Raw genomic sequence first — 46,140 nt, 5'->3', positions numbered from 1 at the left:
GAAAGCAGAAACCGAGACGGGTTATGAGCCTTCAATCCTGATCCAGATGGAAAAGCAGATGGATCTGGAGTCCGGGCGGGTATGGCGCACCGCGCGTATTCTCAAGGATCGCTCTACCCGTATCGATGGCCAGACGTTCTCAAACCCGACTTTTAAACACTTTCAGCCGCACATTGAATTTCTGAATCTTGGCGGCACGCATTTAGGCGTGGATACCTCCCGCGACAATGGCGAGTTGTTTGCCGACGACGGCCAGCCAACCTGGCAGAAAGAGAAGCGCGCCAAAGAGATCGCCCTTGATGAGATTGTGGAACTGCTGAACAAACATCACGGCGGCACCAGCAACGACGCGAAACGCGCCAAAGCCGACCTGCTCGAAAAAGTGTTCTGTTCCCGCTCCTGGGAACGCATTAAGGGCATGGACTGGCCGACCATTAAAGCCGGTCGTAACACGCTGTGGATTGAGCTTGAGGGGGTTGAGTACGCCTTCCCTGCCCTGCAACCAGGCCAGGATACGGACAGCTTCGATGAGGACATCCCGCAATAATCCTGCCGCGGCCTGATTTGCGGCCAGAGCCATTGATCTCGCTGGCGGAGTTATCCATCTGCAATCAGAAATCCCGGAGGCCAGCGCGCCGTAAAACCGACAAAAATTTCTGCAAGAAGGTCAAGTGATTTTTAAAAATCACATACCACCGTTACAGGCATTTAAAATGAATGAGGTAAATATGGCACTCATTACACTTAAAGAATGGAATGCGCGTCAGCCCCGCCCTCGCTGCATGGAGGTCGTGCGCCGATGGGCTCGTGCGGGAAGAATACAGCCGCCTCCATATATGGACGGCAGAGAATATCTTGTAGAAGAAACGGCAGTGAAAATAAATCCGTTACTGAAAACATCTCCGCAAGCTCCAAGTGATACAAACCTCAGAGAGAGAATAAAAAATGGCGGCACGACGAAGAAGCGCCAAAACACGCGAACTCCCTCCTAATCTGTATGTTCGCAATGGTTACTACAGCTATCGCGACCCAGGAACGGGGAAAGAATACGGTTTAGGGCGAGATAAACGCTACGCTATTAATGAGGCAGTAGCAGCCAATATGGCAATTTACTCATCCCAGGGCGTAAGTCTGACAGACCGGATTAACAACGTTAGCGTGATAATGTTCGATGAGGTTCTGGCAAATTTCAGGGAGGAAATTGCCAGAAGGAAACTAAAACCGATCACACTTAAAAGGCACAACCACCAGCTAATGAAAATCACAGATTATTTTTCTGGCACGCCCCTTAATAGCATTGACGTAAGAATGGTGAGCGGCTTTCTTGAAGAAAGAGCGAATGGTGGGAAATACGCCATCGCTAACCAGTTCCGTGCGCTGCTGTCCGATATTTTCAGAACAGCGATAGCTACCGGGCTGACAAGTGAAAACCCTGCGGCTGCAACGAGACCATTCAAAACGGAGCTGAAAAGAAGTCGTCTTCTTCTGGTCGAATACCTGGAGATTCACAAACAGGCAGGACTTATGTCAGACTGGCTGCCGCTCTGTCTCGATCTGGCGCTTGTAACCGGGCAAAGGGAAAGCGACCTTGCGGCCATGCGATGGAGTGACATCGTTGACGAAAAACTCTGTGTTATACAGAGCAAAACCGGTGCCATGCTTAAGATCTCCACCACCACAGGTATAGACAGACTGGGCGTTTATCTCGGTGATGTGCTGGAAAATCTCCGGGCCATTAATGGCGGTCACGATAAAATACTCGGCGGGAAATCAGTTAGTGCAATATCAGAGCGCTTTCGTGCCGCCCGTAGCGCAACGGGGCTGAAGTGGGAGGGAGACCCTCCCCCATTCCATGAGGTGAGAAGCCTGTCAGGAAGGTTATACGCCGAAGAACACGGCAAAGATTTTGCGCAAGCAATTCTCGGCCATAAAACATCAGCGATGACTGACAAGTACCGTGATGGTCGCGGGCGAGAGTGGAAAGAAATACTCGTGTAATTTCGAATGAATTTCGAATGATTTCGGAATGTGCATTTTAATTCATTGATTTATATGTATTTATTTTCACCTTGTATTTTCCACATAAACCCGACGGCATCGAGGCGGACATATTGCGCCCCTTCGCGCAGGTAATGCAGCAGGACATCCACCATCGCCAGCAGCACGGCCGGATTAGCGAAATTAAGGTCAATCTGGTCTTCGCTAAAGGTGGTCCACAGATGGCACACGCGTCCGTTCTGCATGGTAAACGGCGTTAATAACGGCAGCGCTCGCGGCCGGGTGACGGCGGATAAATCGGTGCGGGGATCGACATCGATAAAGAAATCTTCATAACCCGGTTTTTGCGCCAGATAATCCGCAAACCATTCGCTTTGCGCGGAAATATGGTTGCAGACAAAATCGAACATCAACCGCGCGTGCTGATTAAGCCTGGCGATATCGCGCCAGTCGCCGCACTGCGGGTCGACGCGGTGATAGTCCACCACGGAAAACCCGTCGTCGGACGACCAGGGATAAAACGGCAAAAGATGAATATGTGAAAAGCGCGGTTTTAACCAGATTTCAAAAAAACGCTGAAAGGTCGCAAGGCGTTTTTCACCCGGCGCGCTGAACTGATCGGCATAGGTAATTAATACCACATCCGTTTCGTCCCACCCTTTTTTACGTGGTGCGGTAATTTCACTGCGTGTTTGAAAAATATGTTTTTCAAGCGCGCTGAAATGCGCCTGATTAAATATATCGCCATAAATTTGCGCAATCAGACTTTTAATCACGCCGAAATTTATCGCGGCGGTTGTTATTTTTTCCATTGATAACATTTCCATGGTAGCGGTCCCACGGAGAAAGGCTACCCCTGGCAAATAGAGGTGTCAACGCGCGAAAAGTTTGCTTTTAGGAATAAAACCCGGTTTCCGGAAATGATCGTGAGTAATTGTGAAGTAGCGCAAAAAATGCCAGAAATAAAAAAGCCCGAGGGGCTCGGGCTATTTACGGGAAGGTTTAGTGATATAACGCGCCGAGACACGTTTCGCGAGACGCTTTAACAGCGGCTCAAGCGCAAACGCCAGCGCGATTTTAAGCGGTCGCCGGGCGACGGATTTCACCGCCCAACCGGCAAACCCTGCCGGGCCGTAACGCAGCGCGGTCATTAACGCCAGTTTGCCGGCGATTTTCAGGCCGGGCTTCGCACGGCGGGAGACTCGTTGCCAACGGGTGGTGGAATTCATGGCGGCTCCTTTATAACCGGGGGCGCGGCCCCCTGATACATTCATTATAGCTGGCGGAAGCGGCTGCGCAGCGAGAAGGCGTCCGACGTCACGTAACGCTCCATCGCGCGTAAACGCTGCTCGCCTGCGGCAAGCTCGGCATCGACCGCATTCAGCAGCTCACTGCTGGTCGGCGCCGCCTCCCCTTCCTGCGTTTCATCCAGCGGGTCGAGCGCGAATGTCAGCACGATATAGGCGACGATGGTGATAAAGAACAGCCCGAAAAGCATCGACAGCACGGTTATCAGACGCACCAGTTTGACAGGCACATCGAGATAGTGCGCGATACCAGCGCAAACGCCCTTCACCATGCCTTCGCGGGGAAGACGTCCCAGTTTTTTGCCGCTAAACGTACGCGTCATTATTGGTTTCTCCAGTTCGGGTGTTCGGCATCGAGAATTTGTTCCAGCGCGTGGATGCGTTCGCGCATACGCTGCGCCTCGTCATTTAACTGCGCCAGGCGCTGCTGCTCGCTCTGGGACAGCGCGTCGCGCCCGGAGCGGTTGGTGTAGTGAAGCCAGAGCCAGACCGGCAACACAAACAGCACAAACAGCGTTAACGGTATAGCCAGAAACAGTGCACTCATGGATTCTCCTTACGGGTCGATATTGCGACGGCCATCGCCGCCGCGCTCCTTGTCAACGCGGGCGATTATTCGCCGTCGCGCTGCTGCACTTTCGCTTTCAGCGCCGCCAGCTGCGCGCTGATATCGTCATCCGCTTTCAGTTCGGCGAACTGCTGATCCAGCGATTTTTGCTTACCAAAACCATGGCTTTCCGCTTCGGCTTCCATCTGATCGATGCGACGCTCGAAGGATTCGAAACGCGCCATCGCTTCATCGATTTTGCCGCTGTCGAGCTGACGACGCACATCGCGCGAGGAAGACGCCGCCTGATGGCGAAGCGTCAGCGCCTGCTGACGCGCGCGGGTTTCGCTGAGTTTATTCTCAAGCTCGCCGATTTCCTGTTTCATGCGCGCCAGCGTTTCATCAAGCTGCGTCGCTTCTTCTTCCAGCGCACGAATAATGTCGGTCAGTTTCTGTTTTTCGATAAGCGCCGCGCGGGCCAGATCGTCTTTATCTTTACGCAGCGCCAGCTCGGCTTTTTCCTGCCATTCGGCCTGCTGCGCGTTAGCCTGCTCAATACGGCGCGCAATCTGTTTCTTTTCCGCCAGCGCGCGGGCTGAGGTTGAGCGCACTTCCACCAGCGTGTCTTCCATCTCCTGAATCATCAGGCGAACCAGTTTTTGTGGATCTTCAGCCTTCTCCAGCAGGGAGTTGATGTTGGCGTTCACGATGTCGGCAAAACGAGAAAAAATACCCATAATTTCATCCTCTACATGGTAAGACGGGCTAAGCCCTTGCTGTATGGCTTAATACAAACTCCGTGCCAGTTTTTTAATCTATTGATTTTAAAGAAGAGTTAAAATTTTACCGGGATCCCCTTCCAGGCTAGAGTAGTGATATACGCTACTAAGTGGTGAATTTCATCATGACAGAATACAAAGATAACCTGATTGGCGAGGCGAACCGGTTTCTGGAAGTGCTGGAACAGGTTTCCCGGCTTGCGCCGCTCGATAAACCCGTGCTGATTATTGGCGAGCGCGGCACAGGCAAAGAGCTTATCGCCCACCGCCTGCACTATCTGTCGCGCCGCTGGCAGGGGCCGTTTATCTCGCTCAACTGCGCGGCGCTGAATGAAAACCTGCTCGATTCCGAGCTGTTCGGCCATGAGGCCGGGGCGTTTACCGGCGCGCAGAAGCGCCATCCGGGGCGATTTGAGCGCGCCGACGGCGGCACGCTGTTTCTGGATGAACTCGCCACCGCGCCGATGCTGGTGCAGGAAAAATTGCTAAGGGTCATTGAATATGGCGAGCTGGAGCGCGTTGGCGGCAGCCAGCCGTTGCAGGTGAACGTGCGTCTTATCTGCGCCACCAATGCCGATCTGCCCCAACTTGTCGAAGACGAAAAATTTCGCGCCGACCTGCTCGACCGGCTCGCCTTTGATGTGGTGTTGCTCCCCGCCCTGCGCGAGCGCGACAGCGATATTATGCTGCTGGCGGAGCAGTTCGCCATCCAGATGTGCCGCGAGCTGGGCCTACCCCTCTTTCCGGGCTTTACCGAACGGGCGCGCGAAACGCTGCTCGGCTACCGGTGGCCGGGGAATATCCGTGAGCTGAAAAATGTGGTCGAGCGCTCGGTTTATCGTCACGCCAGCAGCGACGAACCGGTGGATAACATTATTCTCGATCCGTTTCGCCGCGAGCAGGCAGACATGGTGCCAGTGGCGACGGCTGGTATGGTTGCGGGCGGCCCGTCTCTGCCGCTGAACCTGCGCAAATGGCAGCATGATGAAGAAAAACGGTTGCTGGAGGCGAGCCTGCAGGCGGCGAAATATAATCAGAAACAGGCCGCGGAATTGCTCGGTTTAACCTATCACCAGCTGCGCGCGCTGCTGAAAAAACATGAAATTCGCTAAGGGCGGATACTTTTAACCCAAACGCCCGCAGAGTTTTTTACGCAGGCCGCGTAAGTGCGATACACTTTGCCTGGTGACTAAAACAACTCAAAAACTTATGCGCGGAATTCTCTCCTCTTTTTTAGCGACGCTCGGGCTACTGAGCGTACCGGCTTTTGCTGCGCCTCCCGCCGAATCGCCCGGCGATATCCGCCAGAGCGGATTTGTCTATTGCGTTAATGGCCAGGTTAATACGTTTAATCCCCAAAAAGCCGGTAGCGGGCTGACGGTCGATACGCTCGCCGCCCAGCTCTATGACCGGCTGCTGGATGTTGATCCTTATACCTACCGGCTGGTGCCGGAGCTTGCCGAAAGCTGGGAAACGCCGGATGACGGCATTACCTGGCGTTTTCGCCTGCGCCCCAACGTGCAGTTTCAGCACACCCGCTGGTTTACGCCCACGCGCGCGCTGAACGCCGACGACGTGGTGTTCAGCTTCCAGCGGATTATCGACCCGAAACACCCGTGGCATAACGTCAACGGCGGCAGCTACCCCTATTTCGACAGCCTTCAGTTCGCCGATAACGTCCGTAGCGTGCGCAAGCTGGATAACCGCACCGTGGAGTTTCGCTTACGCCAGCCGGACGCCTCCTTTTTATGGCATCTCGCCACGCATTACGCGTCGGTAATGTCAGCGGAGTACGCGGCGGCGCTTGAGCGCAGCGGCAACCAGGAGGAGATGGATCGCGAACCGGTCGGCACCGGGCCGTTCCGTCTCGGCGAATATCGCGCCGGGCAATATATTCGCCTGCTGCGCCACGACGACTACTGGCGCGGCAAGCCGCAGATGCCGCAGGTGGTTATCGATCTCGGCTCCGGCGGCACAGGGCGTCTGTCGAAGCTGCTGACCGGCGAATGCGACGTGCTGGCCTGGCCTGCCGCGAGCCAGCTCACCAGCCTCAGGGACGATCCGCGCCTGCGCCTGACGCTGCGCCCCGGTATGAACATCGCTTATCTGGCGTTTAATACCCATAAGCCGCCGCTCGATAACCCTAAAGTGCGCCACGCCCTGGCGCTGGCCATTAATAACCAGCGTCTGATGCAGTCTATCTATTACGGCACGGCGGAAACCGCCGCGTCGATTCTGCCGCGCGCCTCCTGGGCGTATGACAACAACGCGAAGATCACCGAATACAACCCGGATAAAGCGCGCGCGCAGCTGAAAGCGCTGGGGCTTGAAAACCTGACGCTGAAGCTCTGGGTGCCCACCAGCTCCCAGGCGTGGAACCCGAGCCCGCTCAAAACGGCAGAACTGTTGCAGGCGGATCTGGCGCAGGTGGGCGTAACGGTGGATATCGTTCCGGTGGAGGGCCGCTTCCAGGAGGCCCGCCTGATGGACATGAACCACGATTTAACGCTCGCGGGCTGGTCGACGGACAGTAACGATCCGGACAGTTTTTTCCGTCCGCTGTTAAGCTGCGCGGCCATCCGCTCGCAAACCAACTATGCCCACTGGTGCGATCGCGATTTTGACGGCGTGCTGCAATCGGCGCTTTCATCGCAACAGCTGGCGTACCGGATTGAAGCCTACACCCGCGCTCAGACGATCCTCGCCGAACAGCTGCCGGTGCTGCCGCTGGCGTCATCGCTGCGGCTGCAGGCGTATCGTTACGATATGAAAGGCCTGGTGCTGAGCCCGTTTGGCAACGCCTCGTTCGCGGGCGTCTCGCGCGAACCCACTGAGGATAAACAGCCATGATTATCTTTACCCTGCGTCGGCTGGTGCTGCTGGTTATCACGCTGTTTTTCCTGACCGTGGTCGGCTTTTGCCTGAGCTATTTCACGCCGCACGCGCCGCTCCAGGGCGCTTCGCTCTGGAACGCCTGGCTGTTCTGGTGCGACAGCGTGCTGCACTGGGATTTCGGCGTCTCCAGTATTAACGGCCAACTCATCTCCACACAGTTGCGTGAGGTTTTCCCGGCTACGATGGAGCTTTGCGTGCTGGCGTTTGGCCTGGCGCTGCTGGTGGGCATTCCGGTCGGTATGGCGGCAGGCATCCTGCGCCATAAATGGCAGGATAAGCTTATCAGCGCGGTAGCGTTGCTCGGTTTTTCGATCCCGGTGTTCTGGCTGGCGCTGCTCTTCACCCTCTTCTTTTCGCTGACGCTCGGCTGGTTCCCGGTTTCCGGGCGCTTCGACCTGCTGTATGAAGTGAAAACGGTGACCGGTTTCGCGCTGATCGACGCCTGGCTTTCCGACTCGCCGTGGCGCCACGAGATGATTTTAAGCGCGCTGCGCCATATGGTGCTGCCGGTGCTGACGCTCGCCGTCGCGCCGACCACCGAAGTGATCCGCCTCGTGCGCGTCAGCACCGTGGAGATCCTGGAGCGCAACTACATCAAAGCGGCCGCCACGCGCGGGCTGTCGCGCCTGACCATTCTGCGCCGCCACGTGCTGCATAACGCCCTGCCGCCGGTTATTCCGCGCCTGGGCTTGCAATTCTCCACCATGCTGACGCTCGCGATGATCACGGAAATGGTCTTTAGCTGGCCGGGGCTTGGCCGCTGGCTGATTAATGCCATTCGCCAGCAGGACTACGCCGCGATTTCGGCAGGCGTGATGGTCGTGGGGTCGCTGGTTATCCTGGTGAACGTGATTTCCGATATTCTGGGCGCGCTGGCGAACCCGCTGAAACATAAGGAATGGTATGCCTTACGATAGCGTCTATCGCGAAAAACGCCCGCCGGGCGCGCTGCGCACCGTCTGGCGCAAATTCTACGGCGACACCGTCGCGATGATAGGCCTGTACGGCTGTGCGGGTCTGGTGCTGTTATGCGTGTTCGGCAGGGTGTTCGCGCCCTACGGCATCGATCAACAGTTTCTCGGCTATCAGCTGCTGCCGCCGTCGTGGTCGCGCTACGGCGAAGTTTCATTCTTCCTCGGCACCGATGATTTAGGGCGCGATCTGTTAAGCCGTCTGTTGAGCGGCGCCGCGCCGACCATCGGCGGCGCATTCGTGGTGACGCTGGCCGCGACCCTCTGCGGGCTGCTGCTGGGCGTGCTGGCAGGCGCCACCCACGGGCTGCGCTCGGCGGTGCTGAATCATGTGCTCGACACGCTGCTCTCCATTCCATCGCTGCTGCTGGCGATTATTGTCGTCGCCTTCGCGGGACCGCAACTCAGCCATGCGATGCTGGCCGTCTGGCTGGCGCTGGTGCCGCGCATGGTGCGCTCGGTGTACAGCATGGTGCATGACGAGCTGGAAAAAGAGTATGTCATCGCCGCGCGGCTGGATGGCGCGACCACCTTTAATATTCTGTGGTTCGCCGTGCTGCCTAACACCGCGTCGGTGCTGGTCGGCGAAATTACCCGCGCGCTGTCGATTGCGATTCTCGATATCGCAGCGCTCGGTTTTCTCGATCTCGGCGCGCAGCTCCCCTCGCCCGAATGGGGCGCGATGCTTGGCGACGCGCTGGAGCTTATCTACGTCGCGCCCTGGACGGTGATGCTGCCGGGCGCTGCCATCATGATTAGCGTGTTGCTGGTGAATTTACTGGGCGACGGCATTCGTCGCGCTATTGACGCGGGGGTGGAGTAATGCCGCTGCTGGATATCCGTAATCTGACGATTGAATTTAAGACCAGCGAAGGCTGGGTGAAAGCGGTCGACCGCGTGAACCTGAGCCTGCCTGAAGGTGAAATCCGCGGGCTGGTGGGCGAATCGGGCTCCGGTAAAAGCCTGATTGCGAAAGCGATCTGCGGGGTGACGAAAGACAACTGGCGCATCACCGCCGACCGTATGCGCTTTGACGATATCGACCTGCTGCGCCTCTCGCCGCGCGAGCGCCGCCGCCTGGTGGGCCATAACGTGTCGATGATTTTCCAGGAGCCGCAATCCTGTCTTGATCCCTCGGAAAAAATTGGCCGCCAGCTGATGCAAAACATCCCTGGCTGGACGTACAAAGGCCGCTGGTGGCAGCGTTTCGGCTGGCGCAAGCGCCGGGCTATCGAACTGCTGCACCGCGTCGGGATCAAAGATCATAAAGACGCCATGCGCAGCTTCCCGTATGAGCTGACGGAAGGCGAATGCCAGAAGGTCATGATCGCGATTGCGCTCGCTAACCAGCCGCGTCTGCTGATTGCCGATGAGCCGACCAACGCGATGGAACCGACCACCCAGGCGCAGATTTTCCGCCTGCTCTCGCGGCTTAACCAGAATAACAACACCACCATTCTGCTTATCAGCCACGATTTACAGATGCTGAGCCAGTGGGCCGACCGCATCGACGTGCTTTACTGCGGGCAAACCGTGGAAACCGCGCCGAGCGAGGAGCTGATCTCCACGCCGCACCACCCTTACACCCAGGCGTTGATCCGCGCGATCCCGGATTTCGGCAGCGCGATGCCGCATAAAAGCCGCCTTAATACGCTGCCGGGCGCCATCCCGCTGCTTGAGCATTTGCCGATTGGCTGTCGCCTCGGGCCGCGCTGCCCGTATGCCCAGCGCAAATGCATCGAAACCCCGCGTCTCGACGGGCCGAAAAATCATCTTTTCGCCTGCCATTTCCCGCTGAACATGGAGAGAGAGTGAAATGGTGGAAACGCTGTTGCAGGTTCGCAACCTGAGTAAAACCTATCGCTACCGCACCGGCTGGTTTCGCCGCCAGACCGTCGAGGCGGTAAAGCCGCTGAGCTTTACGCTTCGCGAACGCCAGACGCTGGCCATCATCGGCGAGAATGGCTCCGGCAAATCCACGCTCGCCAAAATGCTGGCTGGCATGGTCGCGCCTACCACGGGCGATCTGGTGATTGACGATCATCCGCTGACGTTTGGCGATTATTCGTTTCGCAGCCAGCGGATCCGCATGATTTTCCAGGACCCGTCGACATCACTTAACCCGCGCCAGCGGATTTCGCAGATTCTCGACTTCCCACTGCGGCTCAATACCGATCTGGAGCCGGAGGCGCGCGCCAAACGCATTAAAGAGACGCTGCGCATGGTCGGCCTGCTGCCCGATCACGTGAGCTACTATCCGCATATGCTGGCGCCGGGTCAGAAGCAGCGTCTGGGCCTGGCGCGCGCGCTGATCCTGCGCCCGAAAGTGATTATCGCCGACGAGGCGCTGGCGTCGCTTGATATGTCGATGCGTTCGCAGTTAATCAACCTGATGCTGGAATTACAGGAAAAACAGGGTATCTCTTATATTTATGTGACCCAGCACATCGGCATGATGAAACACATCAGCGATCAGGTGATGGTGATGCATCAGGGCGAAGTGGTGGAGCGCGGCAGCACGGCCGATGTTCTCGCCTCGCCGCTGCACGATTTAACCAAACGGCTTATCGCCAGCCACTTTGGCGAAGCCTTAACCGCCGACGCCTGGCGGAAAGACCGCTAATCCGCCATCTGTAGTGGTCGGATTAACTCCTCCGGCGAGTCATGTTAGAATCGCCGCGTTTTAACGACGGCTGGCGTTTTCGGCCTGCCGCCATAACAATGACGATAAGGATTAAAAGCTATGGGTTTTCTTACCGGTAAGCGCATTCTGGTGACTGGCGTAGCCAGCAAACTGTCCATCGCGTACGGTATCGCACAGGCAATGCACCGTGAAGGGGCTGAACTGGCGTTCACCTACCAGAACGACAAGCTGAAAGGCCGCGTGGAAGAGTTTGCCGCTCAACTGGACTCCAGCATCGTGCTGCCGTGTGACGTTGCGGAAGATGAAAGCATCGACGCGCTGTTCACCGAGCTTGCCAAAGTCTGGCCGAAATTTGACGGTTTCGTACACTCCATCGGTTTCGCGCCGGCCGACCAGCTGGACGGCGACTACGTTAACGCCGTAACCCGTGAAGGCTTCAAAATCGCGCACGACATCAGCGCATACAGCTTTGTGGCAATGGCGAAAGCGTGCCGTTCTATGCTGAACCCGAACGCGGCGCTGCTGACCCTCTCCTACCTGGGCGCAGAACGCGCTATCCCGAACTACAACGTGATGGGTCTGGCGAAAGCGTCTCTGGAAGCCAACGTACGCTACATGGCGAACGCGATGGGTCCGGACGGCGTGCGCGTTAACGCCATCTCCGCAGGCCCGATCCGCACGCTCGCGGCTTCCGGCATTAAAGATTTCCGTAAGATGCTGGCGCACTGCGAAGCGGTCACCCCGATCCGTCGCACCGTCACCATCGAAGACGTGGGTAACTCCGCCGCGTTCCTGTGCTCCGACCTTTCCGGCGGTATCACCGGTGAAGTGGTTCACGTTGACGGCGGCTTCAGCATCGCTGCGATGAATGAGCTGGAACTGAAATAATCCTCCGGCTTCTCGCCAAAGGGCAGGTTTTCAACCTGCCCTTTTTATTTATGCCTTTCTGATATTTGTTATCACCGAACAATCTTTTATCGCCGTGACGTGTTACGCCAGGATAGTTGTGCGTGACTTGCCCGGCGCTGCGCAGTGTTTCCGCCGTTCCGGGCGCTCATTTTCAGACAAGGAACGACCATGGAACAACGCCGCCTTACCGGCAAAAGCCACTGGTATCATGAAACCCAGTCCAGCCTCTGTCCGGCAGATCCGCTGCCGTTAGTTCCCGAAGCCGCAAAGGTGGAGGACCGTTTTCTGCTCGACCTGCCGCTGGATGACGCGAATATCGCCGCCCATGCGCCGTGGTGCGACGCCGCGCGTGCGCTTATCCCTTCCCTGCTGCCTGACAAGCACGACGTAACCCGCCTGCATACGCTCAGCGTATATGACCGCCTCAGCACCGCGCTGACCGTAGCCCAGGTCTGCGGCGTGCAGCGGCTGTGCAACCATTACGCCGCCCGTCTGGCGCCAGAGCCGGGGCCAGATTCGTCGCGCGAAAGCAACCGCCGCCTGACGCTGCTTACGCAAACCGCGCGCCAGCTCGCCAGCTCGCCGACGCTTATCGATAGCGCGGCGCGGACACAACTGGAAGACGCCGGGCTGTCGGTGCATGACATCGTCACCTTTACGCAGATTATCGGCTTCGTGGGCTTCCAGGCCCGCGCGGTCGCCCTGCTGCAGGCGCAGCCCGGTCAGCCGGCGCGCTGGTTGCCCGGTATCGATATGCAGCAGGATGCGCCCGCGTCGCTTTTCACCGCGCACGAACCCCGCTGGCAGCCCGATCTCCCGACGCTCGAAATGGGCTGGGCCAGCGCCGAACAACAGGCGGCCTACAATGCGGCGCTTGACGAACCGCTGCTGCAACCGCTGCTCTCCCTGCTGGCGCATGACGCCTGCGCGCTGCAGGGCCTCGCCGCCCTGCTCGCCTCGCTTCGCGGACAAGAAATCACGTCTGACGCCGCGCTGGTGGCCCTGGTATCGGCGCGCATCAACGGCAGCGTCAGCTGTTTTGATGAGGCCGCGCTGCGCCTGCGCGACGAACCCGGGCTTGAGGATGCGGCGCGCAACGGCGAACGGGCGCTGCTCGCCTGGAGCCATCACCACCCGAGAGCACGCGCGATTATCCAGGCGATGCAGATGCTGACCCGCGCGCCGGCGCGGTTTGGTCACGCTCAACTTGAGCCGCTGACAGACGCCGGTTTTGACGCGCAGACGGCGCTACGTCTGCTCGCCTGGGGCAGCGTTTGCGGCTGGGTAAATCGTCTGCGCCTCGGCCTTGGCGTCACGACCCAGCCCGCCGCGGTCTAAAGAGCGCTTGCCGGGAGGCGCGCAATCGCGTAAAACTGTCAGCCGCTCTTTTGGCCACGAAAATTCGACACTATGTTTCAGGATAACCCGCTGCTTGCGCAGCTTAAACAGCAACTGCATTCCCAGACGCCGCGCGCCGAAGGGGTAGTAAAAGCCACGGAAAAAGGTTTTGGTTTCCTTGAGGTTGACGCGCAGAAAAGCTACTTCATTCCGCCTCCGCAGATGAAGAAAGTGATGCACGGCGATCGCGTCATTGCCGTTATCCATACGGAAAAGGAAAAAGAATCCGCCGAGCCCGAAGAGCTTATCGAACCCTTCCTGACCCGCTTTGTGGGCCGGGTACAAAAGAAAGACGATCGTCTCTCTATCGTTCCCGATCATCCGCTGCTGAAAGACGCCATCCCGTGCCGCGCTGAACGCGGCGTCAGCCATGACTTCCAGAATGGCGACTGGGCGGTGGCGGAGATGCGCCGTCATCCGCTGAAAGGCGATCGCGGATTTTACGCGGAACTGACCCAGTTTATTACCTTCGGCGACGACCATTTCGTGCCGTGGTGGGTAACGCTCGCACGCCATAATCTTGAGCGCGAAGCGCCGGACGGCGTGGCGACCGAGATGCTTGATGAAAATCTGACGCGTGAAGATTTAACCGCGCTCGATTTCGTCACCATCGACAGCGCCAGCACCGAAGATATGGACGATGCGCTGTACGTTGAAACGCTCGATGGCGACCGCCTGCAACTGACCGTTGCGATTGCCGATCCGACCGCGTGGATCGCCGAAGGCAGCAAGCTCGACAATATTGCCAAAGTGCGCGCGTTCACCAACTACCTGCCGGGCTTTAACATCCCGATGCTGCCGCGCGAACTTTCCGACGATCTCTGCTCGCTGCGTGAAGGCGTACAGCGCCCGGCGCTGGTGTGCCGCATGATTATCGACGCGGAAGGCGCTATCAGCGATGAGATCCACTTCTTCACCGCGACCATCGAATCCAAAGCCAAGCTGGCGTATGACGACGTCTCCAACTGGCTGGAAGAAAAAGGCGACTGGCAGCCGGGCAGCGAGGCGATCGCCGCGCAGATCCGTCTGCTACAGCAGATTTGCCAGCGCCGCAGCGCCTGGCGTGTGAAAAACGCGCTGGTGTTTAAAGACCGTCCGGATTACCGCTTCGTACTGGGCGAAAAAGGCGAAGTGCTGGATATCATTGCCGAGCCGCGCCGCATCGCTAACCGTATCGTTGAAGAATCCATGATCGCCGCGAATATCTGCGCCGCGCGCGTGCTGCGCGACAAGCTGGGCTTCGGCGTATATAACGTGCACGCGGGCTTCGATCCGGCCAGCACCGAACAGCTGGCGACGCTGCTGCAGAGCCACGGCATGCACGTGGATGCCAGTGACGTACTGACCCTGCCAGGCTTCTGCAAGCTGCGCCGTGAGCTTGATGCGCAGCCGTCCGGTTTCCTCGACAGCCGTATTCGCCGCTTCCAGTCGTTTGCGGAAATCAGCACCGAGCCAGGCCCGCACTTTGGCCTGGGCCTTGAAGCTTACGCGACCTGGACCTCGCCGATTCGTAAATATGGCGATATGGTCAACCACCGTCTGCTGAAAGCCATCATCAAAGGCGAAAGCGCTACGCGTCCGCAGGAAGAATCCACCGTGCAGATGGCGGAACGCCGTCGACTCAACCGCATGGCGGAGCGCGATGTGGGCGACTGGCTGTATGCCCGTTTCCTGAAAGACAAAGCCGGTACCGATACCCGCTTCGCGGCGGAAATTATCGATGTCAGCCGCGGCGGCATGCGCGTACGTCTGGTGGATAACGGCGCGGTCGCCTTTATTCCGGCGCCGTTCCTGCACGCGGTACGTGATGAACTGGTATGCAGCCAGGAAAACGGCACCGTACAGATCAAAGGCGAAACCGTTTATAAGGTCACCGACGTTATCGACGTGACCATCGCCGAAGTGCGTATGGAAACCCGCAGCGTGATCGCACGCCCGGTCGCCTGACCCTCCACTCCCCGGCCCCGCCGGGGAGTTCTTCTTCTCTCCCGTGTCGTCTCATCCTCTGTGTGAGCGCGCACATTTTTCCCGTTTCACTTGGGCATTTTTCTAAAAAACGATCACACTAACAGAGTGCGTCGTAATTTAACGCTTTGAGAATTAAGCGAAATGGCCGTGACCGCACCGGGTCTGCCGCCTTCGCCCAAATATATTCCCGTAAAAACAATTGTTTTGCCTCTTATTGCCGGCAGAGTCCGGCTGTGCCGTTTGCGCAGCACCTGGTGTGGGTTCGGGAGAGAGCATGAAAGACGACCTGGATAATAATCTGCTGTACCGCTACTGCGGCGCCACCAGCCCTTTCTGGCGCCTGCCGCTGGACAGCAATGCGCTACAGCTTGCCGCCAGCGAAGAGGCCGTCACCAGCCACGTGGTGCCGCTGACGCCGGAGCAGGCCGCGCAGATCCGTACCATGAGCGTGATTACCTCAAGCGTCACGCTCTCGTTATCGCTGTTTGGCGAGCTGGTGCCGGTGCATCTGGTAGGCCGTAAGGTCTCCCGCAAGGAGTGGGCAGGCACGGCCTCGGCATGGCACGACACCACCTCCGTGGCGCGCGATCTGGTGCAGGGGCTCTCCTTCGCCGAACAGGTGGTGTCTGAAGCCAATTCAGTCATCGTTATTCTCGACCGCCACGGCAACATCCAGCGTTTCAACCGGCTGAGCGAAGAGTATACCGGCCTGAAAGAACAGGAAGTGATCGGGCAGAATGTCTTTACGCTGTTTATGTCTCCCGCCGAAGCCTCCGCCTCACGTCGTAACGTCACTGGTTTTTTTCGCAACGGCAGTTCGTATGAAGTCGAACGTTGGATCAAAACCCGCAAGGGCCAACGGCTGTTTCTGTTTCGCAATAAGTTTGTCCACAGCGGCAGCGGGCGAAACGAAATTTTCCTGATTTGCTCCGGCACCGACATTACCGAAGAGCGTCGCGCGCAGGAGCGTTTGCGCGTGCTTGCCAACACTGACGCCATCACCGGCCTGCCCAACCGCAACGCTATCCATGAGATGATAAGCGACGCCATCGCTAAACGCGGCGACACCCAGGTGGGCATCGTTTATCTCGATCTCGATAACTTTAAAAAGGTCAACGATGCCTACGGGCATATGTTCGGCGACCAGTTACTCCAGGCGGTGTCGCTCGCCATCCTAAGCTGCCTTGAGAAAGATCAGGTGCTGGCGCGACTCGGCGGCGACGAGTTTATCGTGATGGCGACCGATACGTCGCAGGCGGCGCTGGAGGCGATGTCGTCACGGATCATCACCCGGCTGAAGCATCCGTTTCGTATCGGGCTGATTGAGGTCTATACCGGTTGCTCGCTCGGGATTGCGCTGGCCCCGCAGCATGGCGACGATCGCGAGAGCGTGATCCGCAACGCCGACACAGCAATGTACACCGCCAAAGAGAACGGACGCGGCAAATTTTGCGTCTTCTGCCCGGAGATGAATCAGCGGGTGTTTGAGTATCTCTGGCTCGACACCAACCTGCGCAAAGCGCTGGAGAAAAATCAGCTCGTTATCCACTACCAGCCCAAAATAACGGCGAGAGGCGAGGTGGACAGCCTGGAAGCGCTGGTGCGCTGGCAGTCGCCGGAGCGGGGGCTGATCCCGCCGCTTGATTTTATCTCCTATGCCGAGGAGTCCGGACTTATCGTGCCGCTGGGACGCTGGGTGATGCTGGATGTGGTGCGCCAGGTGGCGAAGTGGCGCGATGAAGGCATGCTGTTGCGGGTCGCGGTGAACGTCTCGGCGCGCCAGCTGGCCGACCAGACGCTGATAAGCGATCTGCGCCAGGCGCTTACCGATATGCACTTCACCCGCAGCCCGATTGACGTCGAGATCACGGAAAGCTGCCTGATTGATAACGCCGACCTGGCGCTGTCGGTCATTAACGCGTTCAGCGCGCTGGGCGCGCAGGTGCATCTGGATGATTTCGGCACCGGCTATTCGTCCCTCTCGCAGCTGGCGCGGTTTCCGCTGGATGCCATTAAGCTCGATCAAAGCTTTGTGCGCGATATCCATAAGCAGCCGGTATCGCAGTCGCTCGTGCATGCCATCGTCGCGGTGGCGAAGGCGCTCGATTTAAAGGTGATCGCTGAAGGTGTGGAGAGTGAAGAGGAAGATGCGTTTCTGACGCAAAACGGCGTCGATCAGCGCCAGGGATTTTTATTCGCCCGCCCAATGACCGCGAGTGAGCTTGAGCGCTGGTATCAACACTATCGCGCCGGGAAACAGACGCCGTAAACGGCGTCTGAGGTCATGGCCGTTAGCCTGCTTTACGCAGCGCCGCGGCGGTATGGCGGTTTTGCAACAGGATCAGACGCTCCATGTAGCCCACATCTTTCGGCTCCAGGCTGAAGGCCGCGTCGACCCAGTCTTCGGTGATTTCCATTAGCTCATTACGCGAAAGCCGCAGCACGCGCTGGCGCGCGCGAAGCATCGCCCTCACCCCGTTCAGGCGCGGTTTCAGGGTATCGATAAACGTCCGCGTCGCCACAAACCCCTGGCCTGGCTCAAAGAGCTGATCCACCAGCCCCTGCGGCTGATACCACTCGGCGGTGTGAGACTCGCCCTGCCAGATGAGCTCCTCGGCAAGCCGCATCCCGGCGCGCCTTGTCACCAGTGAATAGCCGCCCATGCCGGGAAAGAGATTAAACGCGATCTCCGGGAACCCCATGCGGGCGTCACGCTGGGCCAGCACAAAATGGTGCGCCAGCGCCGCCTCGAAACCGCCGCCGAGCGCGCTGCCTTCTACCATCGCAAGGCTAATGGCGCCGCAGTCAAACCCGCGCGAGGCGGCGTGTACGCAATCCACGCAGGCGCGCGCATAGGCGCGCAGCGCTTCGCGTTTGCCGTTGCGAATGCAGTCGACGAAAAACTGCAAATCGCCGCCGGTGTTATACATGCCGGGAACCAGCGAGCCGGTGACCCAGAAATCCACCTCCAGTCTGGCCTCCTGCACCAGATAGCTGAGGTTCATTATCTCTTCGATAAGGACATGGTTAAAACACGGACGCGGCTGGGCCCGCAACATCATCCAGATAATGCGGCGTTCTTCCTCGTAAAAGCCGGAAAGCTGAGTAAAACGCGCTGTATCGGTAAAGAGTTTGCAGGTCGATTGGTTGAATACTGACATAGTCTTTCCTCATGTAAGTTAACGCGTTATGCGCAGGATCAGACTAATTCACAGCAGCGTTTCGCACGGGGAGCCGGCCTGTTTTATAACCATAATTTATTTTTTAAAGCGAAATGATTGATTCTGGTGGCGTATTAAGAGAGCCGCCCGCTTCTCTTTGACGCCGCTTTTCTGCATCATGGGCCAGTATCAACCGTAAAAAGGAAGCATTATGCCGACAGTAAATCCGCAGCAGCTGGCTGACCGTATCGATACCGTTCTGGATATTCTGGTGGCGGGCGATTACCACTCCGCCATCCACAATCTGGAAATCCTGAAGGCGGAACTGCTGGCGCTGGGCCAGCAGGGAGAAGAACCGGGGGATAATAAAAAGAAGGCGCCCTGGGAGATCTGACGCCTGAAGGCGCTTACAGGCTGAGCGTCCCGAACGCCTGTTGCCATTCGCGCCCGAAACCCTCAACCGCCGCCGCAACGGCGGGTGTGTTCAGTAACTGTTCGGCGACATCCACGGGCAGCGTGATCGACTGACACCCCGCCAGCAGACAGCCGAGCGCCTGCTGCGGCGTGCGAAAGCTTGCCGCCAGCACTTTGGATTGCGGCGCGTGCAGCGTTAGCAGTTCCTGCAACTCGCTGACCGTCGCCACGCCGTCACCGCCCTGCGCATCCAGACGATTCACATAAGGCGCGACATATTCCGCCCCTGCCAGCGCCGCCATTAATCCTTGCAAAGCGCCGTACACCGCCGTGCCAAGCAGCGGAATGCCGGACGGTTTAAGGATTTTCATCGCCGCGAGCCCCGCTGGCGTGACCGGGATTTTCACCACCAGACCCGGCACCCGCTGCGCCAGCTGTTCCGCTTCACGGACCATTTGCGGTGTGTCGACCGCGACAACCTGCGCGAAGAGTTTGCCTTCGCCGTTCAACACCTCCTGCAAGGCGGGCAGCAGATCCCAGAGCTTCACGCCCGCGCGCGCCACAATGGACGGATTAGTGGTCACGCCCTGTAACGGCAGGATGCCCGCCAGGCGTTTGACGGCCGCGACATCTGCCGTATCGAGATACAGTTCCATAACGACTCCTTTTTGAGCAAGTTAACATTGCCGCCATCTTAAATCAGTTGGTGCGGATAAAGCTGATCGCCATCAATTAAACTTTCATTCGAAAGTTACATTATTTTCTAATGAAAGATAAAAGGCGTATTCACCATGATCTTTAATCTGCAACGCTACTCCACCCATGACGGGCCGGGCATCCGTACCGTGGTCTTCCTGAAGGGCTGTTCGCTCGGCTGCCGCTGGTGTCAGAACCCGGAGAGCCGACGCCGCCAGCGCGACGTGCTGTTTGACGAGCGGTTGTGCCTGAGCGGCTGCGATCTCTGCGCGCGGGCATGTCCGCAGGCGATTGACCGCAATGGCGAAACCTTAGTGATTGACCGTACGGCGCTGGATGATGCCGCGCTCGATGCGCTCACCGACTGCTGCCCCACGCAGGCCCTGAGCGTGTGCGGCGAATCCCGCAGCGTCGAGTCGATCATGGAAACCGTACTGCGCGACCGTCCATTTTACGCCCGCAGCGGGGGCGGGATTACGCTTTCCGGCGGCGAGCCATTTATGCAGCCGGAGATGGCAAAAGCGCTGCTACAGCGCAGCCACGAGGCGGGCATCCATACGGCGGTGGAATCCTGCCTGCATGTGCCGTGGAAACATATCGCCCCGTCATTGCCGTTTCTTGATTTGCTGCTGGCCGACTTAAAGCATGTCGACCCTGAGCGCTTTCACGCCTGGACCGACGGCAGCGCTGAACGTGTGCTGGATAATTTTCGCCGCCTGGCCGCGGCGGGCGTGGAGATGACCATTCGCGTTCCGCTGATCCCTGGCTTTAACGCCGATGAAACCTCTGTTCGCGCCATTACGGATTTCGCCGCTGATGAAACCGGCGCTCGTCATATTCATTTTCTGCCCTACCACACCCTTGGCATTAACAAGTATCGCCTGCTGGACTGGCCCTATCTGGCACCGGCAACGCCGCTCGACGAACCGGCGCTGCTGGCGTTTGCCGAAGATTACGCCCGCCAGAAAGGACTCACCGCCTGGATAAGAGGATAACCACCATGACTGAACTCAATCTGAGTTTTCTGCCTGAACGCATCAAAGCCCATAAAGCGGCGCTGGTGCAGATCGTCCGTCCGCCGGTCTGTACCGAGCGTGCGCAGCACTACACCGCAGTCTATCAGCAGCATCAGGATAAACCGTTGCCGGTACGCCGCGCGCTGGCGCTGGCGCATCATCTGGCGAACCGCACCATCTGGATCAAACATGACGAGCTGATTGTCGGCAATCAGGCAAGCCAGGTGCGCGCGGCGCCCTTTTTCCCTGAGTACACCGTCAGCTGGATTGAGAAAGAGATAGACGATCTCGCCGACCGTCCGGGCGCCGGGTTCTCTGTCAGCCCAGAGGATAAAGCGGTAATGCACGAAATTTGCCCGTGGTGGCGCGGCCAGACCGTGCAGGATCGCTGCTACGGCATGTTTACCGATGAGCAAAAAGAACTGCTGGCGTCGGGCATTATCAAAGCGGAAGGCAATATGACCTCCGGCGACGCGCATCTGGCGGTGAATTTCCCGCTGCTGCTGGAGAACGGCCTCGACGGCCTGCGCGCCAGAGTGGCGGAGCGCCGCGCGCGTCTGCTGCTGACCGATCAGGACGACCTGCATAAAGAACAATTCCTGAAAGCGATCGACATTACCTTTCGCGCGCTCAGCGAACATATTCAGCGCTTCGCGGCGCTGGCGGCCCGTATGGCGCAGGAAGAGCGCCGCCCGGCGCGGCGCGATGAGCTGCTTGCCATTTCCGCTAACTGCGAACATATCGCGCATCAGCCGCCCGCGTCCTTCTGGCAGGCCTTGCAGCTCTGCTATTTCGTGCAGCTGGTGTTGCAGATTGAGTCCAACGGGCACTCCGTGTCGTTCGGCCGCCTCGATCAATACCTTTATCCGTGGTATCGCCGCGATGTCGAGCTTGAACAGACGCTTGAGCGCGAACGCGCTATCGAACTGTTGCAGAGCTGCTGGCTGAAGCTGCTGGAGGTCAACAAAATCCGCTCAGGCTCGCATTCTAAAGCCTCGGCGGGCAGTCCGCTCTACCAGAACGTCACGATTGGCGGCCAGCGTCTGCTTAACGGCGAGCCGGTGGACGCGGTCAACCCGCTCTCCTGGGCGGTGCTGGAGTCGTGCGGCCGCCTGCGTTCCACCCAGCCGAACCTCAGCGTGCGCTACCACGCCGGGATGAGCAATGACTTCCTCGACGCCTGCGTCCAGGTGATCCGATGCGGTTTCGGGATGCCCGCGTTCAACAATGATGAAATCGTCATCGACGAGTTTATTAAGCTTGGCGTCAGCCGCGAAGACGCCTATGACTATGCGGCCATCGGCTGCATCGAAACGGCGGTCGGCGGGAAATGGGGCTATCGCTGCACCGGCATGAGCTTTATTAACTTCGCCCGTGTGATGCTGGCGGCGCTGGAAGGCGGTCGCGACGCGACGACCGGCAAGGTTTTCCTGCCACAGGAAAAGGCGCTCTCCGCTGGTAATTTCAGCCACTTTAGCGAAGTGATGGACGCCTGGGATCGTCAGGTCCGCTACTACACCCGCAAATCGATTGAAATAGAGTGCGTGGTGGACACGGTGCTGGAAGAGAACGCGCACGACATTCTCTGCTCGGCGCTGGTGGATGACTGCATTGAGCGCGGCAAAAGCATTAAGCAAGGCGGCGCTAAATATGACTGGGTTTCGGGGTTACAGGTGGGGATCGCCAACCTGGGCAATAGCCTCGCCGCAGTGCGCAGGCTGGTGTTTGAACAGGGCGTGGTGACCCAGCCGCAACTGGCGCAGGCGCTGAACGATGATTTTGCGGGCCTTACCGGCGAACAGTTGCGCCAGCGGCTGATTAACAGCGCGCCGAAGTACGGCAATGACGACGACGATGTGGATTTGCTGCTGGCGCGCGCGTACCAGACCTATATCGACGAGCTGAAGCAGTATCACAATACCCGTTTCGGGCGCGGCCCCATCGGCGGCACCTACTACGCGGGTACGTCGTCTATCTCCGCGAACGTGCCTTTTGGCGCGGCGACGATGGCGACGCCGGACGGACGCAAGGCCAGAACGCCGCTGGCGGAAGGCGCAAGCCCGGCGTCAGGCACTGACCGTCTGGGGCCAACCGCGGTCATTAACTCAGTCGGGAAACTGCCGGTGGCGAAAATACTTGGCGGCGTGCTGTTGAATCAGAAGCTTAACCCGTCCACACTGGATAACTTACGCGATCGCCAGAAACTGATGCAGATGCTGCGCACCTTCTTTGAGGTGCATAAGGGATGGCACGTTCAGTACAACATCGTCTCGCGTGAAACCTTGCTGGACGCCAAAGCACACCCGGATAAGTACCGCGATCTGGTGGTGCGCGTGGCGGGTTACTCCGCGTTCTTTACGGCCTTATCCCCTGATGCGCAGGATGATATTATCGCCCGTACCGAACATACGCTTTAAATGATACCGCGGTGGCGCCATGCCACCGCGCATAACGATGCAGATATGAACTCCCGACAACAAATCATTTTACAGATGGTGATTGACCGCGGTCGCATGAGCGTGGCGGAACTGGCAAAAATCACCGGCGTTTCTGAAGTCACCATTCGTCAGGATCTTAACCTTCTCGAAAAGCAGAGCTATCTGCGCCGCACGCATGGCTTCGCCGTGCCGCTCGACAGCGACGATGTTGAAACCCGCATGATGAATAATTTCGCCCTGAAGCGGCGGCTTGCGGATTTCGCCTGCTCGCTGGTGAATGACGGCGAAACGGTGTTTATCGAAAACGGCAGTACCAATGCCCTGCTGGCGCGGGCGCTGGCCGAGCAAAAGAAAATCACGCTTATCACCGTGAGCAGTTTCATTGCGCATCTGCTGAAAGAAACCTCGTGTGAAATTATCCTGCTCGGCGGCATCTACCAGAAAAAAAGCGAAACTATGGTCGGCCCGCTGACGCGCCAGTACATTTCACAGGTGCATTTCAGCAAAGCGTTTATCGGGATTGACGGCTGGTCGCCAGAGACGGGCTTTACCGGCCGCGACATGATGCGCGCCGATGTGGTCAATGCGGTGCTGGAAAAAGGCAGCGAGGCGATTATCCTCACCGACAGCAGTAAATTCGGCGCCGTGCATCCGTATACGCTCGGCCCTGCGTCACGCTTCAGCCGGGTTATCACCGATGACAGCCTGAATGAAACTGCCCGCGACGCGCTCGTCGCCTCCGGTCTGGCGCTTGATATCCTTTCACCCTTTCCTGCCTGAATCATGACTGGCGCGTCGCTACAGGCGCGCCTCGCTTGAGACTATTCTCAGCATCAATTAAGACTTTTTACCTGTCTGAATTCGCTTAAGAAATTAAAATTAACCTTAGCGATATTACTGAGTGTTGATTGTCACCTGCGTGATTCTTTATTCCGTATCGCTGCACCGTTTCATGGACTGGCGCTTTAAGCTGCGATTTAGCCACTATACTTATAGTGAGCAGCCTTTCCGTGAATCAATTATTCAGGAGAAAGTATTATGTCATTAAATTACAAAAAAGTAGCCGCGTCAGTCCTGGCCGTTACTCTGGTAGCCTCTCTGAGCGCATGCTCAAACTGGTCTAAACGTGACCGCAACACCGCTATCGGCGCGGGTGCAGGTGCAATCGGCGGCTCCGTGCTGACCGACGGTAGCGCGCTCGGCACCCTCGGCGGCGCAGCGGTAGGCGGTATTATCGGTCATCAGGTTCATTAATCTGCGGCCCGCAAAAGCATAACGCTTTGACGTATTACTCGCATCACCGAATAATTACAGGTCTGGCTATACCGCAGTAAACATAACAAAATAGCCACGGCATTTTTGCCGTGGCTAACAATTAACCGCCCGCCAGTTTAACTTTCATTCCTTTTGCCTCAAGCAGGCTTTTAATTAATTCCCGTTTATCACCCTGAATTTCAATCACGCCGTCTTTGACCGCGCCGCCACAGCCGCATTTTTTCTTAAGCTCGGCGGCGAGACTATTTAACGTCGCGTCGTCAGCGTCAACGCCGGTGATAAGGCATACGCCCTTCCCTTTGCGTCCGCTGGTCTGGCGCTGAATACGCACCACGCCGTCGCCTTTCGGGCGCGCGGGCGCGGCTTTGGGCTCATCGATACGTCCGGTTTCCGTGGAATAGACCAGACGGCTGTTCGTGTCGCGCATTACCCCTCCTGCTTCAGAGACGCCAGAATATCCCGCAGCGCCTGTGCCGGATTCGCCGCACGGGTGATGGGACGTCCAATAACCATATAGTCCACGCCCGCCTCTTGCGCCTCGGCAGGCGTCATGATGCGGCGCTGATCGCCCACGTCGCTGCCAGCGGGACGAATGCCCGGCGTGACCAGTTTAAATTCGCGCCCGAACGCCGCTTTAAAACGCACCGCCTCATGCGCGGAACAGACCACGCCGTCAAGGCCACACTGCTGTGTAAGGCGCGCAAGACGCTCCGCCTGGTCTGCCGGGCTAAGAGTGATGCCTAACCCTTGCAGATCGTCGGCTTCCATACTGGTGAGCACGGTAACCGCAATCAGTAGCGGCGCGTCATTGCCAAAAGGCGCCAGCGCCTCTTTTGCCGCCGTCATCATCCGCGCGCCGCCACCTGCATGGACATTCACCATCCAGACGCCGAGTTCCGCCGCGGCGGCAACGGCGCGCGCGGTGGTATTCGGGATATCGTGAAATTTCAGGTCAAGAAAAACGTCGAAGCCGCGCGAAATCAGATCGCGCACCAGCTGCGGTCCGAACAGCGTAAACATCTCTTTGCCGACCTTCAGACGGCAGCTGCGCGGATCGATGCCATCCACAAAGGCCAGCGCGCTGTCGCGGTTGTCGTAATCGAGCGCGACGACCACGGGAGAATGAGTTACAGAATGAGAGGAGGCAATTAATGTCATGACCAGACCTTCTGACAGGCGCACCGGCGTGGCGCGAGGTTGATAAACGGCAAGCATTCTACCCGCCGTCAGCGAAAATTTACAGGCAAGATCGCCCTGCCAGGCCGCCTGACTCACCGTAAACGCGCTGTCGCCACAACGGCGGCCTGAAAAATCATAAGTATGTTGTAACTAAAATACGCGTAAAACATTGCCGCGACAGAACGTGCGGCAGGGACAGAGAAGAAGTGAAATTACTGGCCGTCAAGGCCCCGGATAGGCTTGATGGTGGACCAGGCGCGGCACGACGGGCAGTGCCAGTAGAGCGTGAATGCGGTGAAGCCGCACTTCTGGCAGCGATAACGCGGCTTGGTGCGCACCTGCTCGCCCACCATATCGCGCAGCACCATCAGGCTCTCTTTCGCGCGCCCTTCTTCCGCCTCATGCAGATGGTAATCCATCAGCCGGTGGAAGACGCGCATGGTCGGGTGGCGCTGAAGCTGGCGCGTGATATAGACCTGCGCGCTGTCTGCGCCCTCACGCTGCTCAAGCACCTGTGCGAGCATCAGTTCCGCTTCCGCGCCGGTGTTTTCTTCCACGCAGCGTTTAAGGAATTCGGCCCATTCGTCGGGTTTACCAAGCTGCTGATAGCAGACCTGGAGCATCTCCAGGGTTTCGCTCACCAGTTCGCGATCCTGACTGATGACTTTTTCCAGCATTTCGACGGCGTGCGCGTAATCGCCGCGCGTCATAAAAATGCGGCCCATCATGATGGAGACGCGCGCGCTGTTGCGATCCGCCGCAGCGCCCTTTTTCAGGAGCGACATGGCGCGATCCATATCTTCATTGCTCATCGCCTGGAGGGCGAGTTCGCAGTAAAAATGGGCGATTTCGACGCGCTGATGTTCTTTGCCAAGCTTGACCAAGCGTTCGGCGGCATCGATGGCTTTCTGCCATTCGCTGGTGGCCTGATAGATTTGCAGCAGTTGCTGAAGCGCGCCGGTGCGGAAATCGGTCTCGTCCACCAGCTGATTAAACATGTCTTCGGCGCGATCGTAGAGCCCGGCGGCCATGTAGTCGCGGCCAAGCTGTTGAACGGCGAGCAGACGCTGATCGTAGGTGAGCGACGCGCTTTCCATCAGCGACTGGTGAATGCGGATAGCCCTGTCTACTTCGCCGCGCGAGCGGAAAAGGTTGCCGAGCGTCAGGTGGGCTTCGACGGTGCCGGTATCTTCCTTGAGCATTTCAAGGAACAGATCCACCGCTTTATCCTGCTGATTGGACAGCAGAAAGTTCACGCCTGCGACGTAGTCGCGTGACAGGCGATTCGCTTCCTGCTCTTTATCCTGTTGCGCACTTCTGCGGCCCATATACCAGCCATACGCAGCGGCGACAGGCAACAGCAGAAACAACAACTCCAGCATAGAGGGTTAATCCTTAACAGCAGGCGCGGCGGCGTTTGCCGGAACCGGCTCTGCAGGCGCGAGTTGCTGCTCAAGGCGTTTCACTTTACGTTCGGCACGCGCCAGTTGCAGGCGAACGCGCAACCAGAACAGCCCACAGATGATCCACCCGATAATAAAACCTGCGCCAAATAAGGTCGCCAGCAGCGTAGAGATCCGATAGTCGCCCTGCGCCAGCAGGAAGTTAAAGGTGACCTGTTGATCGTTTTGCGCGCCCAGCGTGACGGAAACGACGAAAATCGCTAATACCACTAAAAAAATAATCAGATATTTCACATGACATCCCGTATGTGTTTTGTGCGACCAATGTCCCGGCCTCGGCTCAACGCGCTATACGTTATCATTTCCACCCTTTGCGTGAAATGATAAAGCGCCAGGACATCCTTTATAAATAGGGTCGTAACGGCGAAACTCAAGCCGCCGTCACTCTTCTGTCTCGCGCCGGGCGATTTCCACTTTCTCTTCCACCGGCGGCGTGAGCGGGCCGCAGAGACGCTGCGCAAGCCAGGCGGCGATGGTCACCAGCAGCCAGGAGAGCAGCGTGGCGACCACCAGATCGCGCGGCCAGTGCATGCCGAGCAGCATTCGGCTGCCCATCACGCCGATGGCCCAGAGCGTCAGCACCGCAAGCGTAATGGTTCGCCTGCGCGGCCAGAGCAGCCCGAATCCCAGCATCGCCCAGCTTGCGGCAAACATGGTATGCCCCGATGGAAAAGCAAAACCGGTCTCTTTTTGCCAGTGTTTGCGCAGCCAGGCCGGGATATCGGTCTCGTTTTTCAACTGCGCTTTCACCAGTTCGCCGCGTTCCTTGCGCTTTAAATTGTAGAACTCGTCCACCGGGATGTTACGGTTTTTTTCAAGCCAGATAACAAACGGACGAGGTTCCTGAACTTTTTCTTTAATCAGCGACTTAGACCACTGCCCCGCCATAATGACCATGCCCAGAATCGCGAATAACATCAGCGCCGGACGCAACCGGAAACGCAGGCACCACAAGAACCAGCCGCATAGCAAGACGTGAGTAAGAATGCCCCAGGGCTGCGTGACCGTTTCCGTCATCCAGAACAGCATTTTCAGCCATAACGAGCTGCTGCCCGGTTGCCACTGCCAGCCTGAGATCCAGACGGTCAGCGGCATGATGAGTAACAGCGCGGCGCCGACCGCGGTACGTTTTGCAATTGCCAGCATGCTCTCTCCTTTTTCCTGAAGTCCTTCAAGAATAACCGAAAATCACGTCCGGCAGGATAGTTACCTATTGATGCGATTAATATTAAGAGCACGACAGAGAGAGGCGAACCCTGCCGGGATGTGGCAAAATACAGAGTAACGACAGAAAGCCAACAGACTGGCAGGCGCCTGCGGGCGTCATAATATCCGGAGAATCACATGCAGCTTAAACGTGTGGCAGAAGCCAAACTGCCAACCCCCTGGGGCGATTTCCTGATGGTGGGTTTTGAAGAACTGGCCACCGGACAGGATCACGTAGCCCTGGTATTTGGTGATATTACCGGCGCGGAGCCGGTGCTGGCCCGCGTGCATTCCGAGTGTCTGACCGGCGACGCGCTGTTCAGCCTGCGCTGCGACTGCGGCTTTCAGCTGGAAGCGGCGCTGTCGCAGATCGCCGAAACCGGGCGCGGCGTGCTGCTCTATCATCGCCAGGAGGGCCGTAACATTGGTCTGCTGAATAAAATTCGTGCCTATGCGTTGCAGGATCAGGGTTACGACACCGTTGAAGCGAACCATCAGCTTGGCTTTGCCGCCGACGAGCGCGATTTCACCCTGTGTGCGGACATGTTTAAGCTGCTGGGCGTGGATGAAGTGCGCCTGCTGACCAACAACCCGCGCAAGGTCGAGATCCTGACCGAAGCGGGGATTAATATCGTTGAACGGGTGCCGCTGATTGTCGGTCGCAACCCGAAGAACGAGCACTATCTCGACACCAAAGCCGCCAAGATGGGGCATCTGCTCTCCGGTAACTGACCGGCGCCATAAAAAAGGCCTGCAAACGCAGGCCTTTTTTGTTTCACCGTATGCCGCGCCTTTAGCGCAGCATGTTACGGATCACATAGTGCAGAATGCCGTCGTTACGGTAATAGGTCATCTCATTACCGGTATCGATACGGCAGCGGCACTCCAGCACTTCGCTTGAGCCATCGGCTCGCGTCAGCGTAACCGGCACCGTACTGCCTGGCGTCAGAGACTGCAGATTGCCGATATCCAGCGTCTCGTCGCCAGTCAGCCCCAGCGTTTTACGCGTCACGCCCTGCGGGAACTCCAGCGGCAGGATGCCCATGCCAATCAGGTTAGAGCGGTGGATACGTTCGAACGACTCGGCAATCACCACGCGAATACCGAGCAGGCGCGGGCCTTTAGCCGCCCAGTCGCGGCTGGAGCCTGAGCCATATTCTTTCCCGGCGATAACCGCAAGCGGCGTACCCTGCTCCTGGTAGCGCATGGCGGCATCGTAAATCGACATCACCTCGTTACCCGGAATAAGGCGCGTCATCCCGCCTTCCACGCCCGGCACCATTTCATTACGGATACGAATGTTGGCAAAGGTGCCGCGCATCATCACTTCATGGTTGCCGCGTCGGGAGCCGTAGGAGTTAAAGTCCGCGCGCTCTACGCCATGGTTTTGCAGATAGCGTCCGGCGGGGCTGTCCGCCTTGATGCTGCCCGCAGGGGAAATGTGGTCGGTGGTGACGGAATCGCCCAGCATCGCGAGAATACGCGCGCCATGGATATCCTGCACCGGCGCCGGTTCGGAAAGCATCTCATCGAAAAACGGCGACAGGCGAATATAGGTGGAGTCGTTCTGCCAGTCGTAGGTATCTGACGCCTGCACCTGGATGGAACGCCACTCTTCGGTTCCTTCGAAGACTTCCGCATACTCTTTGCGGAACATATCGGTCGAGACTTCCTGCACCGCCCGGGCAATCTCCTGCCCTGTTGGCCAGATATCCTTCAGGTAGACCGGATCGCCTTTGCGATCGTGGCCGATGGGGTCGGTAGCGAGGTTAATGTTCATATTGCCTGCCAGCGCATACGCGACCACCAGCGGCGGTGACGCCAGCCAGTTGGTTTTCACCAGCGGATGAATACGCCCTTCGAAGTTACGGTTGCCCGAGAGCACCGCGCCAACGGTCAGATCGCCTTTCTTGATCGCCTGTTCGATAGGCTCAGGCAGCGGACCGGAGTTACCGATACAGGTGGTACAGCCATACCCGACCAGGTTAAAGCCCAGTTCATCGAGCCACGGGGTCAGCTTCGCATGAGCCAGATAATCGGATACCACTTTTGAGCCAGGCGCCAGCGACGCTTTCACCCACGGCTGGCGCTTAAGCCCCAGTTGCACAGCTTTTTTCGCCAGCAGGCCCGCCGCCATCAGCACGCTTGGGTTAGAGGTATTCGTACAGGAAGTGATCGCCGCAATGACCACCGCGCCGTCCGGCAACTCATACTGATGCCCGTTCAGCGTATACCCAATCGAGTGCAGATCTTTTTTCGGCGAGTTGACTTCAAGCTCAGTACTGGCGGCAAACGCCTTCGGCACATCGCCGAGGCTTACGCGGTCCTGCGGACGTTTCGGCCCGGCGATACTGGCCTCGACCGTGCCCATGTCCAGTTCAAGGGTGCTGGTAAACACCGGTTCATCGCCAGTATTGCGCCACATGCCCTGCGCTTTGGCATAGGCCTCGACCAGCGCTACCTGCTCTTCGCTACGTCCGCTCAGGCGTAAATAACCAAGCGTCACGTCATCAATCGGGAAAAAGCCGCAGGTCGCGCCATATTCCGGCGCCATGTTGGCAATCGTCGCGCGGTCCGCCAGCGGCAGGGAATCCAGCCCGTCGCCAAAGAATTCGACGAATTTCCCGACCACGCCATGTTTACGCAGCATCTGCGTGACGGTCAGCACCAGGTCGGTGGCGGTAATGCCTTCGCTGAGCTTACCGGTGAGACGAAAACCGACGACATCCGGGATAAGCATCGACACGGGCTGGCCGAGCATCGCCGCTTCCGCTTCAATACCGCCGACGCCCCAACCGAGCACGCCCAGGCCGTTAATCATCGTGGTATGGGAATCCGTGCCGACAAGCGTGTCCGGGTACGCCACCATCACGCCGTCCTGAAGCTCGCTCCAGACGGCTTTACCCAGATACTCAAGGTTAACCTGATGGCAAATGCCGGTACCCGGTGGTACCACGCTGAAGCGGCTGAACGCCTGCTGGCCCCAGCGCAGGAATGCGTAACGTTCGTGGTTGCGCTCCATCTCCAGACGCACGTTCTCTTCAAACGCGTTATCGTCGCCAAAGTGGTCGACGGTCACGGAGTGGTCAATCACCAGATCGACCGGCGAGAGCGGGTTCACTTTCGAGACGTCTCCACCGAGACGCTGCACCGCTTCGCGCATGGCCGCGAGATCCACCACCGCCGGAACGCCGGTGAAATCCTGCATCAATACCCGCGCCGGGCGATACGCGATTTCGCGATCGGCATGCGCATGCTCAAGCCAGCCCGCCAGCGCCTGGATATCCTCAAGCGTGACGGTCTCGCCATCCTGCCAGCGCAGCAGGTTCTCGAGTAAAACTTTCAGTGATTTGGGTAACCGCGCGATATCGCCCAGCTCCCGGGCGGCTTTCGGCAGGCTGTAGTAGTGATAGGTTTTATCCTGCGCCTGTAATGTGTCCTTACTGGCTTCGCGTAGGGTCGACGACATAGCTCCTCCTTCAGTCCTGAGATAGCGATGCCCCGATTGTTATCAGGGTCTGTATTAAAGATAACACAAACATGTCGTAACGATTTGATAACAACCCAAATCGCTAAAAGTGAGGAAACACGGAGGGGGAAAACAAAGCGCCTGGCGGGAGCCAGGCGCAGAGAAATCAGTGAGCAAGCATCCAGACAAGCTGACACCAGAACAAGGAAGAAACCGTAAATACGCCAATCCATGACCAGTATTTGAGCGTGAGCTGATTATTCATACCTGTTACACCAATAATTAAAACCGTTGATCAATCTGGCGCTTGCCAGCGTTGTAAAGATTGCTGTGTGTAATTTTTCTCGCTGCGTTAACAACGAGAACAGATAAATTTAGGTTAAATTAAATTCTTGTTTTTTATTATCTACGCTATTCAGCGTTTATTGTTTTTGTGATCTTCTTCCGAAAATAACGCGATAAAATCTTGTTGCTCTTTTGTTAGCTTCCAGCCTGCCGGAAGGGTTGAAAAACCCCCATTTGGGCTGTTTTCGTGCCTGTCATCTGGTTGACATATTGGCGAACGAGTGAAAGCGTGCTGTTGTAGAGCCATGCTTAACCCCAGAATGTCCACACCAGAAGCGCAATCCCAATCCAGAACAGGGTTGAGATGCCGAACACCGCCAGCCACGCTTTACGCTTAAGATCGGGATCTCTTTGCGAATCGTCGCTTTCTGCAGGCATTGTTAACCTCGTACAATCGACATTGCTTATCATATAGGCACCAAACAATTGGCAGAAGTAATCATCAGTTGAGATAAATCCTAAATAAAAACCAGCCAAAAATCCAGCACCTTTACGATCATTTTTGGAGAAAATATTCAATCTTTTGACGTGAAATAAATTATTGAAGTTGTGGATTTGCGTAGCTGAGAATTATTTCCTACTTTTGTCGTGACGAGACGACACCTTGTCCATACTTTTAATATGGAAAAGCGCGATTTTAATTTCGCTTAGTGCGAATGATTATGTTTTTAATTTGAATAAAGGCAGGAAAAATCGGCGTACCTTTGCACCAGTGAAAAGGTACGCGCGGGAATTATTTGGCAGGTAATTTGATATCTTTAAACATCGCTTCAATATCTTCATTCGAGCGCAACGCAACGGCGGCATCGACCACATCGCGGGTTAAATGCGGCGCGAAACGCTGAATAAAATCATACATGTAGCTGCGCAGGAAGGTGCTGCGGCGAAAACCGATTTTGGTGGTGCTGTGGCTGAAAATATCGTGCGCATCGAGGCGCACCAGATCCGGGTCAGAGACCGGATCCACCGCCATGCTGGCAATCACCCCTACCCCTAACCCCAGTCTGACGTAGGTTTTAATCACATCGGCGTCGGTTGCAGTGAAGACAATACGCGGCGTCAGCCCGGCGCGGTTAAACGCGGTGTCGAGTTCTGAGCGGCCCGTAAAGCCGAAGGTATAAGTGACCAGCGGATATTGCGCCAGCTCCTCAATATTCACGCTCTCTTTGGACGCCAGCGGGTGATCCGGCGTGACGACTATCGAACGGTTCCAGTGATAGCAAGGCAGCATGACCAGATCGTCATAAAGATGCAGCGCTTCGGTGGCGATAGCGAAATCGGCGTTGCCTTTAGAGACCGCTTCAGCAATCTGTGTGGGCGAGCCCTGATGCATATGCAACGAAACGCGCGGGTAACGCTCGATAAAGCCTTTGATAACGCCTGGCAGCGCGTAGCGCGCCTGCGTATGCGTGGTGGCGACATACAGCGAGCCTTTGTCAGGCCACGTATGTTCTCCGGCTACCGATTTAATGGCATCCACTTTTGACAATACTTCGCGTGCGATGCGGATAATTTCCTGACCCGCAGGGGTTACCTGCGTCAGGTGTTTGCCGCTACGGGCAAAAATCTGAATCCCGAGCTCATCTTCCAGCATACGCACCTGTTTACTGATGCCGGGCTGCGACGTGTAAAGCCCTTCCGCCGTGGATGAGACATTCAGGTTATGGTTCACCACCTCAACGATATAGCGCAACTGCTGTAGTTTCATGACCGACCATCCAGAATCAGAGTCGCCTGCACGCAGGCTTAAGACGATTTGATAATAAAAAAGGAAGATACTATAACCGGGCAACCTTTTATAGCTTATGTGTATAGTTCAGTGAAAAAAATAATAAGGTAGTTATAAACGCAAAAAGGCCAGCATGCGCTGGCCTTCGTTTTTGCACTGCGTCAGGCTTACTTTTTGCCTTCCGCCCACTTACCGTCAACGTAAAACGCAGACCAGCCGGTGGCTTTTCCGTCTTTCTCAGACGCCACGTATTGCTGTTTGGTTTTACGGCTGAAGCGAACCACCGCCGGGTTGCCTTCCGGGTCCTGCGCAGGCGCATCGGCCAGATAACGCAGTTTTTCAGGCAGACGATCGCGGAAGCGTTGCAGCTCTTCCACCAGCGGCGCGCGGGTTTCGCGCGATTTCGGGAAGGTGTTCGCCGCCAGGAATACACCAGCTGCGCCGTCACGCAGGACGAAGTAAGCATCCGACTTCTCGCACGGCAGTTCCGGCAGCGGCACCGGATCTTCCTTCGGCGGCGCTACTTCGCCGTTACGCAGGATCTTACGGGTGTTCTTACACTCGTCGTTGGTGCAGGCCATGTACTTACCGAAACGCCCCATCTTCAGGTGCATTTCAGAACCGCATTTCTCACACTCGACTACCGGGCCGTCATAACCCTTGATGCGGAATTCGCCCTCTTCGACTTCATAACCGTCGCAGGTCGGGTTGTTGCCGCACACGTGCAGTTTGCGCTTCGGATCGATAAGGTAGCTGTCCATCGCTGTGCCGCATTTCTGGCAGCGACGTTTGGCGCGCAGCGCGTTAGTTTCCGCGTCGTCGCCTTCCAGCACGTTCAGTACTTCATTTTCCGGCACCAGGTTAATGGTGGTTTTGCAACGCTCTTTCGGCGACAACGCGTAGCCGGAACAGCCCAGAAAGACGCCGGTGCTGGCAGTACGGATACCCATCGGACGGCCGCAGGTCGGGCAGTCGATGCTGGTAAGCACCATCTGATTTGGGCGCATACCGCCCTCTTCAGGATCTTTTTCGGCGGTATCAAGCTGTCTTGAGAAATCGTCGAAGAAGGTGTCCAGCACCGCGCGCCACTCGGCCTCATGGTTGGCCACCTGGTCGAGGGAATCTTCCATCTGCGCAGTGAAGTCGAAGTTCATCAGCTCCGGGAAATTCTCTTCCAGACGATCGGTGACGATTTCACCCATTTTCTCCGCATAGAAGCGACGGTTTTCCACGCGCACATAGCCGCGATCCTGGATGGTCGAAATGATAGACGCATAGGTAGAGGGACGGCCGATACCGCGTTTTTCCAGCTCTTTTACCAGCGACGCTTCGCTAAAGCGCGCAGGCGGCTTGGTGAAGTGCTGCGCAGGCGTCAGCTCCAGCAGAGAAAGCTTATCGCCCTGGTTTACCGCAGGCAGCGTTCTGTCTTCATCGCCTTTACGCAGCGCAGGCATCACTCTGGTCCAGCCGTCGAAGCGCAGGATACGACCGCGCGCTTTCAGGCGGAAATCGCCGGCGGCGACGGTCAGCGTCGTAGAGTCGTACTGCGCCGGCGTCATCTGACAGGCGACGAACTGACGCCAGATCAGCTGATACAGCTTCTGCGCGTCGTTTTCCATATCCTTCAGCGATTCCGCCAGCACGCTGACATCGGAAGGACGAATCGCTTCATGCGCTTCCTGAGAATTCTCTTTGCTGGCGTACTGGTTCGGGTTTTCCGGCAGATACTTCTTACCGAACTCCTCGCCGATATAGTTACGCACCATGCTTACCGCATCCTGACTCAGGTTGGTAGAGTCAGTACGCATATAAGTGATGTAACCCGCTTCGTAGAGACGCTGGGCCATCATCATGGTTTTCTTCACGCCAAAGCCCAGACGGGTGCTCGCCGCCTGCTGGAGCGTGGAGGTAATAAAAGGCGCGCCCGGTTTGCTGCTGGTCGGCTTATCTTCACGTTCGACAATCTGATAGCTTGCCGCTTTCAGCAGCGCTACCACCGCTTCGGTGTCCTGACGGTTTACCGGGCGGAACGGTTTATCTTTGTGATGCGTCACCTGAACGCTGAGCTGATCGCTTTTCGGCGTGGAAAGCAGCGCGTCCACTTCCCAGAACTCTTCCGGGACGAACGCTTTGATTTCACGCTCGCGTTCGACCACCAGACGCACCGCCACGGACTGCACGCGGCCGGCGGACAGCCCACGGGCAATTTTCTTCCACAGCAGCGGGGAGACCATGTAACCCACCACGCGGTCCATAAAGCGGCGCGCCTGCTGGGCGTTAACGCGATCGATATTCAGCTCGCCCGGCTTTTCAAACGCCTGGCGGATCGCATTTTTGGTAATTTCGTTAAACACCACGCGGCTATAGCGTGTTTCATCACCGCCGATCACTTCCCGCAGGTGCCAGGCAATGGCTTCCCCTTCGCGGTCAAGGTCGGTTGCGAGATAGATGTGGTCGGCTTTTTCGGCGAGCGATTTCAGTTCAGAAACCACTTTTTCTTTGCCGGGCAGCACTTCGTATTGGGCTTCCCAGTTATGCCAGGGGTCGACGCCCATGCGGTTGACTAACGCGCCGCGTTCATCTTTTTTGACTTTTTTAGCCGGTTTAGTCGGGGCGGATTCAGCGCTTTTTTTAGGGGCGGAGCCACTGGTCGGCAAATCCCGGATATGACCGACGCTGGATTTCACCACGAAGTCTTTACCGAGATATTTGTTGATCGTTTTGGCTTTTGCCGGGGACTCAACGATGACGAGAGCTTTACCCATATTCACCTTTACCTGATTTGATTCTTCCAGAATACGTCGCACGTTGATTCGCCTTCTCTGGCGACAAGCCCCGTATATTGAGGCCATCGCAAAGCTTATCAACCCCTTAATCCATCACCAGGCGCGGTTCACGCTATTACCGGTGGCTGAGTCGTCAGGTTTTATCGTGCAAATGCGCTACAGCACGACGGAAGTTCGGTCGAATGTCAAGCAATTCTGTTGCCAGATTTGCGAAAGCGTCACACTCTACCTGATAAAATTCGTTACGCAACTTTATTAGCATGCAAAAGTGATTAACGCCACCACGGGGCGTTTTTGAAAAGCCCTTTGAAGTGCAGGGAAAATTTGCCCATTACACCCGGTGGGACGTACACTATCCCCCTGTTAGTAAGGAGATGATTATGCAAGAGATGACTCAGCCTATCGACCGCGCCACGCTGCTGGCGCAGGCCAATAAAATGATCCGCGAACATGAGGACTATATTGCCGGCATGGTGGCCACCGATGTTGAGCAGAAAAATGGCGTACTCGTCTTTCGCGGCGAATATTTTATGGACGAACAAGGCTTGCCGACGGCAAAAACCACGGCGGTATTTAATATGTTTAAATACCTCGCCCATCAGCTTTCCGAGAAATATCACCTGCTGCCTTGAGCGCTTCCGCAACATGATGAGGTCATCATCATGCAGCCAGAAAAAAAGCGAGGTTTTACGCCTCGCTTTTTTATTTCGCCTTACAGCAGCGGCTTCTGTCCACGCTGCCACCAGCGCAACAGCAGGCGATCCAGACTTTGCGCCGCGCTGCCGGTAAAGCGGTCCATTAACCGTTTACGTTGCAGATAACGCAGGCTGACAACGTCGCGCTCCTGCATGCGGGCGATGATCAGATCGTCGCTGGTACTGATGTCATCCACCAGTCCCTTTTCCTGCGCCTGCACGCCGTACCAGTGCTCGCCGGTCGCGACCGCCTCGATATCCAGCGAAGGGCGCATGCTATGCACAAACTCTTTAAAGAGCTGATGCGTTTCGTTGAGATCTTCGCGGAATTTCTCACGCCCCTCTTCGGTGTTCTCGCCAAGCAGCGTCAACGTGCGCTTGTACTGTCCGGCGGTGTGCAGCTCGATATCGATATCGTTGCGCTTCAGCAGCCGGTTGAAGTTAGGGATTTGCGCCACCACGCCGATAGAACCGATGATGGCAAACGGCGCCGCCACGATTTTATCCGCCACGCAGGCCATCATATACCCGCCGCTGGCGGCGACTTTATCCACAGCGATGGTTAGCGGGATCTGACGCTCGCGCAGACGCTGGAGCTGCGATGCGGCAAGCCCGTACCCATGAACCACGCCGCCGGGACTTTCCAGACGCAGCAGGACTTCATCAGCAGGTTTTGCGACAGCCAGCACGGCGGTTACTTCTTCACGCAGCGCAGTCACTTCATGGGCGTCAATGCTGCCTTTGAAGTCGAGAACGTAAAGCGTAGGTTTACCGGCAGGCGCCGCTTCTCCACGTTTTGCGCGCGCTTTGGCGGCTTTCGCCTCCTGCTTGTTTTTCTTTTTCTGATTTTTATGCCACTGCTTGTGCTGATGAGGATCGAGCAGCGCGGCGGCCACCTCTTCCTTCATCTCTTTATATTCTTCCCCGAGCCGTGTGACGCGTAGCTCGCCGCGCGGGGCTTTCTTGCGCTGCGTCAGGTTAGCGATAAGCGCGATGACAATGACAATCGCCACGACCACCGTGACGATTTTGGCTAAAAACAGTCCATACTCTGCAAGTAAATTCACTTCTCCACCTTTTATTCAGGCATGACTCGGGCGTTAGTGTAACTGAGCCCCACGCTCGCGTCTTGTAGCAAAGCGAAACTGTGCGAGGCTTCTCGACGAAGATTTCGTTATCGATGAAACAGTTGCAAATGATGGCGCTGCGGCACAACCCTCCCGTAGCCCGATTGAAATACGCGATAGATTAAGGCATAAAGCGTGTTTACCTGATGCGAAGCGAAGCCTGATGGCGCGCCGTTTCGCCCCTGCAAGGAGTGACCCGTGCACTATCAACCTCAACGCGATTTGCTGCAAAACCGAATCATTCTCGTCACCGGCGCCAGCGACGGTATTGGCCGCGAGGCGGCGCTGACTTACGCCCGCTACGGCGCGCACGTTCTGCTGCTTGGCCGCAGCGAAGAGAAACTGCGCGGTGTCGCCCGTGAAATAGAACAGGAAGGGCTCGCCCAAGCGCACTGGTTTACGCTGGATTACGCCACCGCGACACCCGAAGCGTGCCAGCGCGTAGCCCAGGCGGTCGGCGAGCGCGTGCCCCGCCTCGACGGCGTGCTGCATAACGCGGGCGTGCTGGGGGATATCGTTCCGATGGATCAACAAAACCCGGCGGTGTGGAGCGAAGTGATGCAGGTAAACGTCAACGTCACTTTCTTTTTAACCCAGGCGTTGCTGCCGCTTTTGTTGAAATCAGAAGCCGGCTCGCTGGTGTTCACAACCTCCAGCGTCGGTCGTCAGGGCCGGGCTAACTGGGGCGCTTACGCCGTCTCGAAATTCGCGACCGAAGGCATGATGCAGGTGCTTGCCGAAGAGTATCAAAGCCGCCAGTTGCGCGTGAACTGCATCAATCCTGGCGGCACCCGCACCAAAATGCGCGCCAGCGCCTTCCCGACGGAAGATCCCGATAAGCTGAAAACGCCCGCCGATCTTATGCCGCTGTATCTGTGGCTGATGGGCGACGACAGCCGCCGGAAAACCGGCATCAGTTTTGATGCCCAGCCAGGCCGTAAACCGGGGATAGCCGAATGAGCGATAAACGTTACCAGCAGCGCCAGCAGCGCGTGAAAGAGAAAGTGGAGGCGCGCGTCGCCGCCGCCCAGGACGAGCGCGGCATTGTTATCGTCTTTACCGGCAACGGCAAAGGCAAAACCACGGCGGCCTTCGGCACGGTCACGCGCGCCGTCGGCCACGGCAAAAAAGCGGCGGTCATACAGTTTATTAAGGGCGAGTGGCCAAACGGCGAGCGCAATTTGCTGGAGCCGCACGGCGTTGAGTTTCAGGTGATGGCGACCGGCTTTACCTGGGACACGCAGAACCGTGAAAGCGATACCGCGGCCTGTCAGGCCGTATGGCAGCATGGTAAACGGATGCTGGCGAACGCCTCGCTCGATCTCGTGGTGCTGGATGAGCTCACCTATATGGTGGCTTACGATTATCTGGCGCTGGAGGACGTGCTGACGGCGCTGCGTGAGCGTCCGGCGCACCAGACGGTGATTATCACCGGTCGCGGTTGCCACCGCGATATTCTGGACTATGCCGATACGGTGAGCGAATTGCGCCCGGTAAAGCACGCCTTTGACGCGGGCATCAAAGCGCAGATCGGTATCGATTATTAACGCGTGGGCTGCCTCGCCCCCATAAAAAAACGCCCTCATCAGAGGGCGTTTTTCTTAGTTTCCGCGACCACCGCCGCCGGAGCGACGGTTGCCGCCGCTGTTCGGACGACCACTGCCGCTGTTTGGACGGCCGCTGCCGGTAGCGCGTGCGCCACTGGCGCGAGGGTTGCCGCCCGGACGCGCATTGCCACTGGCGCGCGAGGTATTATTACCCGCGCGGGTGTTTTCCGCCGGACGCGCGCTGCCTGCAGGACGAGCGGCACCAGCCTGCCCCTGACCCTGACGCGCCGGTGTGCCCTGGCGAGGGCCGCCAGCGGTCTGGCTGTGGCGTTTCACGGCGCGACGAATCTGGTTCGCCTTCATACGACGGCGATCTTTTTCCACTGCCACTTTGCTTGCGGTTTCCGGCGGGAGGCCCACCAGCTCGCGCAGGTAGTTGGTCTGCGCCAGATCAAGCTCGGTCCAGCCGCCGCGCGGCAGGCCTTTCGGCAGCGGGATATCGCCGTAACGCACGCGAATAAGGCGGCTTACCTGCACGCCAACGGCTTCCCAGAGACGACGCACTTCGCGGTTGCGCCCTTCAGTCAGCGTCACGTTGTACCACTGGTTGATGCCTTCGCCGCCGCTAAAACGAATGGTTTTAAACGCCGCCGGGCCATCTTCAAGCTGAACGCCGCGCGCCAGCTCGCGAACTTTATTGTCATCCACCTGGCCGAACACGCGCACGGCATACTCGCGCTCGACTTCCTGGCTCGGGTGCATCAGGCGGTTCGCCAGTTCACCGTCGGTGGTGAACAGCAGCAGGCCGCAGGTGTTTACGTCAAGACGCCCCACCGCAATCCAGCGCGCGCCGCGCAGTTTCGGCAGGCGGTCAAAGACGGTCGGACGGCCTTCCGGATCGCTGCGCGTACACAGCTCGCCTTCCGGTTTGTAATAGGCCAGTACGCGGCAAATCTGCTCTACAGACTCTTTTACCGAGATCAGATGGCCGTCGATACGGATTTTCAGCGCGGGCGTGACTTCAACGCGATCGCCTAACGTGGCGATTTTACCATCGACACTGACGCGACCGGCTTCGATCATGGCTTCGATTTCACGGCGGGAGCCATGACCGGCTCGCGCCAGCACTTTTTGTAACTTTTCGCTCATGGAGCTTCCTTCAGGTGTCGCCTTCCCAGGCGTCGAACAGGATAACCGGGCTGGGGCGCGCCAGCGTGTGGCCGCACCCCGATTTCAGGCCGCCCGATTTCAGGCCGCGTAGTATAGCGGTAAGCCCTCTTACAGGAAAGGCTTAACGTCGCCCACGCCCTCACGTAACACGACCGGCGCATCGTCAGTCAGATCAACCACCGTCGTGGGCTGCTGGCCGAGATAACCGCCGTGAATAATCAGATCCACCTGCTTTTCAAGGCGGTCTTTAATTTCATCCGGATCGGATTCGGTAAAATCGCTGCCCGGCAGCATCAAAGACGTCGAGAGCATCGGCTCGTCGAGCGCCTCCAGCAGCGCGAGCGCAATCGGGTTAGACGGCACGCGCAGCCCGATGGTTTTGCGCTTCTCCTGCAACAGACGGCGCGGCACCTCTTTCGTCCCTTTAAGGATAAACGTGTAGTTGCCGGGCGTGTTGTTTTTGATGAGACGGAACGCGACGTTATCGACATAGGAATAGGTCGACAGCTCCGAGAGATCGCGACACATCAGCGTAAAGTTATGGCCGTCCGGCAGGTCGCGGATGCGGCAGATACGCTCCATCGCGCCTTTATCTTCAAGCTTACAGCCGAGCGCGTAACCGGAGTCGGTCGGATAAACGATGACGCCGCCTTTACGCACAATCTCTACCGCCTGTTTGATAAGACGCGGCTGCGGGTTGTCCGGATGGATATAGAAAAATTGACTCATACTGCCCTCTCTTTACTCAGTTCCGGCGGCCAGCGGTGCCAGACGGGCGTTAACCCATCCGGCAGCCGCAGCCTGCGGCCCAGTTCAATCCACGGGCACGGCTGATGAAAATCAGAACCCTGCGACGCCAGCAGTCCAAACTGCCCGGCGTAGCTTGCCAGCTGGTTGCGCTCATTGGGCGCCTGCTGGCACTGGGCCACTTCCATCGCGTCGCCGCCCGCCGCAGCGAACTGGTTTAACAGGCGCTTGAGCCACTTGGCGCTGAGCTGATAGCGCCCGGGGTGCGCTATCACCGCCTGTCCGCCAGAATGATGAATCACATCAATAGCTTGTTCTATTGTACACCACTGGGGAGGAACGTAACCGGTTTTCCCGCGCGCCAGATAGTGTTTAAAGACGTTCGCCATGTTGGTGGCGCGCCCATCTTCAATAAGAAACCGCGCGAAATGCCCGCGGGTGACGACGCCGCCGTCCGCCAGCCGTCGCGCGCCCTCCAGCGCCCCCGGGATGCGCGCTTTCTCCAGCCGCTCGGCGATCATCTCGGCGCGCTGCATGCGGCGCTGCGCCTGACCGTCGAGAAAGGCGATCATGTCCGGGTGCGTGATATCAATACCCAGTCCGACGATATGAATTTCGTGGTTTTCCCAGAGCGTGGAAATTTCGACACCGTCAATAAGCCGCAGCGCCAGGCCCGCGCGATTAATTTCCTGATGCGCGGCCGGCAGGCCCGCCGTAGTGTCGTGGTCGGTTATCGCGAGCGTGTGAATGCCCATCTCAACGGCGCGGTGTACCAGTTGTTCCGGCGTCAGCAGGCCGTCAGATGCCGTTGTATGGCTGTGCAGGTCGTAAATAATGGCTAATTCAGGTTCGCTCAAAACGGCTCCCGTGGCTATGGTCTTTTATATCGTCCTCTTCATCATAACGGTTTGTGGAAATTATCAAAAATCAGTGTTGACATTCTCGCCATGAACCAGTTAACTAGTACGCAAGTTCACACAAAGAAGGTATCTGATAATGACTCACATTTTCTCTCTGCATGGCTGGTGGCGTACCTCCTGATCCCGGGCGGTGTCTTCACGTATGCGCAAGCATTCAGATACCAGGCCCGCTTACCGCGGGCTTTTTTTTGAACACAATACAGAGATGCAGACCATGCAAACAGACAAACCGGCACTTGAACTGCTTACCTGCGACGGCCTTTATCGCGAAAACCCGACCGCCGTGTTTCACAAACTTTGCGGCGACCGCCCGACGACGTTGCTGCTGGAATCGGCAGATATCGACAGCAAAGACGATCTCAAAAGCCTGCTGCTGGTAGACAGCGCGCTGCGCATTACCGCCGAAGGTGACACTGTCACGATTGAAGCGTTAAGCGCTAACGGCGTATCGCTGCTTGCGCTGCTGGATGACGCCCTGCCGGAGACAGTCGCCGTCGACGCCCGCCCCGAGGGACGCACGCTGCGCTTCCCGCCGGTGAGCACACTGCTGGATGAAGACGCCCGTCTGTGTTCGCTGTCTGTTTTCGACGCCTTCCGCCTGTTGCAGGATGTCGTGACGCTGCCGCAGAACGAGCGCGAAGCGATGTTCTTCGGCGGGCTGTTTGCCTATGACCTGGTCGCCGGGTTTGAAGAACTGCCGCCGCTTGCGCAGAACAATAGCTGCCCGGATTACTGCTTTTATCTCGCCGAAACGCTGCTGATTATCGATCACCAGACGCGCACCACCCGTATTCAGGCAAGCCTGTTTACGCCGGATGACGCGGAAAATGCCCGCCTGAACCAGCGCCTAGCGCAGATCCAACTGCAACTCCAGGAGCCGCCCGCGCCGCTGCCGGTGGAAACCGTGCCGCAGATGCAGTGCGAATGCAGCCAGAGCGATGAAGAGTACGGCGCAGTCGTACGCGAGATGCAAAAAGCGATTCGCGCGGGCGAGATTTTCCAGGTGGTGCCGTCGCGCCGCTTCAGTCTGCCCTGCCCGTCGCCCCTCGCGGCTTATGACACGCTGAAAAAGAGCAACCCGAGTCCGTATATGTTCTTCATGCAGGACAGCGATTTCGCGCTTTTCGGCGCGTCGCCGGAGAGCTCGCTGAAATATGATTCGCTGTCACGCCAGATTGAAATCTACCCGATAGCGGGCACCCGTCCGCGCGGCCGCCGTGCGGACGGCTCGCTGGACCGCGACCTCGACAGCCGCATTGAGCTTGAAATGCGCACCGACCATAAAGAGCTTTCCGAGCACCTGATGCTGGTGGATCTGGCGCGCAACGATCTGGCCCGTATCTGCACGCCGGGCAGCCGCTATGTGGCGGATTTAACCAAAGTGGACCGCTATTCGTTCGTCATGCACCTGGTCTCCCGCGTGGTGGGTGAACTGCGCCGCGATCTCGATGCGCTCCACGCCTACCGCGCCTGCATGAATATGGGCACGCTGAGCGGCGCGCCGAAAGTGCGCGCCATGCAGCTTATCGCGCAAGCGGAAGGCGAGCGTCGCGGCAGCTACGGCGGCGCGGTCGGGTATTTCACCGGCCATGGCGATCTCGACACCTGCATTGTTATCCGCTCCGCGTGGGTGGAAAACGGCATCGCCACGGTGCAGGCGGGCGCGGGCGTGGTGCTCGACTCCGTCCCGCAATCTGAAGCTGACGAAACCCGTAATAAAGCCCGCGCGGTACTGCGCGCCATCGCCGCTGCCCATCACGCACAGGAGACTTTCTGATGGCCGACATTCTGCTGCTCGACAATATCGACTCCTTTACCTACAACCTGGCGGATCAGCTGCGCGCGAACGGGCATAACGTGGTGATTTACCGTAACCATATTCCGGCCCAGACGCTGATTGAGCGCCTCGCCACGATGCATAACCCGGTGCTGATGCTCTCGCCAGGCCCCGGCGCGCCGTCAGACGCGGGCTGCATGCCGGAGCTGTTAACCCGCCTGCGCGGCAAACTGCCGATTATCGGCATCTGCCTCGGTCATCAGGCTATCGTCGAAGCCTACGGCGGCTATGTCGGCCAGGCGGGCGAAATTCTGCATGGCAAAGCCTCCAGCATTGAACATGACGGCCAGGCGATGTTCAGCGGTCTGATGAACCCGCTGCCGGTGGCCCGCTACCACTCGCTGGTAGGCAGCGACATCCCGGCCGGGCTGACGGTGAACGCGCACTTTAACGGCATGGTGATGGCTGTCCGTCACGACGCCGATCGCGTCTGCGGTTTTCAGTTCCACCCGGAATCGATTCTGACCACGCAGGGCGCTCGCCTTCTGGAGCAGACGCTCGCCTGGGCGCTGACCCGGGCCGAGCAGCAAAACAGCGTTCAGCCGATTCTGGAAAAACTCTATCAGGCTGAAGTACTGAGCCGTGAAGAGAGCCACCAGCTTTTCAGCGCGGTAGTGCGCGGCGAACTGAAACCAGAGCAACTGGCCGCGGCGCTGGTGAGCATGAAAGTGCGCGGCGAACACCCGGTTGAGATTGCCGGGGCCGCCAGCGCCCTGCTGGAAAACGCCGCGCCGTTCCCGCGTCCGGATTACGCTTTCGCGGATATCGTCGGCACCGGCGGCGACGGCAGCAACAGCATTAATATCTCCACCGCCAGCGCCTTCGTGGCCGCCGCCGTGGGGCTGAAAGTCGCCAAACATGGCAACCGCAGCGTCTCCAGCCGTTCTGGTTCGTCGGATCTGCTGGCCGCGTTCGGGATTAATCTTGAGATGAACGCCGAGGCGTCGCGTAAGGCGCTGGACGAGCTGGGCGTCTGCTTTCTGTTCGCGCCGAAATACCACACCGGTTTTCGTCACGCCATGCCGGTGCGCCAGCAGCTGAAAACCCGCACGCTGTTTAACGTGCTGGGGCCGCTGATTAACCCGGCGCATCCGCCGCTGGCGCTGATTGGCGTCTACAGCCCGGAACTGGTGCTGCCGATTGCCGAAACCCTGCGGGTGCTGGGGTATCAGCGCGCGGCCGTGGTGCACAGCGGCGGTATGGATGAGGTGTCGCTGCACGCGCCGACGCAGGTGGCGGAGCTGCGCGACGGCGAGATCCGCAGCTATCAGCTTCTGGCTGCGGATTTCGGCCTTGCGCCTTACGAGCAGGCGGAGCTGGCGGGCGGCACCCCGGAAGAAAACCGTGACATTCTCAGCCGCCTGTTACAAGGTAAAGGTGAGCGTGCTCACGAAGCCGCCGTGGCCGCCAATGTCGCCATGCTGATGCGTCTGCACGGCGAAGAGGATTTACAGGCCAACGCACGTAAAGTGCTGGCGGTGTTGCGCAGCGGCGCCGCTTATGA

The 46,140-nt window shown here is 57.8% G+C and carries 44 protein-coding genes, 3 pseudogenes and 1 other annotated feature (1 of these 48 cut by a window edge); of the genes and pseudogenes, 25 read left to right on the top strand and 22 right to left on the bottom strand.

Going from position 1 to position 46,140, the window contains the following annotated elements; all coding sequences use genetic code 11:
* The 3 genes and pseudogenes from AACV31_RS03765 to AACV31_RS03755 form a co-directional block, all read left to right on the top strand.
* Positions 1-547: pseudogene (locus tag AACV31_RS03765) on the top strand (AAA family ATPase); the annotation flags it as partial.
* A gap of 166 nt (positions 548-713) precedes the next feature.
* Positions 714-992 (top strand): excisionase, encoded by a 279-nt coding sequence (locus tag AACV31_RS03760; RefSeq protein WP_339379913.1) that lies wholly within the window; start codon positions 714-716, stop codon positions 990-992.
* Positions 946-1,998: a phage integrase Arm DNA-binding domain-containing protein gene (locus tag AACV31_RS03755; protein ID WP_165154354.1), complete on the top strand. Its 1,053-nt coding sequence runs from the start codon at positions 946-948 to the stop codon at positions 1,996-1,998. Before AACV31_RS03760 ends, AACV31_RS03755 begins: the two co-directional genes overlap by 47 nt.
* Before the next feature lie 68 nt (positions 1,999-2,066).
* On the opposite strand, the pseudogene AACV31_RS03750 reads toward AACV31_RS03755, so the two are convergent.
* The 5 genes and pseudogenes from AACV31_RS03750 to pspA all read right to left on the bottom strand — a co-directional run.
* Positions 2,067-2,810 (bottom strand): annotated as a pseudogene (locus AACV31_RS03750) (alpha-amylase family glycosyl hydrolase); the annotation flags it as partial.
* A 174-nt stretch (positions 2,811-2,984) separates the two neighbouring features.
* Entirely contained in the window at positions 2,985-3,227 is a 243-nt protein-coding gene (pspD, locus tag AACV31_RS03745) for a phage shock protein PspD (RefSeq protein WP_007761875.1), read from the bottom strand.
* A 44-nt stretch (positions 3,228-3,271) separates the two neighbouring features.
* Positions 3,272-3,628, bottom strand: a complete 357-nt coding sequence (gene pspC / locus AACV31_RS03740) for an envelope stress response membrane protein PspC (protein WP_007776398.1) — start codon at positions 3,626-3,628, stop codon at positions 3,272-3,274.
* The gene (gene pspB, locus AACV31_RS03735) at positions 3,628-3,852 is read right to left on the bottom strand and encodes an envelope stress response membrane protein PspB (RefSeq protein WP_007761880.1); all 225 of its coding nucleotides are present in this window, start codon (positions 3,850-3,852) and stop codon (positions 3,628-3,630) included. Before pspB ends, pspC begins: the two co-directional genes overlap by 1 nt.
* Positions 3,853-3,917: 65 nt before the next feature.
* A complete protein-coding gene (gene pspA / locus AACV31_RS03730) occupies positions 3,918-4,589 on the bottom strand; it encodes a phage shock protein PspA (protein WP_007761881.1) in 672 nt (223 codons plus the stop codon).
* A 167-nt stretch (positions 4,590-4,756) separates the two neighbouring features.
* On the opposite strand from pspA, the gene pspF reads away from it, so the two are divergent.
* From pspF to pdeR, 10 genes are all read left to right on the top strand, one after another.
* Positions 4,757-5,743 (top strand): phage shock protein operon transcriptional activator, encoded by a 987-nt coding sequence (gene pspF / locus AACV31_RS03725; protein WP_165154356.1) that lies wholly within the window; start codon positions 4,757-4,759, stop codon positions 5,741-5,743.
* 97 nt (positions 5,744-5,840) lie between these two features.
* A complete protein-coding gene (gene sapA / locus AACV31_RS03720) occupies positions 5,841-7,481 on the top strand; it encodes an ABC transporter substrate-binding protein SapA (RefSeq protein WP_075198729.1) in 1,641 nt (546 codons plus the stop codon).
* Positions 7,478-8,443, top strand: a complete 966-nt coding sequence (gene sapB, locus AACV31_RS03715) for a putrescine export ABC transporter permease SapB (protein ID WP_075198730.1) — start codon at positions 7,478-7,480, stop codon at positions 8,441-8,443. The genes sapA and sapB overlap by 4 nt, the downstream gene beginning before the upstream one ends.
* Entirely contained in the window at positions 8,430-9,320 is an 891-nt protein-coding gene (gene sapC, locus AACV31_RS03710) for a putrescine export ABC transporter permease SapC (protein ID WP_007761889.1), read from the top strand. Before sapB ends, sapC begins: the two co-directional genes overlap by 14 nt.
* Positions 9,320-10,312: a putrescine export ABC transporter ATP-binding protein SapD gene (gene sapD / locus AACV31_RS03705; protein ID WP_075198731.1), complete on the top strand. Its 993-nt coding sequence runs from the start codon at positions 9,320-9,322 to the stop codon at positions 10,310-10,312. The genes sapC and sapD overlap by 1 nt, the downstream gene beginning before the upstream one ends.
* Before the next feature lies 1 nt (position 10,313).
* Positions 10,314-11,120 carry a putrescine export ABC transporter ATP-binding protein SapF gene (sapF, locus tag AACV31_RS03700; protein ID WP_007698262.1) on the top strand — a complete coding sequence of 269 codons (807 nt, stop codon included), beginning with the start codon at positions 10,314-10,316 and terminating at the stop codon, positions 11,118-11,120.
* Positions 11,121-11,240: 120 nt separating this feature from the next.
* Positions 11,241-12,029, top strand: coding sequence for an enoyl-ACP reductase FabI (gene fabI / locus AACV31_RS03695; protein ID WP_015741435.1), 789 nt, complete (start codon positions 11,241-11,243; stop codon positions 12,027-12,029).
* Positions 12,030-12,218: 189 nt separating this feature from the next.
* On the top strand, positions 12,219-13,388 hold the full coding sequence (locus AACV31_RS03690; protein ID WP_165154358.1) for a CMD domain-containing protein: 1,170 nt from the start codon (positions 12,219-12,221) through the stop codon (positions 13,386-13,388).
* A 72-nt stretch (positions 13,389-13,460) separates the two neighbouring features.
* Positions 13,461-15,395, top strand: coding sequence for an exoribonuclease II (locus tag AACV31_RS03685; protein ID WP_165154360.1), 1,935 nt, complete (start codon positions 13,461-13,463; stop codon positions 15,393-15,395).
* Positions 15,396-15,690: 295 nt separating this feature from the next.
* Positions 15,691-17,685 carry a cyclic di-GMP phosphodiesterase gene (gene pdeR, locus AACV31_RS03680; protein ID WP_165154362.1) on the top strand — a complete coding sequence of 665 codons (1,995 nt, stop codon included), beginning with the start codon at positions 15,691-15,693 and terminating at the stop codon, positions 17,683-17,685.
* 22 nt (positions 17,686-17,707) lie between these two features.
* Here pdeR and AACV31_RS03675 read toward each other — a convergent pair whose 3' ends face one another.
* Positions 17,708-18,577 (bottom strand): crotonase/enoyl-CoA hydratase family protein, encoded by an 870-nt coding sequence (locus AACV31_RS03675; RefSeq protein ID WP_015741439.1) that lies wholly within the window; start codon positions 18,575-18,577, stop codon positions 17,708-17,710.
* A gap of 211 nt (positions 18,578-18,788) precedes the next feature.
* On the opposite strand from AACV31_RS03675, the gene AACV31_RS03670 reads away from it, so the two are divergent.
* Positions 18,789-18,971 (top strand): YciZ family protein, encoded by a 183-nt coding sequence (locus AACV31_RS03670; RefSeq protein WP_007761912.1) that lies wholly within the window; start codon positions 18,789-18,791, stop codon positions 18,969-18,971.
* A 13-nt stretch (positions 18,972-18,984) separates the two neighbouring features.
* Here AACV31_RS03670 and fsa read toward each other — a convergent pair whose 3' ends face one another.
* Positions 18,985-19,647 (bottom strand): fructose-6-phosphate aldolase, encoded by a 663-nt coding sequence (gene fsa, locus AACV31_RS03665; RefSeq protein ID WP_165154364.1) that lies wholly within the window; start codon positions 19,645-19,647, stop codon positions 18,985-18,987.
* Between the two features lie 135 nt (positions 19,648-19,782).
* Here fsa and AACV31_RS03660 point away from each other — a divergent pair, with 135 nt between their 5' ends.
* The 4 genes from AACV31_RS03660 (at position 19,783) to osmB (ending at position 24,395) form a co-directional block, all read left to right on the top strand.
* Positions 19,783-20,682, top strand: a complete 900-nt coding sequence (locus AACV31_RS03660) for a glycyl-radical enzyme activating protein (RefSeq protein ID WP_165154366.1) — start codon at positions 19,783-19,785, stop codon at positions 20,680-20,682.
* A 5-nt stretch (positions 20,683-20,687) separates the two neighbouring features.
* Entirely contained in the window at positions 20,688-23,120 is a 2,433-nt protein-coding gene (locus AACV31_RS03655) for a formate C-acetyltransferase/glycerol dehydratase family glycyl radical enzyme (RefSeq protein ID WP_165154368.1), read from the top strand.
* 45 nt (positions 23,121-23,165) lie between these two features.
* Positions 23,166-23,921 (top strand): DNA-binding transcriptional regulator YciT, encoded by a 756-nt coding sequence (yciT, locus tag AACV31_RS03650; protein ID WP_165154370.1) that lies wholly within the window; start codon positions 23,166-23,168, stop codon positions 23,919-23,921.
* Between the two features lie 258 nt (positions 23,922-24,179).
* Entirely contained in the window at positions 24,180-24,395 is a 216-nt protein-coding gene (osmB, locus tag AACV31_RS03645) for an osmotically-inducible lipoprotein OsmB (protein ID WP_165154372.1), read from the top strand.
* Positions 24,396-24,516: 121 nt separating this feature from the next.
* On the opposite strand, the gene yciH is transcribed toward osmB, so the two are convergent.
* The 5 genes from yciH to pgpB form a co-directional block, all read right to left on the bottom strand.
* A complete protein-coding gene (yciH, locus tag AACV31_RS03640) occupies positions 24,517-24,843 on the bottom strand; it encodes a stress response translation initiation inhibitor YciH (RefSeq protein WP_075198739.1) in 327 nt (108 codons plus the stop codon).
* Complete coding sequence (gene pyrF / locus AACV31_RS03635) at positions 24,843-25,574, bottom strand: orotidine-5'-phosphate decarboxylase (RefSeq protein WP_165154627.1); 732 nt, start codon at positions 25,572-25,574, stop codon at positions 24,843-24,845. Before pyrF ends, yciH begins: the two co-directional genes overlap by 1 nt.
* A gap of 233 nt (positions 25,575-25,807) precedes the next feature.
* A complete protein-coding gene (lapB, locus tag AACV31_RS03630) occupies positions 25,808-26,977 on the bottom strand; it encodes a lipopolysaccharide assembly protein LapB (protein ID WP_075198741.1) in 1,170 nt (389 codons plus the stop codon).
* A gap of 6 nt (positions 26,978-26,983) precedes the next feature.
* Positions 26,984-27,292: a LapA family protein gene (locus AACV31_RS03625; protein WP_007698324.1), complete on the bottom strand. Its 309-nt coding sequence runs from the start codon at positions 27,290-27,292 to the stop codon at positions 26,984-26,986.
* A gap of 147 nt (positions 27,293-27,439) precedes the next feature.
* Positions 27,440-28,204, bottom strand: a complete 765-nt coding sequence (gene pgpB, locus AACV31_RS03620; protein WP_007761938.1) for a phosphatidylglycerophosphatase B — start codon at positions 28,202-28,204, stop codon at positions 27,440-27,442.
* Positions 28,205-28,402: 198 nt separating this feature from the next.
* Here pgpB and ribA point away from each other — a divergent pair, with 198 nt between their 5' ends.
* Positions 28,403-28,996, top strand: coding sequence for a GTP cyclohydrolase II (gene ribA / locus AACV31_RS03615; RefSeq protein ID WP_077568525.1), 594 nt, complete (start codon positions 28,403-28,405; stop codon positions 28,994-28,996).
* Between the two features lie 61 nt (positions 28,997-29,057).
* Here the strand turns inward: ribA and acnA are convergent, their stop codons facing one another.
* From acnA to topA, 6 genes are all read right to left on the bottom strand, one after another.
* Entirely contained in the window at positions 29,058-31,733 is a 2,676-nt protein-coding gene (acnA, locus tag AACV31_RS03610; protein WP_007761940.1) for an aconitate hydratase AcnA, read from the bottom strand.
* A gap of 166 nt (positions 31,734-31,899) precedes the next feature.
* On the bottom strand, positions 31,900-31,998 hold the full coding sequence (ymiC, locus tag AACV31_RS03605; protein ID WP_226993417.1) for a small membrane protein YmiC: 99 nt from the start codon (positions 31,996-31,998) through the stop codon (positions 31,900-31,902).
* A gap of 150 nt (positions 31,999-32,148) precedes the next feature.
* Positions 32,149-32,325 carry a hypothetical protein gene (locus AACV31_RS03600; protein ID WP_158685769.1) on the bottom strand — a complete coding sequence of 59 codons (177 nt, stop codon included), beginning with the start codon at positions 32,323-32,325 and terminating at the stop codon, positions 32,149-32,151.
* Between the two features lie 2 nt (positions 32,326-32,327).
* Positions 32,328-32,456, bottom strand: a complete 129-nt coding sequence (locus AACV31_RS03595) for a YmiA family putative membrane protein (RefSeq protein ID WP_015741452.1) — start codon at positions 32,454-32,456, stop codon at positions 32,328-32,330.
* A gap of 355 nt (positions 32,457-32,811) precedes the next feature.
* Positions 32,812-33,786 (bottom strand): HTH-type transcriptional regulator CysB, encoded by a 975-nt coding sequence (gene cysB / locus AACV31_RS03590; protein ID WP_004387670.1) that lies wholly within the window; start codon positions 33,784-33,786, stop codon positions 32,812-32,814.
* A 188-nt stretch (positions 33,787-33,974) separates the two neighbouring features.
* Positions 33,975-36,572: a type I DNA topoisomerase gene (gene topA, locus AACV31_RS03585; RefSeq protein WP_165154374.1), complete on the bottom strand. Its 2,598-nt coding sequence runs from the start codon at positions 36,570-36,572 to the stop codon at positions 33,975-33,977.
* Positions 36,573-36,973: 401 nt separating this feature from the next.
* On the opposite strand from topA, the gene AACV31_RS03580 reads away from it, so the two are divergent.
* Entirely contained in the window at positions 36,974-37,225 is a 252-nt protein-coding gene (locus AACV31_RS03580) for a YciN family protein (RefSeq protein ID WP_007761945.1), read from the top strand.
* Between the two features lie 80 nt (positions 37,226-37,305).
* On the opposite strand, the gene sohB is transcribed toward AACV31_RS03580, so the two are convergent.
* Positions 37,306-38,355, bottom strand: coding sequence for a protease SohB (sohB, locus tag AACV31_RS03575; RefSeq protein WP_165154376.1), 1,050 nt, complete (start codon positions 38,353-38,355; stop codon positions 37,306-37,308).
* A gap of 258 nt (positions 38,356-38,613) precedes the next feature.
* Here sohB and AACV31_RS03570 point away from each other — a divergent pair, with 258 nt between their 5' ends.
* Both AACV31_RS03570 and cobO read left to right on the top strand, forming a co-directional pair.
* Positions 38,614-39,375, top strand: coding sequence for a YciK family oxidoreductase (locus tag AACV31_RS03570; protein ID WP_161577862.1), 762 nt, complete (start codon positions 38,614-38,616; stop codon positions 39,373-39,375).
* On the top strand, positions 39,372-39,962 hold the full coding sequence (gene cobO / locus AACV31_RS03565; protein WP_165154378.1) for a cob(I)yrinic acid a,c-diamide adenosyltransferase: 591 nt from the start codon (positions 39,372-39,374) through the stop codon (positions 39,960-39,962). The genes AACV31_RS03570 and cobO overlap by 4 nt, the downstream gene beginning before the upstream one ends.
* Before the next feature lie 294 nt (positions 39,963-40,256).
* Here the strand turns inward: cobO and rluB are convergent.
* From rluB to rnm, 3 genes and pseudogenes are all read right to left on the bottom strand, one after another.
* Positions 40,257-41,111, bottom strand: a pseudogene (gene rluB, locus AACV31_RS03560) (23S rRNA pseudouridine(2605) synthase RluB); the annotation flags it as partial.
* Positions 41,112-41,240: 129 nt separating this feature from the next.
* Positions 41,241-41,861, bottom strand: a complete 621-nt coding sequence (locus AACV31_RS03555; RefSeq protein WP_007723912.1) for an L-threonylcarbamoyladenylate synthase — start codon at positions 41,859-41,861, stop codon at positions 41,241-41,243.
* On the bottom strand, positions 41,858-42,736 hold the full coding sequence (rnm, locus tag AACV31_RS03550) for an RNase RNM (protein ID WP_075198575.1): 879 nt from the start codon (positions 42,734-42,736) through the stop codon (positions 41,858-41,860). Before rnm ends, AACV31_RS03555 begins: the two co-directional genes overlap by 4 nt.
* Before the next feature lie 139 nt (positions 42,737-42,875).
* Between rnm and trpL the strand changes: the two genes are divergently transcribed.
* The 3 genes from trpL to trpD form a co-directional block, all read left to right on the top strand.
* On the top strand, positions 42,876-42,920 hold the full coding sequence (trpL, locus tag AACV31_RS23155; protein WP_108463469.1) for a trp operon leader peptide: 45 nt from the start codon (positions 42,876-42,878) through the stop codon (positions 42,918-42,920).
* Positions 42,897-42,989 (top strand) — a sequence feature (Trp leader region). (Overlaps the previous gene by 24 nt.)
* A 24-nt stretch (positions 42,990-43,013) precedes the next feature.
* The gene (locus AACV31_RS03545) at positions 43,014-44,576 is read left to right on the top strand and encodes an anthranilate synthase component 1 (RefSeq protein ID WP_165154382.1); all 1,563 of its coding nucleotides are present in this window, start codon (positions 43,014-43,016) and stop codon (positions 44,574-44,576) included.
* On the top strand, positions 44,576-46,140 hold the 5' portion of the coding sequence (trpD, locus tag AACV31_RS03540; protein WP_165154384.1) for a bifunctional anthranilate synthase glutamate amidotransferase component TrpG/anthranilate phosphoribosyltransferase TrpD. The gene runs 31 nt beyond the window's last position; the window shows 1,565 of its 1,596 coding nt (coding positions 1-1,565); it begins with the start codon at positions 44,576-44,578; its stop codon lies off the right edge, out of view. Before AACV31_RS03545 ends, trpD begins: the two co-directional genes overlap by 1 nt.

Source organism: Cronobacter sp. EKM101R (assembly GCF_963888145.1).
In the GTDB taxonomy this organism is placed as follows: Bacteria; Pseudomonadota; Gammaproteobacteria; order Enterobacterales; family Enterobacteriaceae; genus Cronobacter; species Cronobacter turicensis.
The sequence above is the reverse complement of the archived record's forward strand: the minus strand, read 5'-3'. Positions and strand labels throughout refer to the sequence as shown.

What these genes read in the sequence shown, in the direction of transcription:
- osmB (WP_165154372.1), top strand. Translation starts at nt 24,180, where the DNA reads ATGTCATTAAATTACAAAAAAGTAGCCGCGTCAGTCCTGGCCGTTACT.
- sapF (WP_007698262.1), top strand. Translation starts at nt 10,314, where the DNA reads ATGGTGGAAACGCTGTTGCAGGTTCGCAACCTGAGTAAAACCTATCGC.
- AACV31_RS03545 (WP_165154382.1), top strand. Translation starts at nt 43,014, where the DNA reads ATGCAAACAGACAAACCGGCACTTGAACTGCTTACCTGCGACGGCCTT.
- pspB (WP_007761880.1), bottom strand. Translation starts at nt 3,852, where the DNA reads ATGAGTGCACTGTTTCTGGCTATACCGTTAACGCTGTTTGTGCTGTTT.
- lapB (WP_075198741.1), bottom strand. Translation starts at nt 26,977, where the DNA reads ATGCTGGAGTTGTTGTTTCTGCTGTTGCCTGTCGCCGCTGCGTATGGC.
- AACV31_RS03670 (WP_007761912.1), top strand. Translation starts at nt 18,789, where the DNA reads ATGCCGACAGTAAATCCGCAGCAGCTGGCTGACCGTATCGATACCGTT.
- AACV31_RS03555 (WP_007723912.1), bottom strand. Translation starts at nt 41,861, where the DNA reads ATGAGTCAATTTTTCTATATCCATCCGGACAACCCGCAGCCGCGTCTT.
- AACV31_RS03600 (WP_158685769.1), bottom strand. Translation starts at nt 32,325, where the DNA reads ATGGCTCTACAACAGCACGCTTTCACTCGTTCGCCAATATGTCAACCA.
- AACV31_RS03660 (WP_165154366.1), top strand. Translation starts at nt 19,783, where the DNA reads ATGATCTTTAATCTGCAACGCTACTCCACCCATGACGGGCCGGGCATC.
- sapB (WP_075198730.1), top strand. Translation starts at nt 7,478, where the DNA reads ATGATTATCTTTACCCTGCGTCGGCTGGTGCTGCTGGTTATCACGCTG.
- AACV31_RS03755 (WP_165154354.1), top strand. Translation starts at nt 946, where the DNA reads ATGGCGGCACGACGAAGAAGCGCCAAAACACGCGAACTCCCTCCTAAT.
- pyrF (WP_165154627.1), bottom strand. Translation starts at nt 25,574, where the DNA reads ATGACATTAATTGCCTCCTCTCATTCTGTAACTCATTCTCCCGTGGTC.
- sapA (WP_075198729.1), top strand. Translation starts at nt 5,841, where the DNA reads ATGCGCGGAATTCTCTCCTCTTTTTTAGCGACGCTCGGGCTACTGAGC.
- AACV31_RS03595 (WP_015741452.1), bottom strand. Translation starts at nt 32,456, where the DNA reads ATGCCTGCAGAAAGCGACGATTCGCAAAGAGATCCCGATCTTAAGCGT.
- fsa (WP_165154364.1), bottom strand. Translation starts at nt 19,647, where the DNA reads ATGGAACTGTATCTCGATACGGCAGATGTCGCGGCCGTCAAACGCCTG.
- AACV31_RS03675 (WP_015741439.1), bottom strand. Translation starts at nt 18,577, where the DNA reads ATGTCAGTATTCAACCAATCGACCTGCAAACTCTTTACCGATACAGCG.
- fabI (WP_015741435.1), top strand. Translation starts at nt 11,241, where the DNA reads ATGGGTTTTCTTACCGGTAAGCGCATTCTGGTGACTGGCGTAGCCAGC.
- AACV31_RS03655 (WP_165154368.1), top strand. Translation starts at nt 20,688, where the DNA reads ATGACTGAACTCAATCTGAGTTTTCTGCCTGAACGCATCAAAGCCCAT.
- pspF (WP_165154356.1), top strand. Translation starts at nt 4,757, where the DNA reads ATGACAGAATACAAAGATAACCTGATTGGCGAGGCGAACCGGTTTCTG.
- AACV31_RS03690 (WP_165154358.1), top strand. Translation starts at nt 12,219, where the DNA reads ATGGAACAACGCCGCCTTACCGGCAAAAGCCACTGGTATCATGAAACC.
- acnA (WP_007761940.1), bottom strand. Translation starts at nt 31,733, where the DNA reads ATGTCGTCGACCCTACGCGAAGCCAGTAAGGACACATTACAGGCGCAG.
- pspD (WP_007761875.1), bottom strand. Translation starts at nt 3,227, where the DNA reads ATGAATTCCACCACCCGTTGGCAACGAGTCTCCCGCCGTGCGAAGCCC.
- pdeR (WP_165154362.1), top strand. Translation starts at nt 15,691, where the DNA reads ATGAAAGACGACCTGGATAATAATCTGCTGTACCGCTACTGCGGCGCC.
- AACV31_RS03685 (WP_165154360.1), top strand. Translation starts at nt 13,461, where the DNA reads ATGTTTCAGGATAACCCGCTGCTTGCGCAGCTTAAACAGCAACTGCAT.
- AACV31_RS03580 (WP_007761945.1), top strand. Translation starts at nt 36,974, where the DNA reads ATGCAAGAGATGACTCAGCCTATCGACCGCGCCACGCTGCTGGCGCAG.
- pspC (WP_007776398.1), bottom strand. Translation starts at nt 3,628, where the DNA reads ATGACGCGTACGTTTAGCGGCAAAAAACTGGGACGTCTTCCCCGCGAA.
- pgpB (WP_007761938.1), bottom strand. Translation starts at nt 28,204, where the DNA reads ATGCTGGCAATTGCAAAACGTACCGCGGTCGGCGCCGCGCTGTTACTC.
- cysB (WP_004387670.1), bottom strand. Translation starts at nt 33,786, where the DNA reads ATGAAACTACAGCAGTTGCGCTATATCGTTGAGGTGGTGAACCATAAC.
- sapC (WP_007761889.1), top strand. Translation starts at nt 8,430, where the DNA reads ATGCCTTACGATAGCGTCTATCGCGAAAAACGCCCGCCGGGCGCGCTG.
- yciT (WP_165154370.1), top strand. Translation starts at nt 23,166, where the DNA reads ATGAACTCCCGACAACAAATCATTTTACAGATGGTGATTGACCGCGGT.
- AACV31_RS03760 (WP_339379913.1), top strand. Translation starts at nt 714, where the DNA reads ATGAATGAGGTAAATATGGCACTCATTACACTTAAAGAATGGAATGCG.
- pspA (WP_007761881.1), bottom strand. Translation starts at nt 4,589, where the DNA reads ATGGGTATTTTTTCTCGTTTTGCCGACATCGTGAACGCCAACATCAAC.
- ymiC (WP_226993417.1), bottom strand. Translation starts at nt 31,998, where the DNA reads ATGAATAATCAGCTCACGCTCAAATACTGGTCATGGATTGGCGTATTT.
- topA (WP_165154374.1), bottom strand. Translation starts at nt 36,572, where the DNA reads ATGGGTAAAGCTCTCGTCATCGTTGAGTCCCCGGCAAAAGCCAAAACG.
- yciH (WP_075198739.1), bottom strand. Translation starts at nt 24,843, where the DNA reads ATGCGCGACACGAACAGCCGTCTGGTCTATTCCACGGAAACCGGACGT.
- sapD (WP_075198731.1), top strand. Translation starts at nt 9,320, where the DNA reads ATGCCGCTGCTGGATATCCGTAATCTGACGATTGAATTTAAGACCAGC.
- cobO (WP_165154378.1), top strand. Translation starts at nt 39,372, where the DNA reads ATGAGCGATAAACGTTACCAGCAGCGCCAGCAGCGCGTGAAAGAGAAA.
- ribA (WP_077568525.1), top strand. Translation starts at nt 28,403, where the DNA reads ATGCAGCTTAAACGTGTGGCAGAAGCCAAACTGCCAACCCCCTGGGGC.